Source organism: Ochrobactrum sp. C6C9, assembly GCF_022627935.1.
Classification (GTDB): Bacteria; Pseudomonadota; Alphaproteobacteria; order Rhizobiales; family Rhizobiaceae; genus Brucella; species Brucella teleogrylli.
This window is the reverse complement of sequence record NZ_JABXGB010000011.1, coordinates 1-55394: the sequence shown is the minus strand read 5'-3', so window position 1 is coordinate 55394 and position 55394 is coordinate 1. Positions and strand designations below refer to the sequence as shown.

Genomic DNA, 55394 nt, shown 5'->3' with positions numbered 1-55394 from the left:
GGCGCAAGTATCGTTGCGACCTGCGGGCAATTTTCGACTTCGTCAAGCTTGCTGCGATTGGCAAGATTGGTCACGACCAGTTTTGCATCGCTTGTCTTGAGACGGTGTTCGATGGCCTTTGGACCGAAAGCGGTGAAGAGCGGCTGATATATAGCGCCGATACGCCAGGCACCGAGAATGGTTGCAACAAGTTCGGGTGTGCGTGGCAGGAGACCGGCAACGACATCGCCCGCACTGACGCCTGCATTCTTCAGCACGTTGCCGACTTTTGCGGAAAGATCGCGCAATTTTTCAAAGGTGAGTTCTGTCACCTGGCCGTCGGCGGAAATCGCGCGCAGCGCTATCCGGTTCTCGCCGACATAACGGTCGCAGCATTCCACGCAGGCATTGAGGCCGGTGTCGGGATGGCCCGCAAGCTGTGTGATGGCATGATCGAGTTCAAACTTTGCCACGGCGTCATCATAACGCACACGCTGCGTGAAAGCAGACGCTTCAGTCATTCCGGTATTCCTCCCAGACTAGTCACGGCAGCGCCAAGCTCCTCTAGTAACGCTGCGAGGAAGAGGTTAATCCCTCAATCATTGCAAACAATGACATTAGAGGTCTTAATTGGTGACCGTTTTTGCAATAAAGTTCAGTCCATGGAACGCCATAATATCACACCCGGCTTCGTTGAAGATGCTTTGGAAAGCGTGCGCCAGCGTGGCATCGATACCGCGCCATTGATGGCGGCAGTCGGTTTGCCGGATAGACTGACCGAGCCGGTCACGAATATCCAATACGGTCGCCTGTGGTGGCTGATTGCCGAAACCATCGATGATGAGTTCTTCGGTTTGGCCGCACGCCCGATGCGGCCCGGCAGCTTCAACCTGCTTTGTCATGCCGTTTTACATGCGGGCACTCTGGAGCGTGCCTTGCGCCGTGCCTTGCAGTTTCTCAATGTCGTGCTGGACGATCCGCGTGGCGAATTGCGCATTCGCGACGGCATGGCGCATATCGTGCTGACGGATGCAGGTTCGCCGCGCCCAGCCTTCGCCTATCGCGCCTACTGGCTAATCCTGATGGGCGTGGCGTGCTGGCTGGTGGGGCGGCGCATTCCGTTGCGAACACTCGATTTCGCCTGTCCGGCACCCGTGGACCGGCAGGATTATCGAAAATTCTTCGGCGCGCCGGTGCTGTTCGATCAGTCCGCAACGCGACTGGTTTTCGATTCATCCTATCTGGCCTTGCCGATCATTCGCAGCGACGTAGCGCTCGAAAATTTTCTGCGTGAGGCTCCGGCCAATATCCTGATCCGCTATCGCCACGATCACGACATTTCCTCACGGGTTCGCGGGCATCTGAGTCAGATGCCTGCGCAGGAATGGCCTTCATTCGAAGATATAGCCGTACAGTTGAAAATGTCCGCCCCGACGCTGCGGCGCAGGCTGAAAGCCGAAGGGCAGAGTTTTGGAACGATCAAGGACGAGTTGCGCTTCGTAACAGCACAGCAACTGTTGCAGGAGGACAGGCTGACCGTTGCGGAAGTTGCGGCGGAACTCGGCTATAGCGAGCCCAGCGCATTCTATCGCGCCTTTCAAAAATGGATCGGGCAAAGCCCCGGGACATTCAGAAAAATCGAGCCTTCCCAATAAAGGCCAGCGGGTGCAAGCGCATCTGCTCCAACTTTTTTGCGAATGAAAGCGTTAATATCTGTACCCGGCGGTTCTCCGGTGTTAAAGCACCCGCGCAACAAGAACTGGCGGCCTCCCACCGCGCAAGCAGCTGACATATCCGAAAATATCGTATTGACGACAGATTTGGCTTCATTCATGTCGTAATCCGACCGTTTGCTGTTCCAGCCTGGAAACCCTGACAATGACCGAACGTCTTTCTTTCGCCCGTGATCGCATCAATGTTCTTCTTCTCGAAGGCATCAATCCGACTGCCGTTGAATACTTCAAATCCTCCGGCTACACGAATGTCACGCATCTTCCCAAGGCGCTGGACAAAGCCGATCTGATTGAAGCGATTTCGCATGCGCATATCATCGGTATCCGCTCGCGCACGCAGCTGACCGAAGAAATCTTCGCCGCAGCGAACCGTCTGGTTGCAGTCGGCTGCTTTTCCGTCGGCACCAATCAGGTCGATCTGAAAGCGGCCCGCAAGCGCGGCATTCCGGTTTTCAACGCGCCGTTTTCCAATACGCGCTCGGTTGCAGAATTGGTGATCGGCGAGATCATCATGCTGATGCGTCGCATTTTCCCGCGGTCGGTATCGGCTCATGCCGGCGGCTGGGATAAGACTGCGACCGGCAGCCGCGAAGTGCGCGGCAAGACGCTCGGCATTATCGGATACGGCAATATTGGCTCGCAGGTCGGCAATCTGGCCGAAAGCCTCGGCATGACCGTTCGCTACTACGACACATCCGACAAGCTGCAATACGGCAATGTGAAGCCAACGGCGACACTCGACGAATTGCTGAAGATTTCCGATGTCGTCAGCCTGCATGTACCGTCGAACAAGTCCACGTCGAAGCTCATCACCGAAGCACGACTGCGCAAGATGAAGAAGGGCGCCTTCCTCATCAACAATGCGCGGGGCACGGTTGTCGATCTGGATGCGCTGGCAAAAGTTCTTCAGGAAGGCCATCTTGCCGGTGCGGCAATCGACGTTTTCCCGGTCGAGCCTGCTTCCAACAACGACAAGTTCGTTTCACCGATTCAGGGCATCGAGAATGTCATTCTGACGCCGCATATTGGCGGTTCGACGGAAGAAGCGCAGGAGCGCATCGGCATCGAAGTGACGCGCAAGCTGATCGAATATTCCGATGTTGGCTCGACGCTGGGCGCCGTGAACTTCCCGCAGGTTCAGCTTCCGCCGCGCCCGACCGGCACGCGCTTCATGCATGTGCATGAAAACCGTCCCGGCATCCTCAACAGCCTGATGAACATTTTCTCCACGCATGGCATCAACATCGCCAGCCAGTTTCTGCAGACGGATGGCGAAGTGGGCTATCTCGTGATGGAAGCTGACGGCGTCGGCGAGGCCAGCGACGACATTCTGAACGCCATGCGCGAAATTCCCGGCACCATTCGCGCGCGCCTTCTGTACTAACAGTCAAAACAGCTGTTTTAATTCTATGACGGCGTACCCCGGTGCGCCGTCATATTCGTTTCAAGAAACTGTATTATATGCCCGGCAAATAAGGACTTTTTGCCATGCAGTTTTTAAAGACATTTGATCTCTTTCCTTTTCTGGATACGGTCGTCAGCCTGACCGCAGCATTCATTTTCGGCACGCTGATCGGCGCGGAACGCCAGTATCGGCAGCGGACCGCAGGACTGCGCACCAATGCTCTGGTGGCGCTCGGCGCTGCCGCTTTCGTCGACCTTGCGGTACGTATTGCCGGGGCGCCGGAATCCACGCGTGTAATTGCCTATGTCATTTCGGGTATCGGCTTTCTGGGCGCAGGCGTCATCATGAAAGAGGGCATGAATGTGCGCGGCCTCAACACTGCCGCGACGCTCTGGTGCTCGGCAGCAGTGGGCGCATTTGCGGGAACCGACATGGTTGCCGAAGCTGCGTTGCTCACGGTTTTTATCCTGTTCGGCAACACGCTTCTGCGTCACCTCGTCAATCTCATCAGCCGCATCCCGATCCATGAACGCGCTTTGGAGCAAACTTACGAAGTGCGCGTCATCGCTTCTCATGACGGGATGGAGGAACTGCGCGAATTGCTGGTCGAACGGCTGGAAGACGCGAAGTATCCGGTCAGCGACGTGGAGATCACTGATCGCAACCCGAAAACCGTGGAGATACTGGCAACCCTGGTCAGCACATCCATCGAGCCGGATGAAATCGAGGCAGTCACTGCTTTCATGGAAAAGCAGAACGGCGTTTTCTATGCGGGCTGGGAAGGCAGTTCGAAGGACTGACGCTCGAAGGCTATGCGCTTATCGGTCGATGCGCGTGGAAAGCACAATGGACGACATGGTGCGTTCCACGCCTTCAAGCGCGCCGATCCTGTCGAGAACTGCGTCCAGTTCCTGAATAGAGGGCGCTTCAACCACGACAATCATATCGAAATGACCGCTGACGGAATGGAGCGTTCTGACCGTCATCATGCCGCGCAGCGCGGTTTCAACCTTTGGCGCTAGTTTGGGCAGTGCTGTCACTAGCACATGGGCGCGCACCAGATCGCGCTCGAATTCCGGTGCGATTCGAACGGTATAGCCCTCGATGACGCCCTGCTTTTCCAGCTTTTCGATGCGGCTTTGCACAGTTGTTCGCGAGACGCCCAGGCGTCGGGCGAGCTCGGCTGTGGAAGCGCGCGCGTTTTCACGAAGGAGGGCGATGAGGTTCAGGTCTGCATTTGTCGGCATAATGCATAATTATTACGGCATAATGTGCAAAGAAACAACGTCAGATCGTCGGTTCATACGCTTCTTTTTGCATAAGACTATGCGATTCTTGCATATCGAATTGCATTCCAGTGGGACCAGAAAGGCCAAGGGGAAAACAAAATGAAACAGATCGTTGTCGTCGGCGCAGGTAAAATCGGTGCAACCATTGCCGATCTTCTGGCTTCCACAGGTGAGTATGACGTCACCGTCGTCGATCGTTCGCAGGCACAGCTCGACGCGCTGGAATCCGGTGCCGCAGTCAAGACGCAGGCGCTCGACATTGAAGACGCCAAGGCGCTTGAAGCTGCCCTTACCGGCAAGTTTGCCGTGCTGAGCGCCGCTCCGTTCCACCTGACCACCCGCATCGCCGAAGCCGCTGCCAAGGCAGGCGTTCACTATCTCGATCTGACCGAAGACGTTGCCAGCACGCGCCGCGTGAAGGAACTGGCCCAGGACGCCAAGACGGCTTTCATCCCGCAGTGTGGCCTTGCCCCGGGCTTCATCTCCATCGTCGCTTATGATCTGGCCAAGCGTTTCGACAAGCTCGATAGCGTTCGCATGCGCGTCGGCGCTCTGCCGCAATATCCGTCCAATGCGCTCAACTACAACCTGACCTGGAGCACCGACGGCGTCATCAACGAATATATCGAGCCTTGCGAAGCCATCGTGGACGGCGAACTGTCGGAAGTTCCAGCGCTGGAAGAACGTGAAGAATTCTCGCTCGACGGCGTGACCTATGAAGCGTTCAACACCTCGGGCGGACTCGGCACGCTGTGCGAAACACTGGAAGGCAAGGTGCGCACCCTCAACTACCGCACCATTCGCTATCCGGGCCACGTTGCGCTTATGAAGGCGCTTCTGAACGATCTCGGCCTGCGTCATCGCCGCGAAGTTCTGAAGGACATCTTCGAAAACGCGCTACCGACTACGCTTCAGGACGTTGTCGTGATCTTCGTGACCGTTTCCGGCACCAAGAATGGCCGTCTGGTTCAAGAAACCTACGCAAACAAGGTTTATGCTGCGCAGGTTGGCAAGATCGTCCGTTCCGGCATCCAGATCACCACGGCTTCGGCCATTTGCGCGGTGCTCGACATGCTGGCCAAGGGCGACCTGCCGCAGAAAGGCTTCATTCGTCAGGAAGACATCACGCTGGAAGCATTCCTCGCGAACCGCTTCGGCAAGGCCTATGCACAGGACGACCATTCCACGCGTCTGGTTGCCTGATTTTTCTGGGCTGATGAACTTGGGCTCACTGCGTGTCAGCGCAGTGAGCCCTTTCGTGCTTTTGGCCAAGGGGGCTTGCCACCGGGGCTTTGAGAAACGGGCGAACTCTCGCCTCATGCAACGGCACTCCGGTCAACAGCCGGAATTGCACAGGACTATGAAACAGGGAAATCATGTTGAAATCAGTTTTGCTGGCCGGTCTGGCCACTGTCGTCCTCGCCTTGCCCGTTCAGGCCAAGGAATGGAAGGAAATCCGTATCGCCAGCGAGGGCGCATATCCTCCGTTCAATTACATGTCGCCAGAAGGCAAGCTCGTTGGCTTCGATCTCGATATCGCCAATGCTCTGTGCGAAGCCATGGAAGTCAAGTGCACGGTCGTCGCCAATGATTGGGATGGCATGATCCCCGGCCTGCAGGCCAACAAGTTCGACGCAGTGATCGCATCGATGGCCATCACGCCGGAACGCGAACAGCAGGTTGCCTTTACCGAGCGCTATTACACGACGCCGCTTGCGGTCGTCGTGCCCAAGGATACGGACCTCACTTCGCTTGAACCGTCGGCATTTGATGGCAAGACCATCGGCGCACAGGCTGGCACCACGCAGGGCAATTATGCCGATGACGTTTATGGCAAGGCTGGCGCTGACGTGAAGCTCTATCCGACCGCCGACGAAGCCAATGCCGATCTGGAAAGCGGTCGCGTCGATGCGATTGCAGCCGACAAGTTCCTCGCTGCCGACTGGCTGAAGAAGCAGGGCGCGGATTGCTGCAAGTTCCTCGGCGACATTCCGGGTTCCGAAACCAAAATCGCCGTGGCGCTGCGCAAGGGCGATGACGATCTGCGCGAGCAGTTCAATGCCGCGATCAAGAAGATCCGCGAAAACGGCACCTACGACACGATCCGCAAGAAGTACTTCGATTTCGACATCTATTGATCTTAAAATATCATCGGATGCCGCCAAAAGGCTACTTGATGTTGGCGGCATCCGGTGCTTCAGTCAAACTGAAGCCGATGAGGTTCGCGCGCTGCACTAAACAGCGAATTTCTGTCGGACGAACTAAAAAGCAGTCAACAAAATAAGCATTTAAGGGGAAACCATCATGCTGAAATCTATCCTTGCCGCGGGCCTTTTTGCTGGCCTTTCCACTGTGGCCGCCGTTATTCCGGCGCAGGCAAAGGAATGGAAGGAAATTCGCATCGCGACGGAAGGCGCTTATCCGCCCTTCAACTTCGTTGCTGCTGACGGCTCCCTTCAGGGGATGGACGTTGAAATTGGAAAAGCGCTCTGCGCTGCCATGCAAGCCAAGTGCACGATTGTCGCCAATGACTGGGACGGCATGATCCCCGGCCTGAAGTCGAATAAGTTCGACGCTGTTCTCGCTTCCATGAGCATCACCGAAGAGCGCAAGAAGCAGGTCGCATTCACGGACAAATATTATTCCACGCCGCTCGCAGTCGCCGTTCCGAAGGACAGCGCGATCACTTCGGTTGACGTTGAAGCGTTGAAGGGCAAGACCATCGGCGCGCAGGCTTCCACGACGCAGGCAACCTATGCCGAAGACGTTTATGCAAAGGGTGGTGCCGAAGCCAAACTTTACCCGACCGCCGACGAAGCCAATGCCGATCTCAAGAGCGGTCGTCTGGATGCCGTCGTGTCGGACAAGTTCCCGCTCGTGGATTGGCTTAAGGCTGATGGCGCTGATTGCTGCAAGCTGCTCGGAGACGTGCCGGGAACGCAGACCGCAGCCGGTATTGCCGTCCGGCAGGAAGACAACGATCTGCGCGAACAGCTGAATGCCGCGATCAAGAAAATCCGCGATGACGGCACCTATGCCACCATCGTGAAGAAATATTTCGACTTCGACATTTATTGATCCCGACCAGCAGCAGACTTTGCTGCAAGCAGAAACGCGCCAGCTAAACGCTGGCGCGTATTGTAATGAGAATGCCGGAAATACCGATGCAAAATCAGGATATTATCGTTCTAGGCGCTGGCATTGTCGGCGTTTCGGCTGCGCTTCATTTGCAGGCGCGCGGACGTTCCGTCTGTCTGATCGACAAGGCAGAGCCGGGGCAGGGAACGAGTTTCGGCAATGCCGGCCTGATCGAACGCTCCAGCGTCATTCCCTATTCCTTTCCGCAGGGTTTTGGGAAGCTTCTGCGCTACGCCACCAATCGCCGTACCGATGTGCGCTATTCTCCGCTTTATGTTCCGCGGATGGCGCGCTGGCTTTACCGTTACTGGCGGGAATCGTCGCCGGAACGTCTGGAGATTGCCGCGCAGGCCATGCTGCCGCTGATCGAAGCAAGCGTGCATGAGCATGATGCTCTGATTGCAGAGGCGGGCTGCGAAAAGCTCATTCGCAAACAGGGCTGGATGCAGGTTTACCGCAACCAATCCGCTTTTGATGCCGCGGTGCGTCGTCTACCCAATTTACAGCGTTTTAATCTGGCCTATGACATTCTGGATGCCGGAGCCTTGCGCGCACGCGAAACCGCTCTGGGCGAGGTTGCGGGTGCCATTCACTGGCTCGATCCCAAATCGGTGGTCAATCCGGCTGGACTTGTGCGGGCCTACGCCGATCTATTCATCAATCGCGGCGGCAGATTTGTACATGGCGACGCGTCAACGCTGGCGCAGAATGGCGACAACTGGCAGGTGACGACGCGGGAAGGGCCGGTTAAGGCGCGTGAGGTTGTCGTGGCGCTTGGGCCTCAGTCGGGGCTCATTTTCCGCCGCTTCGGCTATCCCATTCCGCTGGGCATCAAACGCGGCCATCACCTGCATTTCGCAATGCGCAACAATACGCGACTGGGCCATACAGTGGTGGATGAGGAAGCCGGTTACGTTTTGGCGCCGATGGTGCAGGGTGTACGGCTGACCACCGGCATCGAATTCGCTTCGCCCTCGGCTGCGGCCAATCGTATCCAGCTTGGAAAGACGGAGAAGATTGCGCGGCGTCTGGTGCCGCAGCTTGGAGAGCCGGTGGACAGCACGCCATGGCTTGGTCTGCGCCCATGCCTACCAGACATGCGACCGGTGATTGGTCCGGCACCGCGCCACAAGGGATTGTGGTTCGATTTCGGCCACGCCCATCATGGCCTGACGCTGGGCCCTGCAAGCGGACGCCTCATCGCTGAAATGATGACAGGCGAGAAAACCTATATCGATCCGACGCCTTATTCGGCAGAACGCTTCCTGTAATCGTTGAATATTTTGTGACAGGCTTGTCAGAGGCGACGAAGCGGGGCTATCAATTCACCCCTCACATTATTCCGCAGTTCTGCGGACCAATTGATCCGGAAAATCCTCGTGAAAAAGAATTCCCTGGGCCGCACCGGCCTCTCTGTCACTGAAATTTGCCTCGGAACCATGACCTGGGGTGTGCAGAACACCGAAGCCGACGCCCACGAACAGCTGGATATTGCTGTCGATGCAGGCATCAACTTCATCGACACGGCGGAAGGCTATGCCATTCCGATGAGCGCTGAAAGCTACGGCAAGACCGAGACCTATATCGGCAACTGGTTCAAGAAATCGGGCAAGCGCGACAAGGTCATTCTCGCCAGCAAAATTGCGGGCGGCGGTCGTCAGGAGTGGATTCGCGGCGGCGCCCGCCCAAGCCGCGCCAGTGTGCGCGAGGCGGTTGAGAACAGCCTGAAGCGCCTTCAGACCGATCACATCGATCTTTACCAGATCCATTGGCCGATGCGCTCGCATTATCATTTCGGACAGGGGTGGAATTTTGATTTCACCAAGAACGATGCGAAGTCGGAATTGCAGCATATGCATGACACTTTGCTCGGCCTCGACGATATGGTTCGCGAAGGCAAGATCCGTCATGTCGGTCTTTCCAACGAAACCGCATGGGGAACGATGCGCTGGCTGCGTCTGGCTGAGGAACACGGTCTGCCGCGCATGGCGTCGATCCAGAACGAATATGGTCTGTTGCAGCGCCACTATGATTACGACATGGCTGAAGTGTCTTTGGCGGAAGATATCGGACTGCTGGCCTATTCGACACTCGCCGCAGGCGTGCTGACGGGCAAATATCTTGGCGGCAATGTGCCAGCCGGTTCACGCGCGGCGGTCACCGATGGCGGCCTGTGGCGTGACAATTCCCATTCGGAACCGGTGGTGCGTGCTTATATCGATGTTGCCAGGAAGCATGGCCTCGATATCGCCCAGATGGGCATTGCCTTCTCGTTGACCCGCCCGTTCATGACCTCGGTCATCATCGGGGCCACGACTGTTGAGCAGCTAAAGACGGATATCGCGGCCCATGAGCTGAAACTGTCGGACGAAGTGCTGGCTGATATTGCGGAAGTTTACCGCAACAATCCGCGCCCGCTCTGATCGCGCTCAATAGAGCGCGGTTCGATGTGATTGGATCAGATCGGCGCTCTAATTCTTTGTTTTAACGCGCATCTTTTCCGAAAACCGTTTCACACTTTTCGGGATGCGCTCTAATGCTGACTATGAAAAGCCCGGTTTTGACCGGGCTTTCTGTTATCCGGCCAGATAAATCTCATTCTTGACGATCCACTGGTCGATTGGGGTCATGCTGGACGAACTGACAATGACCATGCGATCAAAACGAAGACTACGACCGGACAGTGCATCTGAAAGACGTTTCATTTCGACGCGTTTCTCCGGCGTTTCATGAACGCCATAGGCAAGAGACACATGCGGGACGAAACTTGCGAGATCGTCCATGCCCGAAATGCCGATTGTATCTCGCTTCAAATTCATCAGCGGCGGCGTTTTCTCCAATTCGGCATAGAACGAACGGAAATACGCTTCCGTTGTAGTTATACCGTCGATCTTGATATCGAGCGGCTTGCGCCCTATCGCAAGGCTGAGAACCAGCGGTTGAAGCTCTTCAGCCGAACGTTCCATATCGGGGATCAAGGTCGCATGCGGTTCGAAAACTGGTGTATCAAAGCGAAGCGCCAGATCGCGAACTATCGTTTCGAGAAACTGGAGGTCGCCACGCGACGGGCGCAGCCAGACGGAATGAAATGTCATGGGTCAGGCACCCTTTGCGCCCTTGGTCGCATGGTCGGTTTTCAGTGGCCGCACACTACCGCGCAGAATGAGCGGCATGTCCAGGATAATCGTCTGCGGCGGCTCATTGGGTGCGCTTTGTCGTTCATCGAGCAGGCGAACGATTTCCGCCGAAAGGCGCTCCGCATTCTGATCGAATGTCGTCAGACGATATGCGCCCCAGCGCGCCTCGGCCACATTATCGAAACCGATGATCGAAAGGTCCTCCGGAATGCTGAGATTATAGACATCGCGCGCGCAGTCCATCAGGCCAAACGCCATCAGATCATTGACGCAAAGCACGGCTTCAACCCGATCCTTATCGCCAAGAAGCAGCGAACCGGCGGCGAACCCGCTGTCATAGTCCGTCAGTTCACCGCGCTGCACGACCACCGGCAGGCCCATACTGGCCGCCTTGGCTACAAATGCTTGCTCTCGTTCCACAAGGCTCGGACTGCCGACGCTTGATGTAATCAGGCCAAGCTTTTTTAAACCCCGCGCAGTAAAAACATCGACCGCCGTTTCTGCTGCGAGTTTGTTGTTGGCGTGGACGCGGTCTGCCCCGGCCTCGGTCCGGCCCACGAGAATGAGCGGTTGGCCATTTCGCTGCGCCAGTTCGACGAAGGACGAGGAAGGCATGCCCGACAAAACCACCGTCGCTTCCGCACGATAGCGCAACAGCGCCTCGTGGGCGGCAGAAAGGTTCTCGCCATGCTGACCGGTGGGGATCAAAACCGGCACATTGCCGCGCGCCGCAAGACGTCGGGAAAGGGTGGCGATCTGGCGGGCACGAAAAGGGCTGTCGGGATCGGCGGCGATCATGCCGACGATACGGCTGCGGTGGGCGAGAAGACCGCGAGCAAGATCATTGACCTGATAGCCAAGCTTGTCGGCGGCTTTCAGCACTTTCTCGCGGGTTGCAGCCGAGACGCTCGCGCCGGGCGTGAAGGTGCGCGAGACGGCGGAGCGCGAAACGCCTGCTTCCTGCGCCACTTCATGCGCGCTGATGAAGCGCGGGCCACCACTGGCGTCCTGATCCTGCTGAGCCATTTCTAGCGCCCCACTTTCGAAAGAACATCGGCGCGAAGAAAGCGCTCCACAACGAACATGAATGCAATCGACGGCACAAGCAGTATCAAAGCGCTGATTGATGCAATCTGATAGTTGCCGCCAGAGCTTGCCGTATAGAGCAAGAGCGGCAGGGTGGAAATGTCCGGTGCGCCCACGAAATAGGTCCCGGTAAATTCATCCAGCGATTCGAGGAAAACGAAGATTGCGCTTGCCAGCAGCCCCGGTGCGGCGATTGGCAATGTGATGTCGAAGAAGGTTTTCATCGCGGAAGCGCCCATGGAACGCGCGGCTTCTTCAAGCTCGCTGTCGATGGCCGAGAAGGCAGCGGTTGCAATCCAGACCGCATAGACCAGACCATGCGTGACATGCACCAACACCACGCCGATGATCGTGCCGTTGAGGCCGAACGAATAGAACATTTGCGCGATGTTCACATAGACCGGGAGGTTGGGAAAGGCTTGCGGGATCAGGAGCGTCAGCAGGATCAGGCCACGAAACGGCAGTTTCAGCCTTGCCAGCGCATAGCCCGCTGGAATGGCCAGACCAAGCGAGACGATCACGGTCAGGATCGCGATGAGAACACTGGTTCCAAGCGACGACAAGGCATTGCCGCGCGGCGAAAACACATTCGCCCAGAAGGAGAAACCGTATTGCAGCGGCAGTGTGTGTGGAAAATACCAACGTTCCGCCACAGCCCACAGGAGGAGGTTGGCCAGCGGGCCGAAAATCGCGAAGGCCAGAAGGCCGAGTATGATGCCGCGCGGTATCCAGCGCCAGTCGAAGGTGGTGCTCATTTGCCGTGCTCCTTCATGGTCTGGCGCAGATAGATCCACGCCACCAGACTGGTCATCAGCAGCGAAATCGTGCCAAGCGCATTGGCGACACCGTAATCGCCATAGGCATTGATGCGGAAGGCCATATTGGCGGTAATCATGGTGGGTGATTGCGCGTTGATCATCAGCGGTACGGACAGGACCGACATCATGGTCACGAAGCTTAAGATAAGCCCCACAAGAAGCGTCTGGCGCACCTGTGGCAGAACAATCTCGATCAGGATACGCAGGCGTCCTGCGCCCAGATTGCGGGCGGATTCAATGGTGCTTCTGTCGAGCGAAGCCATAGCGCCTGCCAGCAGCAGGGTGACGAACGGGGTCTGTTTCCAGACGAAAGCGATGGTAATGCCGCGCCAGTCAAGAAAGCTCATCGCCTGCAACGGCGTCAATATGCCGGTTTCGATCAGCAGGCTGTTCATCAGACCGTTCTTGGCGAGAAAGGTCCGCAAAATCTGTCCGACGACGATAAAGGGAATGAACAAGGGCCAGCGATAGAGCCACCGCAGGACCGCGACAGCGCGCGGATTGGAGCCGAGCGTCAGGTAACCGCTGATCACGATGGAAAGCAGCGCTATCAGCGCCGACGACAGCACGACGATCAGCAATGTGAACAGAATGTCGCTTGAATAAAGCTCGAATGTCTTGGTAAAATTGCCGAAACCCCATTGCCCGGACACATAAAATGCTCCGGTGAGGGCGCCGAACAGCGGCACGATGAACAATACCACGACGATTGCCAATGCAGGCGCGACCAGCAGTAAACCCGTCAGTCTTGGCGACATTCGAGACCTCATGAAAACGATGGAATGCCGGATGCGCCTGCGGCGGCGCATCCGGCAACGCGGTTATCAGTTGCCAACTTGACGTTCGTAGGCTTCGAGAATGGCGGTGTTGTACGGCGCAATCGGGAAGGACTTGCCGAACTTGCCCAGATCATCTGACGAGATATCGGTGAAAAGCTTGTTCCAGGTGTCGGCATCGAGTTCCGATTTGACGTTATCGGCGTCAATGCCCGGATACCAGTTGAAGCGCTTCACAATGCCTTCGGCCTGAACCTTCGGGCTGGTTGCCAGCGCGACGAACTTTTCGGCCAGTTCTTTATTCGCACTCTTTTCCGGGATCACATAATGCATCGGCTGGCCCGGCATGCCCGGCTCAGGCAGAACAAGCTTCATTTCCGGCGGCAACTGGCCATTGGCCTTCCATGAATAGAACATATCCACCCAGACCGGACCCATGGCGATTTCGCCACGGCTTAGCATGTCGAGCGTTCCGGCATTGCCCGGCGTCAGGGTCGCGTTCTTGGTGAACTCCTTCAGCGATGCAAAAGCCTTGTCCCAATTCTTGGCTTCGCCTTCTTCAAACGGTCCCTGCTGAAGCTTGTTCGCATCGCCGCCATAGGCATAAATCCAGCCCATGACGAAGCTGACGCCCGAAGCACCGCCCTTGATGCCGTTATAGCCGAACTGCTTCGGATTTTCCTTGGCCCAGGCGACAAGCTCATCATAGCTCTTGGGCGGTGTGGCGACGAGTGCGGGATTATAGGCAAGCGCGGTCTGGCTGTTGAACATCGGCATGACATAGCCGTCGACATTGGTGCCGAGCGCCATCTTGGCATTGCCGCGGGTTACCAGCTTGCCGGTTTCGATCTTGCCGCGATAATTCTCAAGGAATTTGCCGGTGACCATCGGCCCGGCGAATTTTTCATGGATGACGGCAACGTCCGTATCCCATTTTTCGACATCCGCCTTGGACTGGGCTTCGAAACGCTCGAGAATCTTCTGCGAACCGGCATCGCCCGGGCCGGTGCCGACAACGCGCACGGTCGTGCCCGGATTTTCCTTCTCGAACAATGGTCCGAGATACTGGTTGACGTAATCGACCATGTTCTGGTCACCGGCGGTAAGCACCGTCAGTTCGTCGGCGGATGCAGGGGCCACGGTAAGACCGAGTACCATTGCTGCTTTCAGGACCGTTCTCATGAAAAACTCCTGTTAAATCCGGATCATCCGGTTTGTGGATTGCGATTGGGATGCAAGGCATCCTGTTGCTTCATCGGGAATTTTTAAGCTGCTGCGGACTGGTTGATGCCCGCAGTTACTGACATTGGCCGAGCCGAAACGCCGCCCGGCAAAACTGGTGCGGGACTACTTGTCGAACAGAAACAGCGCCTGTTCGGGTATCTGGATTTCGACATCCGTACCGGGTTGGTGGCTTTCCTGCGCATCGACCATGATATGGCGGTCGCCGATGCTGACCATGTGTCGCCAAAGGCCGCCGGGATAGCTGGTCTGCTCCACCCTGCCTGTGAGGACGAGGGCAGGTGCATTGTCGCGCTGTGTGCCCGGCTTTACGAGATGCGCAGCTTCGCTGCGGAAGCGCGCGGAAGCGATTCCGTCGGAAAGAGTGCGCCTTCCGGCTGGAATAGTGCTTGCCTTGTTATGCGCGCCTGCCGCGATTTCGATCCTGTCAGCTTTGATCGCAACAGGCAGTTCAATCAGATTTTCCGCGCCCATGAAGGCGGCCACAAAATCGGACGCCGGATGGTTGTAGACTTCCTCGGGTGCGCCAGCCTGGGCGATCTCGCCATTGTTGAGAATCACGATCCGATCCGCCATGACCATCGCCTCTTCGCGATCATGGGTCACGTGAACCGCCGTAATACCCAGACGGCGCTGCAAGGCGTTGATTTCATGACGCACCGACAGACGAATACGCGCGTCAAGATTGGAGAGGGGCTCGTCAAGAAGCAGAATGTCGGGCTGGATGGCCAGTGCACGACCCAGCGCGACGCGCTGGCGCTGACCTCCGGACAAAGCTGCGGGCTTCCTTTCCAGCAGTGCGTCGAGGCCAAGCAGGCGGGCAACTTCCTGCACCTTCTGCTTGATCGTGTCTTTGGCAATACCGCGAATGCGCAGACCATAGCCGATGTTCTGCGCAACCGTCATGTGCGGCCACAACGCATAGGACTGGAATACCAGCGCCATGCCGCGCTTGTCCGGGGGCAGGCGAGTCACATCAGCACCATTGACCCTGATCGCGCCGCTGCTGGGCGTGTTGAAACCAGCGATTGCACGCAGCAGGGTTGTTTTTCCACAACCTGACGATCCGAGCAGGGCAACGAATTCGCCTTTGCGGACCGACAGATCTACCCCTTTGAGAACCTCATTATTGCCATAACGAACGCGCGCGCTCGCCACCTCCAGAAAAGCTGGCATAGGCGTCTCCTCCCCAGGATCGCCGGCTGCTTCTGTTTTTTCTGCACAGCCGTGCAATTCAGATTGAAACATCTTTATGAGACCTCGACAAGCGGCAAAAACAGTTCCAATGCAGAAACAGCGCGAATGCACCCCCACATCGTGGCCCCCTGTTTAGCGGGCCTTTATTACAGCGGTGTGACGCAGCGCGACCGAGGTGGACAGCTTTGCATTCAATTCGGACAGGCCCTGTGCATTATTCAAGGTCGATGAAGAAGCCGTCAAGGAAGCCCAAACCGCGCTGCATTTCGGTTTTCAATGGATGCAAAAATGCAATGGCGTGCAACAGCCCCAATATCCGCCTGATTTACATGAGAAGCTGCTAATGAGAGCAAAGGAAGGATACAACAACGGAGCCTTATTCCGTGCCGCAACACGTTTTGTCCGGCTTCAATAATTCGGTTGCATAATCTTTCAATTGCAACTAAAGATTGATTTGCGGCATTCACACGGTTTTTGAGGGAAGGCCGTTTTGATTTTCTAAAATCCAGGGGGAATACAGGTTTCGAGTCCGTTCCATTAAACCCGTGGCGCTCCCAATATTTATTCTTTTTTTCGGTTTGATGATTGAGGATAATATGAGCATCTTCATGAAGAATAACTCAATGAATTTTTCTACTTATGATCCATCGCCAGTAATCAACGCAATGCAGCTGGCATCGCTGGATGGCGGTGGCAAACCCGATATTGATTACGGTTTTTCAGACATTGGCGAGAGGACGTATCACTCGCTCGAAACCATAGCCATCATCGTGCTCGAAATGGTGCGCGGGTTGAGATGGAAGCCCTTTGAGGGGCCTGAGGAGACCATCAATTGCCCGGCAGGTATGACGTTCATCATTCCCGCTCACATGAGCTGCGCAATTGTGTGGCCCAAAAATACCGCGCATCTGACGGTGACGCTCGACACGTCGTTCTTCTCGGCGGAAGAATGCGAAGAAGCTACCCATAGCTGGACGCCAATTCATTTTTCCAACAGACAGTGCCTGCAACTGGCGCAGATCCTTTGGGGCGAGCTACAAGTATCACCTCATGTAAGCAGCACCTATATGGATGCGTTCCGCACGGTGCTGACAGGCGTGCTGGTGCGCAATGCGTCTATCGCCCGCGGTAGCAACAAACAACAGTTTGGGCTCAGCAATTATGCCTGCCGGCAGATTGAGAATTATCTCAGGGAAAATTATCGCCAGCAGGTATCTGTGCCGGACATGGCATCCCTGATCGGGATTTCAGCGGGCCATTTTGCAACCTGTTTTCGCGCAAGCTTCGGTCTCACACCACATCAATATCTGATGCGACTGCGGCTGGACGAAGCCGAGCGATGCCTGCGCGAGACCGATATATCCTTGAGTGAGCTTGCCGCCACGTTGGGTTTCTCCAGCCAGAGCCACATGACGACTGCGCTTCGGAAATATCGCCATCTGACGCCGGGAGAAGTCCGGCGGCGCAGTTACGCGCAGCGGCGGAAGAATCTGTCCTGAACCATCAACTGATACGCGGACTCGGATTGGCCCGGCTTCATGCCGGGCCATGTCGTTTCTATCGCGTTGGTTCTGTTGAGCGCTCAGGCCTGCAACGGCGCGAGATATCAGTTTCCCGTGCCACCATTGGCATTTGAGGACGCGTTGCGGCGCACCCATTTGCGCCAGATGTAGATTTCGCTGCGCCGGCGGATACGACGAACCCGGTGAGAATCGTGAGAAAGCACGATCAGGCCAAGCGGAAGCATCCAAAAACCCAGCACAGGAAGAAAACCCAGTGCACCACCGGCCACCAGAGTGCCGCCCAACATGCGGCGCATCATCACCGATTGGGGAATCGGGATTCGCCGACCAAGAATCAAAATGACCTTGCGGGGCGCTTTGGGGTTCGTTTCTTCGTTCACTGGACCAGGTCTCTCCACAGCTGCTGCATATTTTTTACGTCTGAATGTCCCAGAGAATATAGGGTTTCGTGAGGCAGATGCAAAAAGTTGGAAAAAATACGATTTTGCCCTTTGCAAACCCGAAATCCTTTTGCTATACGCCACATCGCTGACGCAACGAGCACCTGTTCCCCGGTAGCTCAGTGGTAGAGCAACCGGCTGTTAACCGGTTGGTCGCTGGTTCGAATCCGGCCCGGGGAGCCACTTCAATTGCTGAAGTTGCTTAATATCTCAATCACTTGCACAAAACTAGTCAAGCATTGCATTAGCAATGGACTGTGACTGAACGGCGTTTTACCCGTTTCAGTTCAGGCAAATTTCTCCATCTTTAAATCGTCACGTGCAGAGCGCGAATCACTTCGCCGCAGTGGCACATTGGGCCGCAGAACCGTCATTGAATGCTGATGGCTTCAGGCAGGCGCAGGAGAGCGTTCAGTCGATTTTTCCGCAATCCCCAGTCCAGAGATGAATCACGAGCCAGCGGGCTGCGCTGGAGCCGCAGGGTGCCGTTGTGCGGAGAAGAGCAGGTCCGGTTTGAGATCCCCCATCCCGACATAGGGATTTGCGTGGTTTGCCAATATCCAAAGACTGATCGTGGCTGTGAGCACGTAGAGGATCAGGGCACGCCGCCCGGCAAGCGGTCGGTCGGCATGGACCGAAGCAATCGTGATGGCTGTCAGCAGGGTCAGGAAAAGGACGAGATACCACTTGGATTCGTCGATCGACGCGCTCGCCACCGCCAATCGCTCATTACGGGCATCCTGAAGTTCGTCAAAATCATTGACGAGTTGCGAGACAATCGGACCGGGCAGGCCCGAAAGCGCAATCTTTTGGACCATGGCGCGAATCTCCAGAATCGCGTGATCCACTTCCAATGTCGAAGCCGTGTTGTTCCGTCGTCCCCATTCATCGTCGACCACGATGGTGCGATAGTTGAGCACCGCAGTCTTTAGTTCCTCATCGTTGAGAACCAAGGGGTTAGCTGTATCCAGCAATCGGTGGATGGCAGAGCGCTCCTTGCTCACCGAAAAATCGGCGCGAGAATTGAGCGACCATGCGTCGGCAGCGACAAAGCCAATGGAAAGCGCCCATGCGGTTGCAATCGTTCCGAGAAAGGCTGGTGCAGGTATGGAAAAAATATCGTGTTTGGCGTGCACATTGAGATATCGTAGCGCGCAATAGCCTATAGCGAATAGTATAAGAGCAAAAGCTATGAAAAACAAAAAGACGGCATAGGTGGGAAATTCTAGAAACGTCGCGAGCATTGTTTATGTCTCCACCTAACCCCTGAATAGTGGGGGGCAATAATAACTGCTCGTCCGGCTCTGGCAATCGAGAGCGCAAACAATAAACAGAAAGGTCGGCCCGTAAACAACGCCGACGCGGAACCTCCGGGGAGGGAGTTTTGATGATTTATCCTGTGCATGACAGTCATGGTAATCGCATCGGCACCATCATGCCTGAAGACAGCGAAAACCCCGAGGAACGCTGGATCGCCTACGCGCTGCACAATCAGCGAATGGCCTTCGGCAGCTGGCAGGCAGCACGGGACTGGATTGAAAGAAAAGCCGCAGATGAGGGCGCGCGATAAGCCACTTCCGAAAGATGTTCCGCGTGCTTCTTTTCGGTTAACCTAATTTAGCGGTTTCATGTGCATTTAAAACTGACATAGCTATACTTTTTTTGAAAAGGAACTGTCACGCTTGGGAGAATATTGATGCTACGGATTGCAGCTGTTGGTCTTGCTTCGCTTTTTCTTTGTCTGCCTGCGACGGCGGCCTCTAAAAAATGCGCCAATGCGCAAGATCAGGCCACGATGACCCAATGCGCTGGCGATGATTTTTCTGCTGCCGACAAGAAGCTCAACGGCAACTTCAGGGAAATCCAGAAGCGTCTTGCCGATGACGCAGATGGAAAGGCGCGGTTTGTCAAAGCCCAGCGCGCATGGATTGCATTCAGAGATGCCGAATGCGGTTTCAATGCGGGCAATTCTTCCGGTGGCAGCATCTATCCGATGCTTGTTGCCAGCTGCAAAACCGACCTGACCGAGCAGCGCAATAAGCAACTGCGGACTTATCTAAGCTGCGAAGAGGGTGATCTCAGTTGTCCGGTTCCGGCTAATTGATTCTTTGCTTCCGAATCGCAGCGCCATATTTCGGGCTGCAACGGGGCGCAAACTCCCGATCGGAAGAACAGGCGGAACTATAAACGATCATATGCCTGTCTTCCGAACCAAGGAGGATATGCCGTGAAAACGATGCTTCTAGCGATCGGATTGGTCGCGCTATCGACGGCTGGCGCGTTTGCAGCCGAACCTGCCAAGATGATGGATAGCCAGTCCGGCAAAATACTGACCACGCCGAAGGGCATGACGCTCTATACGTTTGACAAGGACGAAGGCGGTAAATCGTCCTGCGATGCCAAATGCCTGAAGATGTGGCCTGCATTTCATGCCGACAAAGGCGCAAAATCGGACGGCGACTTTTCTGTCGTCAAAGCCACGGACGGCAAGGATATGTGGGCTTACAAGGGAATGCCGCTTTATCGTTACCACGACGACATGAAGATGGGTGACGTTAAAGGCGACGGCAAGGGCGGCGTCTGGCACGTCGTCAAATGAAAGAGGGCGCTACGGCGCCCTTTTCGCTTCTAATCGTCATGAAATCATCCGCGTATGGTGACGGCGTAAAGCAAAGCCAGAAAATTGACGAGCATGAAGCCTGTTCCCATATAGGGCAAGGCCTTTGCAAAAAAGAACTGCAGCTTGGCCATAAATCATCTCCGCAATTGAACGATTGCGGCACTCTACGAGCCATTTCAATCCAGGATTCGGCAGCGAGGTTTCCAGCTGTTGCAATTTGTAACGTCAGATTGCCGACGAGGGATCAATTTCCGGTCGGCGCTGTCGCGCCGGAAACACCCTTGTCGGGAACCGGCGGTTTGTTACCGTCCGGATTGGTCACCATGGTCAAAGCCGCTAATGCCAGCAGAATGGGGGCGGCCAGCATGGCCACGCGCAAAACGAAGCAAGCCGCGTGCTTCACTCGTCTCCATGTCGGCGCTTGTCTCATGGCCTTATTGTTGCACAGCCTGTCCTTTCCAATGCGTTAACAGATCGTAATGTTCTAAAATTCCCCAATCACACTGGCCGCAGGCGTTCATTCGTAGGCCAAGAGAAAACACCAAGGATTTTTTACACAAAGGGCTCGAATCGCTTGACGAAGTGGGCAGGGATCAATATTGGAACTGCGCAGAGCCGAACCAATTGATTTGGAAACGCTCTCAGGAAGGCCTCGTGGCGGAGTGGTTACGCAGAGGACTGCAAATCCTTGCACCCCGGTTCGATTCCGGGCGAGGCCTCCATCTCTTTCTCAAAATCACTGTAAGCGGTTGATATCCAAGGTTTTATTTTCTTGGGTGTGGCAATCTATTCACACGGTGTTCTGCCGCACTTTGATCGGGTGTGGCAAACCATGCCGTCTTTTGGCTCTCAGCCTCCGCAATATGTTCGCCCCGGCTTAGTAACTGACTGAAATTTCAATACTGTGGAGGGCGTCTAGATGCCGAAATACGGCATGTGCCGTATATCATCGAGGCCAAATCTGGCGTTTTCTAAACGCCGGATTGTGCGTCAACGCCCGCATGATCTCATCGTATATCGGCGTCAGCTGGCGGGGCCAGCAAAGGAGGAACGATGAAGACCATAGCTTTGTTAGCCGTTGGTGCATTCATGATGGCAGGAACTGCATTTGCGACCGCGCCAACGAACGGAAACCTGGATACCCAGACGGTAAAGTCCGATAAATCTACCGGGGTCATTGTCGCGGGCGGCAAGAACAGGAGCGGATTTACGACCAGTTCGGGATCGGGTTTCAGCGGTGGACGGACCATTTTCGGCGGTTGAATGATTTGCCCCGTTTAGGCGGGGCAGACGCTCACATGTGCTCTCCCGCAAGAGAGTTCTGCCTTAATGCTTATGCCTGCAGATAGTGTATCAAAACGAAATCCGGCGTTCGCAGTACAAACGGCTCTTTGAACGGCCACGGCACCAATGTGTCAGGTGACGTCATCCTGGGCTATGATGCCGCCTTCGCCTTCGAGGATCGCTATGCGTTTGGCTTCGGAGGCGGTGAATTTCAAGCGAACGCCAACTCCGCGTTCATCTTCCGGGATAAAAACTGCGCCGAGATCTTCCAACGCGCTTTGTAGCTGATTGATCGTTTCAGCGGACGGCTTGTCGATCTTCCGCTCAAAATCTTCGATAACCGATGCATCCACCTTGGATAGTTTGGCGAGGTTATCGCGTGAAATCTCAACGAGCGCGCGGCCTGCTCGACACAATGGGCCTGTCAGCATTTTTAACCTCCATGTTTTAGCTGCGGGAATTGAACCGTGAGTCTAAAGCGGAAACAAGTCGGATAACGCGGTGAATTCCCGTCAGGCCGCCAATCACTCAGTCGTGGTCGTCATGATCGCGGTCGGATGGTGTCTGCGTGCGGGCGAGATTACCTTTTGAGAAAGTATAGCCGGTCTCAACTGCATTCAGCCCGAACTTGTTGCGCAGGCGATCAATCGCGGTTTCGGCGACAGCACGCTTTGTGGCCTGCGTATCGACCAGATCTGGCGGGTCAGCCCGGTCGCTTGAGGATAGCTCGCCGACACCGATTCCAAGCAGCCGGAATTTGGTGCCATCCAGCTCCTTTTCCAGAAGCTGCAATCCATGCCGGAAAATGCGGTCAGCCAGCTGGGTCGGGTCCGAAAGCTGGCGATTGCGGGTGCGTAGCTTGAAGTCCTGCGTCTTGAGCTTGAGGACGACAGTGCGCCCGGCAATTTCGCCTGCTTTGAGCCGTCGCGATACTTTTTCTGCAAGCGCACGCAAAACAGGAACCAGATCGGCCGCAGTGGAAAGATCGGTGCTGAAGGTCGTTTCCGCCGAAACGCTTTTCATATCATGTTCCGGCTCTACCCGTCGGCTGTCCTGCCCCCGCGACAGGCGATAGAGACGCTGGCCCATGGTGCCATAGGCCTTCATCAGCCCGCCTTCATCCATCGTCTGGAGCTGGCCTATGCTGCGGATGCCGTCGCTTTGCAGCTTGGCCGCAAATGCTTTGCCGACGCCCCAGATCATGCTCACCGGCTTATCGCGCAGAAAATCGAGCGCCTCGGCTTCTCCAATAACGGAAAACCCGCGCGGCTTTTCCAGATCGGAGGCCACCTTGGCGAGATATTTGCAATAGGACAGGCCGATGGATGCGCTGATTCCAATCTCGCTTTCCACGCGCTTGGAAAAGCGTGCGAGAACCAAGGCGGGCGGCGCCTTGTGCAGCCGTTCTGTACCGCTGAGATCGAGAAACGCTTCGTCAATGGAAAGCGGCTCAACCAATGGGGTGAGATCACGCATCAGCTGGCGCACTTCGCGCCCCACGCGGGCATATTTCTCCATATTAGGCTTGATAACGACCGCCTCGGGACAGGCTTCCAGCGCCTTGAACATCGGCATCGCCGAACGCACACCATGAATACGGGCGAGGTAACACGCTGTCGAAACGACGCCGCGCTTGCCGCCGCCGATGATGAGCGGCTTGTCGCGCAATTCAGGATTATCGCGCTTTTCAACAGAAGCGTAGAAGGCGTCGCAATCGATATGCGCCAGCGTCAGCTTGTACAATTCCGGATGTCGCACCAGGCGCGGGCTGCCGCAGGAATAACACCGGCGCACCGAAGCACTCTTCTGTAGCGACAGGCAGTCGCGACATAAGCCTTGCTCCGAACTGTTTCCGGCGAAATTCTCAACCATCGTCCACATGCGCAGCTTCGTCGTCTGGCCCAGCTTCGACTCGATGAAGCCTGCTCAAACGAACATAAAAGGAACATGCTTTGTATATCACCAATCCCGCGCCACGCCACTGGCAGAGGCGCGCGCAACCGTCATGCTCTTGACATTGGCAGCGATATCACCAAGTTTAGTGTTATGAACAACCGTTTCGCCGCCATACTCCATCGGGTTCAACCGATCGCGGGATAAAGGCCCTCGAGTCCTGCCTAGCGCAGAAGGACTCCGGGGGATGGTTCGTCGCTTGCCTCAAGCGAATTCGACAAGCGCTTTCATGAAAACATCCCAATAATCCGCTTCGAGCCATCATGCTCGGAGATATTTATCTTTTATAACAGTGAGCTATCGCCATGAGCGTCAAGAATCGCAAGAAGCCCAATATTGTCGTCAGCGACGTCGATTACGAGCGCCTGATGGGGCTGGCCAACAGCGTCGCCGAGCAGCACGAGGAAATCGCCGACGAGCTGATGGCCGAACTTGACCGCGCCAAGGTCGTGCCTGCCAAGCGGCTGCCGCAAAATGTGGTGCATATGGGTTCGGTGGTCGAATTCCGTTCCAATGACGGACATGAGCGCCGCGTGACGCTGGTTTATCCGGGCGAGGCGGACATTGCACAGGGCAAGGTTTCGATTCTGACCCCGATTGGCACGGCATTGATCGGGCTTGCACCCGGCCAGTCGATTTCATGGACTGCACGCGACGGGCGGGCGCATGAGCTGAACGTTCTCAATGTGTCCGCGGCGGAAGAGGTCGTCACCGGGCCGAGCGCAGCCTGATTTCAGCGCAAAAACAGGGCGGTGTCGGTCGAATCAGTCGGCGCCGCTTTGCAAATGCTGGCCCGCACCGCCGGGCAAGAAAGACGCCGCTTTCTGGATGATAGCCGGGTCACGCCCGGTTTCTTCGCAAAAGCGCATCAGCGTTGGCTCGTGGCTTAAGAAAAACTGCAGCACACCGGCCAGAAAGCCCGGCTCACGCGCTGCCTGACGGATGGACGAGGCTTCGATGCCCGTCAGCGCCAGAAAGCGCGGGAGTAAATCCTTGTCCTGCGCAAGCCAGGCCAAAGCTTCAATGGCGAGACCCTGCGCTTCTGTTTCGTTCATAAGCGTTTTCATCGTCACCTCCATTTCAGCCGATCCATGCAGCCGCCACGCGGGCCTGCAATTGTTTTCATATAAGATGCAGGTCCTTGTAGCGACAACGGAATTATTTGCCTTTCGTCAATGAAATGAGGTTAAATCATAGAGTGGACCGAGGGGAATGTCGGTGCACACACTGTTTGGTGTCAGCCAATGCCAGTAGATGAATGAATAATCGGGCCGGGCAGTTGCCCCAGGGAAGTTTCGATGACGAAAAGCGTAATGATCGTCGAAGACAACGAATTGAATATGAAGTTGTTTCGCGATCTTATCGAAGCCAGCGGATACGAAACGATCCGGACACGAAACGGTCTAGAGGCGCTTGATCTCGCACGCGAACACCGGCCAGATCTCATTCTCATGGATATTCAGCTTCCGGAAGTCTCAGGTCTGGAAGTGACCAAGTGGCTGAAAGACGATGAAGAACTGCGCCATATTCCGGTGATCGCGGTCACGGCTTTCGCCATGAAAGGCGACGAGGAACGCATCCGGCAGGGCGGATGCGAGGCCTATATATCCAAGCCAATTTCTGTTCCAAGATTTATAGAAACGATAAAGTCTTATCTGGGCGACGCTTAGGCTCGACCAGGCGAGGGGGATCATGACTGCCAGAATTCTCGTCGTCGATGATGTGGCTTCCAATGTGAAGCTTCTGGAGGCAAGGCTGCTTGCTGAGTATTACGAAGTTGTCAGCGCTTATAACGGATCAGATGCTTTCGAAATCTGCTTAGGCGGGCAGATTGACGTTGTCCTGCTGGATGTTCTCATGCCGGGCATGGATGGCTTCGAAGTTTGCCGCAAGCTGAAGGACGACCCGCGCACCTCCAATATTCCTGTGGTCATGGTGACGTCGCTTGACCGCCCGGAAGACAAGATTCGTGGGTTGGAGGCGGGTGCAGATGATTTTCTCTCCAAGCCGGTCAATGATCTCCATCTGATGTCGCGCGTGAAAAGCCTCGCCCGCCTGAAGCTGGTCTCGGACGAACTGTTCCAGCGCAGCAACAGCGTGGCCGATGCCGAGGTGGAGGCGCTGCTTTCAGCCAAGGTTTCTGGTTCCGGTCCGAACTTGCAGGATGCCGCCCGCATCCTCGTTGTGGACGAGGATGAAACGGCGGCAGCACGGCTGCGCGTTATTTTGGGCGAAACCTATCGGGTCGATATCGCCACAGACGCCAATGCTGCTCTCATCAAGGCCATCGAGGCGGATTATGACAGCATCGTCGTTTCGGCGGCTTTCACCTATTACGACCCGCTGCGCCTCTGCTCCCAATTGCGCACCATCGAGCGTACCCGACTGGTGCCGATCATCCTGATTGTGCGGGAAGACGAAGGCGCGCTTGTTGTTCGCGCGCTGGAGCTTGGCGTTAACGATTATCTGATGCGCCCGCTGGAAAAGCTGGAACTTTTTGCGCGGCTGCGCACGCAGATCAAGCGCAAGTGCTACAATGATCTGCTGCGGCAGAGCCTGAACCGCTCGATCACCATGGCGGTAACGGACGATCTCACGGGGCTGCACAACCGCCGCTATCTCGATACGCATATGCCGGTGCTCTATAGCCGCGCCACGGGCCGGGAGCGCCCGCTGACGGTCATCATGATCGACTTCGACTATTTCAAGCGCGTCAACGACCAGTACGGGCATGATGCTGGCGACGATGTCCTGCGCGAATTCGCATCGCGCCTGCGCAAGAATATCCGCGGTATGGACCTGATGTGTCGCTATGGTGGCGAGGAGTTCATCGTCGTGCTGCCGGATACGGATTTGCAGGCTGGTGCAGCCGTTGCAGAGCGTATCCGCACCTCTGTGGAGGCAGTGCCTTTCTCGGTCGCTAGCGGGCGCCACAAGGTCAATATGACGATCAGTGTCGGTCTGGCTGGCTTGCGCCTGATCGGCGACAGCGTGGAAGCGCTGTTCGACAGAACTGATGCTGCGCTTTATCTTGCCAAGAAGAATGGTCGGAATCGCGTTGTCGCTTCGGCTGCCTGAATGTTTTGATAAACAGCAGATCAAAAACAAAAAGCCGTCTCGTGAGAGACGGCTTTTTTGATTCCGGTCACCGCATGGGCAACGCGGGAAACGAATTACTTGATCTTCGTTTCCTTGAACTCGACGTGCTTGCGCGCAATCGGGTCGTACTTGGTCTTTGTCATCTTTTCCGTCATCGTGCGGCTGTTCTTCTTCGTAACGTAGAAGAAGCCGGTGTCAGCGGTCGACAAAAGCTTGATCTTGATCGTCGTAGCCTTGGCCATATCGAAATACCTGCTCTTTAACTTTGCCGGAGCATCACCTTTTCGGAAACCGGACCCGCTTATCGGGCTCCCATTCTCCGGGGTCATACTCTATGGATGGTAACCGCCAGCGATTCCGGCAATTCACCCGGCAGCGGAAATTCGCCGCATAACTACGGATTGGGGCCGAAAAGTCAAGTCCGCTTCTTTCTGAAAAGCAGTCTTCCTGCTGCAAAGATCGCATATGCGGCAAAAAATACCCCAAGCGTCCACGAAAAACCTGCCGGGCCGAAAGCATCCATGCCGACACCCACGGCCTGCGGGCCTGCCAGCATGCCAATTGCATAGCAGAACACGAAGGCGGCATTGGCCGACGCCAGTTCGCGGCCTGTGAGTTCGGAACCAAGATGCGCAAGACCGACCGTGTAGAGACCAGCCACCACGCCACCCCACAGGAACAGCACGCCCGCCATCAGATACCAGTGTTGCATCAGATAGGGCAGCGCGATCATGCCGATGAGGCCTGTGACTGCGCAGAACAGCAGAAGCTTGCGGCGGTCGGGAATCTTGTCGCTGATGATGCCAAGCGGAATTTGCAGCAGCACATTGCCGAGACCGATCATCGTCAGCAACAACGCAGCATCCGCTTCCGGATAGCCAATGCGCGCGCCAAAGACCGGGAAAAGCGCGAAGCCGCCTGTTTCCACGGCACCAAAGACGAAGACCGCCATGGTCGCGGTTGGCACGGCGAAGATAAACGGCAGGAAGGGAACATGTTCACCTTCCTCGAAATCCGGGCTGTCGCGCCAGGCAATTGTCACCGGGATGAGCGCAATCATGATGATTGCGAATCCAACGAAGAATGGTAGGCCACCGGCGCTGCCGATCTTTGAGAAAAGCCATGGTCCGAGCGCGAAACCGAGCGAGAGCGACGTGGAATAGATCCCAAGCACCAGTCCGCGTTTTTCAGGTGGTGCTGATGCATTGATCCAATATTCTGACAGGACGAACAGCACCGTCAGCGCGAAATGCAGCACGATGCGCAACGCGAACCATGCCCAGAGCGGCTGGAAAAAATGAAAGCCGAGGAAGGCAATACCGCCGATGACGAGCATCAGAAAGATGGCTCTGACCACGCCGAGCTTCGCCGCAATCGGAGCGGCGAGGGGGGCGGCGGCAATCGAGGCAAGCCCGGCAACAGCGGTATTGGCGCCGATAAGGCTTGCCGAATGACCGCGGGCTTCCAGCAGCACGCTCAAAAGCGGAATGCCCAGCCCGATAGCTGCACCCACTGCGCTGATGGTCGCAATGGCCGCAGCAAGCGAACGCCAGTGCATCTGGCCTTCCTGCGGAAGAGCGCCGTTCACGCCTTCCGTGCTTGTTTTGGCAGAAGCACGGTCGGTTGCTGGAATTTCTGTATTCATCAGGTCAGATCACTTCACGGACAAAGCGGCCGTGCCGCACACGGTATTGCACCACCGGAAGGGCGGCAGGCAAATCAAGGCGTGTTTCAGACAGTAGATTTTGTGCTTCCTCCAGGATGATCTGGGTAATGCGAGCGAGATCGAGTTTGCCCACATCATCGATCGATACCCAGTCGAGATTTTCCAGCTCGCCGCTCGGTGCGAGCTTTTGTTTGCCGAATTCCGGCAGGCTGTCGCAAAATGCGATGAAGAAGCGTGTATCGAATCGACGGACATGTTCCGGCGGGGTCACGGCACGCGCAAAATAGCGCAGGCTGGACAAAGCGGGCAGAGCACCCTGACCGAGAAAGGCCCGCCAGTCCTGATGATTAGCCGGGAGGCCAAACGGCGGTTCGGCGGAAGACTCGGCGTTGACCGGATGCGCTACACGCAGCCCGGTTTCCTCGAATGTTTCGCGGATGGCGCAGAGGCCAAGCGCGCGGGCGCGACGCATCGACGGGCGGGAACCCATGCCATTCAGAAGTTTCAAGGTGTCGTCGTGGCTGAGTTCGCTCGAAGCTGAAATCGCGCCGTCAATTGAATCGGCACGTCCGCCTGGAAACACGAATTTTCCCGGCATGAAGGCAAGGCTGTGATGGCGCTTGCCCATCAGCACGCGGGGCTTGCCGGATGAACGGTCGATCAAAAGCAGTGAGGCTGCGTCGCGCGGGCGCAGCACCTTCTTCTTCTGTTCAGCCAAGGGCGTGGAAACTGTCACGGTCATGATAGCCGGATCAGGTCACGTCGCCGTAGTCGCCTTCGCCCTTGCCCCCGAAACCATGCATGTAAAGCGCCCATTGCAGGCCGATGGTTGCCCCTTTGAGCGGCTGGAGCAGCATGAGCGACAAAATGACCGTCAGCGGTCCCCAGATCGCCATATGCGCCCACAGCGAAAGGTTGGTCGTGGCTTCCACGCCCATGAAAGCGCCGACCACGATGTGACCGACAACCAGAATCGTCAGATAGGCCGGAAGGTCATCAGCACGCTGTTCGGTATAATCCTCGTTACAGACGGAACATTTGGCGACCGGCTTGACGAAAGCGCGGAAAAGCTTGCCTTCGCCGCAATGCGGACAGCGGCAGCGGAAACCGCGCCACATGGCCTCGCCAAGCGGGCGCTTGGGATGGGCTTTTCTGCTGGTTTCGCCACCGAAAACCTGAATGTTCTGCGCGGAATTGGCCTCAAGCGTGCTCATTACCGACCTCTCTTCTTGTGACGCGGGATGCCCGAAGGCTTGCCCTTTCGTCCGCGCATCGTCCGGGTTGCCTTGTGATGCGAGCGCGTCGACATCGGCAGGGGATGCGGTTCCGATACCATCTCAAAACGAAGCGCGCCCGCAACGGGGAGCGCCTCAACCAGCCTGACCGTGACAGTATCACCGAGGCGGAAGCCTTTTCCGCTTCTTTCTCCGGCAATCGCATGGTTGGCTTCGTCATATAAATAGTATTCATGACCCAAAGTTGAAATGGGCACCAGTCCATCCGCGCCATATGTCGCAAGGTTCACGAAAAGACCGGCCCGGGTAACACCCGTCACGCGACCTTCATACTCGTCACCGAGATGTGAAGCGAGGAAATGCGCGATCAAACGATCCACGGTTTCACGCTCTGCCAGCATGGCGCGGCGCTCGGTTGAGGAAATCAGCGCGGAGATTTCCTCAAGGCGCGCTTCCTCATCGGTCGTTATTCCGTCCTTGCCAAGCCTCAGCGCCTTGATCAGCGCGCGATGCACGATCAGATCGGCATAACGGCGGATTGGTGAGGTGAAATGCGCATAGCGGCGCAGATGCAGCCCGAAATGCCCGATATTGTCAGGGCTGTATATGGCCTGGCTCTGCGTGCGCAGCACGACCTGATTGACCAGTTCCTGATGATCGGTGTCCTCGACAGCCACCAGAATACGGTTGAACTGCGATGGTTGCAGCGGCCCGCCCTTGGCGAGATTGAGGTCGAGCGTGCGCAGAAATTCGCGCAGGCTTTCCTGCTTGGCAAGCGCCGGCTCGTCGTGGATGCGGAAGATCAATGGCTGACGATGATCTTCCAGTGTTTCAGCTGCCGCGACATTGGCCTGAATCATGAACTCTTCGATGAGTTTGTGCGCATCGAGACGTTCCGGCACGATCACCTTGTCCACCTTGCCATCCGGCGTCAGCAGGATTTTCTTTTCAGGGAGATCGAGTTCCAGCGGCTCGCGGGCGTCCCGCCCGCGCTTCAACACCGCATAAGCTGCCCAAAGCGGCTTCAGCACACTATCGAGGATCGGTGCCGTCTTGTCATCTGTCGCGCCGTCAATGGCGGCTTGAGCCTGACCATAGGCAAGCTTGGCGGCAGAGCGCATCATGATGCGGTGAAACTTGTGCGATTTCTTTCTGCCGTCAGCGGCAAAGACCATCCGCACAGCCAAGGCCGGGCGGTCTTCCAGCTCGCGCAGCGAACAGAGATTGTTCGATATGCGCTCCGGCAGCATCGGCACAACCCGGTCCGGGAAATAGACGGAATTGCCGCGCTTCAAAGCTTCCCGGTCCAGCGCCGAACCGGGGCGTATATAGGCCGCCACATCGGCAATCGCCACGATAACGATCTGGCCACCGGGGTTTTCCGGGTCGGTATCCGGCTCCGCATAGACGGCGTCGTCATGGTCCTTGGCGTCGGCCGGGTCGATGGTGAGAAGCGGAACCGCGCGCCAGTCTTCGCGGCCATCGAGCGTCGCGGGCTTGGCATCTTCGGATTCGCGGATCACTTCATCCGGGAACACATGCGGAATTTCATGTTCGTGGATGGCGATCATCGACAGCGCCTTTTCGCTATCGATAGAACCAACCACCTGTCGGACCTTGCCACGCGGCAGCCCCTGACGGCGCGACGAGATCAGTTCGACTTCCACCAAATCGCCGCTTTCGGCATTTTCCAGTTGGGCAGGGTCAAGCTGCACTTCCGCCTGCTTGCGATCCACAGGCTCCAGCCGCCACTCGCCATTGCCAAGCTTGCGTACAACGCCCAGCACCGCATCGGTGCGGTGTTCGAGCCGCTTCATCACGCGCGCGGTATAGTCCGGTCCGTCGCGGTCCTCATTGCGGAAAATCTTCGCGAGAACGCGGTCACCGACACCGACCGCCGGACCGCCTTCGGACGCCTTGTTAAGCCGCGTGCGGCGCACCAGCACCACGGGCGGCTTGCCATAGGCGGCCTCGTCCCATTCGGCTGGACGGGCCAGCAACCCGCCATCCTCGTCGCGTCCCGTGACATCCAGTACGGTGACGCTTGGCAATGAGCCGGGACGTGAAAGCTTGCGTGCACGCTTTTCGACAAGACCGTCATCGGCCAGTTCGCGCAACAGGTCTTTCAGATAGACCCGTGCATCGCCCTTGATATTGAACGCCTTGGCAAGTTCACGCTTTCCAGCGCGATCAGGATTTTCCTCAATATATTTGAGGACTTCCTCACGCGTCGGCAGAAAGGCATGCGGATCACCCGCATGCGCCTCTGATTTCGCCTGTGCTGCACGCCGTTCGGTCCGTGCGGATCGACCGGAATCGGGTTTGGGAAAACGACGTGCCAATTGTTACTCCTCTGCCGCTGCGGCCTTCTTAGCCTTCGGAGCGGCTTTTGCCTTTGCGGGCGCTTTCCTTGCTGTCGGCTTTTTGGCTGCGGCTTTCTTTTCCGTACTGGCGGCAGATTTGCGGGCAGGGGCTTTCTTGCCCTTGGTCGAGCCAGCCTTTTCGGTGATCAGCGCCAGCGCTTCTTCCAGCGTGACACTTGCCGGGTCCTTGCCCTTCGGCAAAGTCGCATTGACCTTGCCCCAGTTCACATAAGGACCATAGCGTCCGTCGCGCACCGTGATCGACCCGCCATCCGGATGGTCGCCAAGCGTTGCCAGCGCCGCAGGTGTCGAACGCCCGCGACCGCCCTTCGACTGCTTGTCTGCCAGCACCGAAACGGCGCGGTTGAGACCAACCGAGAACACCTCCTCGGCATTTTCCAGATTGGCGAATGTGCCGTCATGGCTGACATAAGGCCCATAACGCCCGATGCCCGCTGAAATCATCTTGCCGGTTTCCGGATGCTGGCCCACATCGCGTGGTAGCGACAGCAGGGCCACAGCCTTTTCATGGTCGACCGTATCCAGCGTCCAGCCTTTCGGCAGGCTGGCGCGCTTGGCTTCCTTGCCTTCGCCGCGCTGGATATAGGGACCAAACCGGCCTGTCCGTGCAGTGATTTCCTCACCCGTAAACGGATCCTTGCCGAGCGACTTCGGTTCGTCGGCTGCTGCTGCCTCGCCATTGGCTTCGCCACCGAGCTGGCGGGTGAATTTGCACTCGGGATAGTTGGAGCAGCCGACAAACGCGCCATACTTGCCAAGTTTCAGCGACAGCACGCCGGTGCCGCAGGTCGGGCACGAACGCGGATCGCTGCCGTCTTCGCGAGCGGGGAAAGCCAGCGGCGCCAGTTCCTCATTCAGCGCATCAAGAACATTGGTAACGCGCAGTTCCTTGATGTCATCGACCGAGCCGGAGAAATCGCGCCAGAAGTCACGCAGCACATCTTTCCAGGAAAGCTTGCCATCGGAAATGAGATCGAGCTTCTCTTCAAGGCTCGCCGTGAAATCATATTCGACATAGCGATCAAAGAAGCTTTCAAGGAAAGCCGTGACCAGACGGCCCTTCGGTTCCGGGATCAGCTTGCGCTTGTCCATGCTGATATATTCGCGGTCGCGCAGCGTGGCGAGCGTGGCGGCATAGGTCGAAGGACGACCGATGCCCAGCTCTTCCATCTTCTTGATCAGCGAGGCTTCCGAATAACGCGGCGGTGGTTCGGTCGAATGCTGGGTGGCATCGATCTTTTCGCGTGCCAGCGCTTCGCCGCTGCGAATCTCCGGCAGCTTTGCGCTGTCCTCGTCGTCGTCCTCTTCCTCGCGATGATCCATATAGGCTGCAAGGAAGCCGTCAAACTTCGTCACCGAGCCATTGGCGCGCAGCATTGCCGAGCGCGAACCATTGACGGCTTCAATGTCAGCCGTGGTGCGCTCGATATCGGCGGCCTGCATCTGGCTGGCGATAGCGCGCTTCCAGATCAGCTCATAAAGCCGCGCCTGATCTTCATCGAGATAACGGCGCACTTCCTTCGGATGACGCGAAAAATCGGTCGGACGAATGGCTTCGTGCGCTTCCTGCGCGTTCTTGGCCTTGCTGGAATAATAGCGCGGCTTTTCCGGCACATATTTTGCGCCGAATGTGTCGCCGATGGCCTGACGTGCGGCAGTGATCGCTTCCGGCGCCATCTGCACGCCGTCGGTACGCATATAGGTGATGAGACCGGCAGTCTCGCCGCCGATATCCACGCCTTCATAAAGGCGCTGCGCCACCTGCATGGTGCGCGACGCCGAGAAACCGAGCTGGCCGGAAGCGGCCTGCTGCAAGGTCGAAGTGGTGAAAGGTGGTCCGGGATTGCGCTTGGTCGGCTTGGCTTCGACCGAAATAGCCTTGAAGCTTGCGCCTTCCAGCATAGTGCGGATGCCAGTTGCCTGTTCGCCATTCTTGATGTCAAGCTTGCCGAGCTTTTTGCCGTCCACGGCGGTCAGCCGCGCTGTGAAGCTGTCACTGCGCGGCGTCTTCAAAAGAGCGGCAATGTTCCAGTATTCTTCGCGAATGAACCGCTCGATTTCCGACTCGCGGTCGGCAACGAGGCGCAGGGCGACGGACTGCACGCGGCCAGCCGAACGCGCGCCCGGCAGCTTGCGCCACAGAACCGGCGAAAGCGTGAAACCGAAGAGATAGTCGAGCGCACGACGCGCAAGATAGGCATCGACCAGCGGCTCGTCGATATCGCGCGGATTGGCGATGGCGTCGAGAACGGCCTTCTTGGTAATGGCGTTGAACGCGACGCGCTTGACCGTCTTGCCCTTCAGCGCCTTTTTCTGATTGAGCACTTCCAGCACGTGCCAGGAAATGGCTTCACCTTCGCGATCCGGATCGGTTGCGAGAATGAGGCCATCGCTGTCTTTCAGCGCCTTGACGATATCTGACAGTCGCTTGGAGGAATTGCCGTCCACTTCCCACGACATGGCAAAATCTTCGTCCGGACGCACCGAACCATCCTTGGCTGGCAAGTCTCGCACGTGACCAAACGATGCCAGAACCTTATAGTTCGAGCCCAGATACTTATTGATAGTTTTCGCCTTGGCAGGCGATTCGACAACAACGACGTTCATTTAAAACAGCCCAGATTCGCGCCCCGCAGAGGCGTTTTGCCTCCCAACCGCGTCATATTTGTTGCCTTCCACATGAACAGAGGGCGGCGTTTGGTCAAGAGTGCGAGACAAAAAATCGCGAAATACAACTATAAATAGTGATTGCTAGATATGTAACTTTTGGTAGATTTGGAGCCAAATATGGTCGGAGCGTTCATAATTTGCATAGTGATTTTCTAATAAAGCTACTTGCTTATTTGTTGGGGGCAGCATGAAGCAACGTCGTGAAGATAATCCTGAGACCCTCGTATATATAGAACAGATGCTGGGCGAACTTGGGAAACTGGCAAAGAAGACAGACAATCCCTTATTGGCTTACATGATTCAAATGGCTTCGGAAGAGGCGAAGGATCTGATTGAGGGGAAGCGAAATCATTAAAGGAACGGGCGGGGCACAGATTACCCCTCGGGGAGGAGGGCGATCTGATTACCGGGATAGCGCACAAGGCGACCGGCCAGATCGAATTCCAGCAGAATAAGCTGGACCTGACTGGCACCAATGCCGGTATGGCGGACAAGACTATCGATATCGACCGGGCTCGGACCAAGGACATCCATAATGCGGTAACGTTCCTCATCCGTCATGAGCGCGGGCAGTTCATCCAGCGGTTCTTCCAGTTGATGGTTACCGTCAGCCTGTGGAACTTCAGCGCTAAAAAGGTCTTGCGGTCGCAAGATCGGATTGAGTGCCTCGATCACATCTTCCACGCCGGTGACCAGTGTTGCGCCTTGTTTCAGGAGCGCGTTGGTGCCACGGGCGCGTGGGTCCAGCGGTGAGCCGGGCACGGCAAAAACCGTGCGGCCCATTTCGCCCGCCATCCGCGCGCTGATCAGCGAACCGGAGCGTTCCGCCGCTTCCACAACGATCAGGCCGAGCGAAAGCCCGGCAATGATGCGGTTACGGCGCGGAAAATCGCGGGATCGCGGTTCTGCGCCCATCGGCATTTCGGTGATCAAAGCGCCGTCATGTTCGGGGATTGCGCGGTATAGCGGCAGGTTTTCAGGCGGGTAGGGGCGATCCAGCCCTCCGGCCAGCACGGCGACCGTGCCGCTTGCCAAGCTGGCCTTGTGTGCGGCGGCATCAATGCCACGCGCGAGCCCGGAAATCACGGCAAAGCCCGCATCGCCGAGATCACGCGCCAGTTTCTCCGTGAAGCGCGCACCCACAACAGAAGCATTGCGCGAGCCGACGATGGCAACGGGTGGCTTGCGGAACACGTTCTCACCGCCCTTGATGATCACCAAAGGCGGCGGCGCTTCGCAGTTCTTCAGTTGCGCGGGATAATCCGGTTCGCCCATGCCGACGAGGCGAGCGCCATGGCGCTCAATTGCCTCCAGCTCACGCTCGGCATCTTCCATCGGCGTAATGCGAAGTGGTCTGGTGCTGCCGCCCCGGATATTGAGATCGGGTAGCCGCTCCAACGCATTGGCGGCGGAACCGCAAAAAAGGATAAGGTCGCGAAAGGTAACCGCACCGATATTGTCGGTGCGAATAAGGCGCAGCCAGTTCAATCTCTGGCGATCTGAGAGGCGAATTCCGGCTTTTGAATTCGCGCCCTCCATCACCCCTTGGCTCCGATCCGGCTTTCTGTGCCGTTCAGAAGCCGCTTAATATTGGCGTGGTGCTTGAAGAAGATGATCACTGTCAGCACTGCAAACAGGCCCGCAATCGCGTGGTCGCCTTTGAAATAAAGGCCAATCGGCACGATGACACTGGCCAGAAGCGCGGATAGCGACGAATAACGCGTGACAATTGCGGTTACGATCCAGACAGCGGCGAAGATCAAGGCGCCGGGCCATGCCAGGCCGATCAGAATGCCGAGATAGGTGGCAACGCCTTTGCCGCCCTTGAAGCCGATCCATACCGGAAAGAGATGGCCGATAAAGGCACCAAAGCCCGCAGCAATCGCGGCACCTTCGCCATAGCGCCATGCGACCAGCACCGCAAAGGTGCCCTTCAGCGCATCGAGAATGAGCGTCGCAGCGGCGAGCTTCTTGTTGCCGGTGCGCAGCACATTGGTTGCGCCGATATTGCCCGAGCCGATGGACCGCACATCGCCCAAGCCCGCCAGTCGGGTCAGGATCAGCCCGAAGGGGATGGAACCGAGGAGATAGCCGAAAATAAGTGTCGCGATGTGCACGAGATTAAAGAAACCGGTTTCGGCCATATAGATTCCCTCTGGCTTTTATTGTTATCCAAGGTCCCGAAAAGAGTTCTCCTGTCGGGACTATGGATTCTTATGCCGAATAAACGGTCTTGCCGGCGACTATAGTGCGGACAACGCGACCCTGAAAGCGGGCGCTTTCAAAACAGCTGTTCTTCGAAAGCGAATGCAGCTCTTCCTCCCGCACAATCCACGGCTCGTCGAGATCGACAATGGCAAGGTCTGCCGACGCGCCGGGCTTCAGCGTACCGGCATCGAGGCCGAAAATCTTCGCCGGGGCGGTAGACAGCACTTCAACCAGACGCAACAGCGGGATGCTGTCATTGTGATAAAGACGAAGGGCTGCGCCCAGAAGCGTTTCCAGGCCGATGGCTCCGGCTTCTGCATCCGCAAAGGGCAGGCGCTTGGTGTCGACGTCCTGCGGATCATGCGCGGAGACCACAATATCGATCGTGCCGTTCTTGACCGCCTCGACCATGGCAAGCCGGTCCTGTTCACTGCGCAGCGGCGGCGACAGGCGGAAGAAGGTGCGGAACTCGCCAATGTCGTTCTCATTGAGCGACAAGTGGTTGATCGACACACCTGCCGTCACCTTGGCGCCAAGGTCCTTGGCACGGCACATGGCTTCTGCCGACATGGCGCAGGAAAGCTGTGCCGCGTGATAATTGCTGTTGGTCAGCGCGGCGAGGCGCAGATCGCGCTCCAGCGGGATGACCTCGGCTTCACGCGGGCTCCCGGACAAGCCGAGCCAGCTTGCGAACAGGCCTTCATTCATCACGCCGTTGGCACCGAGATAGGGGTCACGGGTTTCGCAGGCGATGACCGCGTTGAAATCGCGGGCATAGGTCAGTGCGCGGCGCATCAGCTGCGTATTGGCTATTGTCTGACGGCCTTCGGTGAAGGCGACCGCACCGGCATCGCGCAACAGACCAATCTCAGTCATTTCTTCGCCATGCAGCCCTTTGGTGATAGCAGCCGCCGGGTGCACATTGACGATGGCCGTATCCCGCGCGGTGCGCTTGACGAATTCGACCAGCGCCACATCATCAATGACCGGATCGGTATCCGGCATCATGATGATAGAAGTCACACCACCCGCGGCAGCAGCGCGGCTGGCTGAAGCGATGGTTTCGCGGTGTTCTGCGCCTGGCTCGCCGATAAACACCCGCGAATCGACCAGACCGGGCAGAACTGCCTTACCGTCCAGATCGATGATTTCCGCACCTTCCGGTGCGCCCTGATTACGGGCATCCGCTCCGGCGGCAACGATCTTGCCGTCGCGGATCAGCACACTGCCGGTTTCATCGAGACCGCGTGACGGATCGACGATGCGCGCATTTTCAAACAGAACGGCGCTCATGCTGCTTCTCCGTTGCTTGGATTTCGGCGCGGATCGAGTAGGGCTTCCATCACGGCCATGCGCACCGCAACGCCCATTTCCACCTGCTGCTGGATGACGCTCTGCGGGCCATCGGCGACATCCGAGGCGATTTCGACGCCACGGTTCATCGGACCGGGATGCATGACGAGCGCGTCAGGCTTGGCGTGTTTCAGTTTTTCCTTATCGAGGCCGTAGAAGCGGAAATATTCACGCACCGACGGCACGAAGGCACCTGCCATGCGCTCGCGTTGCAAGCGCAACATCATGACCACATCGGCGTCTTTCAGACCTTCCTCCATCGAGTTGAAGACTTCGACACTCATATCCGCCATGCCGGAAGGCAGAAGCGTGGATGGCGCGACGACACGCACGCGCGCACCGAGGGCGTTGAGAAGCAGAATGTTGGAGCGCGCCACACGTGAGTGGAGCACATCGCCGCAAATGGCGACAATCAGGTTTTCGATCTGGCCTTTGGCGCGACGGATCGTCAGCGCATCGAGCAGGGCCTGTGTGGGATGTTCATGCGCGCCGTCGCCCGCATTGACGACCGAGCAGCCGACCTTTTGCGCGAGCAGGGCGGCAGCTCCGGCGGACGCATGGCGTATGACCAGAATATCCGGTTGCATCGCGTTCAGCGTCATCGCCGTATCGATGAGCGTTTCGCCCTTCTTGACCGACGAATTGCCGACCGACATGTTCATCACGTCGGCACCGAGCCGTTTACCGGCCAGTTCGAACGACGATTGCGTTCGCGTCGATGCTTCGAAGAAAAGATTGATTTGCGTGCGACCGCGCAGCACGGACTTTTTCTTCTCTGGCTGCCGGGATACGGCGATTTCCTGATCGGCAAGATCAAGGAGGCAGAGAATGTCCAGGGGCGATAGCCCCTTGATACCAAGCAGGTGGCGGTGAGGGAAAAGCGGAGAGACCGGTTCTTTTATCATGGCAAGTCACCCGTATAGGACCATAGCACTAAGCCCGCAACCGTCCTTATAACGGCATCTGCCGATTCCCCAAGAAAAACCTGTGTCGTTTGAGCGACAAATTCGGGAATGGATGGCAAATTTTTAGCAAATGCGGTGCAAGACGGTTAAGTTGAACAAAACGAACAGCACGGAATGAGCCTTTGAAAACGCACGAAGTCACCAACCAGACGCCGCCCATGACAGGCACCAATGCATATCTGGGCGATCCGCTTCTGATGCAGATTGCGGCTCGTTTTCCAAAAGAGCTCCACAATGAGCTGGAACAGACAGGGCGTTTCGTGCTGTCGGCGGAAGCGCAGGATCTGGCGCGACTGGCTAATACGGAACTGCCAAAGCTGCGCACCCATGACCGGCAGGGCAACCGTATCGATCTGGTCGAATATCACCCGGCCTATCACGCACTCATGCGCCGCTCCATCGCCCAGGGCCTGCATTGCTCGATCTGGGAAGACAATCCGGCTGAAACCGGTCGCCGTCATCAGGCGCGCGCCGCACGCTTTTATCTGACCGCACAGCTTGAGGCCGGGCACCTTTGCCCACTCACCATGACAAGCGCCTCGCTTGCGGCATTGATGGGCGCGCCGGACATCTACAAAGAGTGGTCTCCGGCGGTCCTGTCGCGCAAATACGACTTTTCTCAAAAGCCCGCGCTCGGCAAAAACGGCGTCACGCTCGGCATGGGCATGACGGAAAAGCAGGGCGGCACGGATGTGCGCACCAACACGACCCGCGCGACAGTCAATGAGGACGGCACCTATACGATCACCGGGCATAAATGGTTCATGTCTGCGCCGATGTCGGATGCGTTTTTGGTTCTGGCGCAGGTCGATGAGCAGCTTTCCTGCTTTCTGGTTCCGCGCCTCACTTCGGAAGGTAAAGGCAACGGCTTTGCCTTCCAGCGTCTCAAGGACAAGCTCGGCAACAAGTCCAACGCCTCTTCGGAAGTCGAGTTCGACGGCGCGATCGGCCAGCTGATCGGCAATCCGGGCGAGGGCGTGAAAACCATCATGGACATGGTAACGCTGACACGGCTTGATTGTGCCGTCGCATCGGCAGGCCTGATGCGCTCCGGTCTGGCCGAGGCCGTGCACCACTGCCGTCACCGCGAGGTCTTCGGTAAGTCTCTGATCGAGCAGCCTTTGATGAGCCGTGTTCTGGCCGATATGGCGCTGGATGTTGCTGGTGCGACAGCGCTTTCCATGCGCCTTGCCCGCGCCTTTGACATGGCGGCTGGTGATCGCGCCGAAGCTGCCTTCGCCCGCTGCATGACGCCGGTGGTGAAATATTGGGTGTGCAAGATTGCGCCTGCCTTGCTTTACGAAGCCATGGAGTGTCTTGGCGGCAACGGCTATATCGAAGACGGCAATCTAGCCCGCGCCTATCGCGAAGCGCCGGTCAACGCCATATGGGAAGGTTCTGGCAATGTCATGGCGCTGGACGTGGCGCGGGTGCTGTCGCGTGCGCCCGGTCTGTTTGACGAAGTGCTGGAATGGATCGGCGGACAACTTGGCCAGCGCGGGCAGGGCACCATCGACGTTCTGCGCGCTGCTTTGCAACTGACGGAAAGCGATCAGGGGGTTGCCCGTCTTCTGACGGAACAGCTTGCCTATGCGGCTGCGGCGGCGGAATTGCGCCAGCTCGGCGCTGACGACATTGCCGATGCCTTCATCGAAACCCGGCTCGGCGGCCAGTGGCGCAGCACCTATGGCATGCTCGATGCGCGCCATGATGCGATGCGCATTCTCGACCAGCTTTATCCGGCGTCGTAATCGTCATCGGCTTCCGACCGCCTGATCAGATGCAGGCGGTCGAGCGCGCCTTGCAGGATGAAGGCAGCAGCAGCCGAATCGATGCGTTCGGCGCGCTTGCCGCGTGATACATCCATGCCGATCAGCGCGCGTTCAGCGGCAACGGTGGACAGCCGTTCATCCCAGAACACGAAGGGCAGATCGGTCAGCGGCTGCATGGTGCGCACGAAAGCGCGGGTTGCCTGAACACGGGGACCGGAAGTGCCGTCCATATTCATAGGCAAGCCGATCACGATCACGCCGACCCTATCCGCCTCCAGCGCCTTCAAAAGCGTTTGCGCATCGAGCGTGAATTTCACGCGTTTGATGACTGGACGCGGATTGGCAAAGGAGAAACCGAGGTCCGAAACGGCGACGCCTATGGTTTTGGTGCCAAGGTCCAATCCGGCAATCGTCTGACCGGGCTTCAGCAGCGCCGGGATTTCCTCGATTTCAACGATAGCCATAAGTCCTCATCGGAATTTGAAGTGGTCTTCATATTGCTTTCAACTTTATGGGCGTCATATCTGTTCTCAACCCGGAAATCGAGATCGAAGGAGAATCTTCATGAAACTGACCTGGCTTGGCCATGCCGCCTTCCGCATTGAAACCGCAAAGGCGGTCATCCTCATCGATCCGTTCCTGAACGGCAATCCCGGGGCTAAAGGCATCGACTTCAAGGAAGCGACCAAAGGCGTCACCCATATTGCACTGACCCACGGCCACGGCGATCACATCGGCGACACGGTTGCCATTGCCAAGGAGCATGGCGCGACGGTTATCGCCAATGCCGATCTGGCAAGCTGGCTCGGCACACAGGGCGTTGAAAAGCTCGAGATGGGCAACACCGGCGGCACGCAGTCGCATGACGGCTTCACCGTCACCTTTGTCAATGCGCTGCATTCCTCGGCTTTTCTGACGGAAAACGGTGTTTCGCAGGCGCTTGGCAACCCGAACGGTCTGGTGTTCCATTTCGAGAACGACCCAACGCTTTATCACATGGGCGATACGGATATTTTCTCCGACATGGCGCTCATCAACGAGTTGCACCAGCCGGAAATCGGCATTGTGCCGGTTGGCGACCGCTTCACCATGGGCGGTGCGGTGGCGGCTCTGGCCTGCCAGCGTTACTTCAACTTCAAGACCGTGTTGCCCTGCCATTACGGTTCATTCCCGATCATCGATCAGACGGCAGAAAAGTTTGTGTCCGGTATGGCCGATCATCCCGGCACGAAGGTTCTGGCAGATCCTGCCGGCACCGTTCACAGCTTCTAATCCCCGTTGAAGCGCCAAGAAATGTTGCGCTTCAACAATCGCGCCGTTATAGCCGTAGCAAAGAACCTTCAGGGTGGCGGGTCGCCGCCCTGATACAGCATTTGCGGAGAACAGAATGTCCGTCGATATTTCCACCGTCAAACGCGTTGCGCATCTCGCGCGCATCGCCGTCAGCGAAGACGATGCCGAGCGCATGACCGGTGAACTCAATGCAATTCTGGGCTTTGTCGAGCAATTGAACGAAGTCAATGTTGACGGCGTCGAGCCGATGACCTCGGTGACGCCGATGAATATGCGCCTGCGCGACGACAAGGTGACCGATGGCGGCATCGCCGATGCCGTGGTTGCCAATGCGCCAGTCACGGAAGACAATTTCTTCGTCGTTCCGAAGGTCGTGGAGTAAGCCATGGCCGTTCGGGTTTCCATCGAGACCCCATTGCAGGACGACGTGCGCGAGCTGGTCGAGCACCTGAACGCGCATATGCTGCCGCTGTCGCCGCTTGAATTCCAGTTCAAGATGACAGTTGAGCAGATGGCGGAGCCGGATACCACGGTTTTCGTGGCCCGCGACGAGACGGGCAGGGCTGTCGGTTGCGGCGCTTTGAAGCTGCATGAAGACGGCATCGGCGAGTTGAAACGGATGTTCACCCGCCCGGAAGTGCGCGGCAAACGTGTGGGGTCTGCTCTCGTGGATGCGATTGTCGATGCGGCAAACGCCAAAAACGTTTCCCGCCTTGTGCTCGAAACCGGGACGGGCCCCGGCTTTGCCGGTGCCTGGCGGCTTTATGAGAATTCGGGTTTTACGCGCTGCGGTGTGGTTCTGGACTATCCGGACTCCGAATACAGCGCCTTTTTTGAAAAGCGTCTCTCTGAGGCGCACTGACAGGATTTGACGATGAGCGAACTGACCGCACTGACCATTGCCGAAGCGCGCGACAAGCTGAAGGCCAAGGCCATCACCGCGACCGAGCTGACCGATGCCTATCTGGCCGCTATCGACACCGCCAATGAAGCCATCAATGCCTATGTGACCGTTACGCACGATCAGGCGCGTTCCATGGCCAAGGCCTCGGATGAGCGCATCGCCAAGGGCGAAGCGGGCACGCTGGAAGGCATCCCGCTCGGCGTGAAAGACCTGTTCGCAACCAAGGGTGTGCATACGCAGGCTTGCTCGCACATCCTCGACGGCTTCAAGCCGGAATATGAATCGACCGTCACCGCCAATCTCTGGGCTGACGGCGCGGTCATGCTGGGCAAGCTCAACATGGACGAATTCGCCATGGGCTCGTCCAACGAAACCTCCTATTATGGCTCGGTCAAGAACCCGTGGCGCGCCAAGGGTTCCAATGCCGATCTGGTGCCGGGCGGTTCTTCCGGCGGTTCGGCTGCTGCCGTCGCCGCACAGCTTTGCGCCGGCGCCACCGCGACCGATACGGGCGGCTCGATCCGCCAGCCTGCAGCCTTCACCGGCACGGTCGGCATCAAGCCGACCTATGGACGCGTGTCGCGCTGGGGCACGGTTGCCTTCGCTTCGTCGCTCGATCAGGCTGGTCCGATTGCCCGCGACGTACGCGATGCCGCTATTCTGCTCAAGTCCATGGCATCGCTCGACCTGAAGGACACCACCTCGGTCGATCTTCCGGTGCCGGATTATGAAGCCGCCATCGGCAAGTCGCTGAAGGGCATCAAGATCGGCATTCCGCGGGAATATCGCGTCGATGGCATGCCGGGCGAGATCGAAGAACTGTGGCAGAAGGGCATCCAGTATCTGAAGGATGCCGGTGCCGAGATCGTCGATATTTCGCTGCCGCACACGAAATATGCGCTGCCTGCTTATTACATCGTCGCACCGGCGGAAGCTTCGTCCAACCTCGCGCGCTATGACGGCGTGCGCTATGGCCTGCGTGTGCCCGGCAAGGACATTGCCGACATGTATGAGCAGACCCGCGCGGCCGGTTTCGGCAAGGAAGTGAAGCGCCGTATCGTGATCGGCACCTATGTGTTGTCAGCTGGTTATTACGACGCCTATTATCTGCGCGCCCAGAAAGTTCGCACGCTGATCAAGGAAGACTTCGAGGACGTTTTCGCCAAGGGCGTGCACGCAATCCTCACGCCTGCGACGCCGTCGGCTGCATTCGGCCTTGCCGATGAAGACCTAGCTAACGATCCGGTCAAGATGTACCTCAACGACATCTTCACCGTGACTGTGAACATGGCCGGTCTTCCGGGCATTGCAGTGCCTGCTGGCATCAACGGGCAGGGCCTGCCGCTCGGTCTTCAGCTGATTGGTCGCCCGTTCGAGGAAGAAACCCTGTTCCAGACAGCCCACGCTATCGAGCAGGCCGCCGGACGCTTCACTCCGGCCAAATGGTGGTAAAAGTCGAAACTGCAATTCGCCGGGGATTGCATCGGCCCGAAAATCGAAGTCGATTTTCGGAAAGCACGATGCAACACTCAAAAGATATCGAGCGTCCTTTGTGCGTCCTTTCGGACGCACGGCGCTCGATGGCCGGCGAATTTGTTTTCATGGCCGCTCTTGCGGTCAGGGCGTGGGAAATCCCTGCCAAGACAGGTCCCTTAAGCGATCAACGTCGTGCAGAGCTGGAAGCGAATTTCCTTGGTTATCTGCATGAAAATGCCGATGGCGTTTTGGTTGCGGAGCTCGACGGAAAAATCCTCGGCTGGGGTGCGCGCGTTCCCGGCAGCAATTATATCGCCGATCTCTGGATCGATCCGCCCTATCACGGACAGGGCATAGGCGGACGCATTCTCGACGCGCTGATGGCGCAAATTCTGCTGGATGGCTTCGATTCAGCAACGATCGGCACGCATGCCGATAATCTCCCGGCCATCGGCCTTTACGAGAAAATGGGCTTTCGGATCGAGTGGCGCGGCGAAGAAGCTTCTGTCAGCATGGGCCGTGTTGTTGAAAAAGTGCGTATGCGCGCAACGCTTTGAAACCCCTTGGAGTGCACCCCTTCTGTTGCCGAACAGTCCGGCGCGCCTATCCTTCTCTTGAGAGTTCTAGTTTTTCTGAGGAGGAGGGCCATCATGTGGATCATGCTGACGGATGTGAGTGGTGAAAAGCTCGCGATCAATTTCAACCACGTTCTATCCTATAATGCCTACGGTACTGGCACACGCATTCTGACGATGAGTGCGGACCAGACCTTCTTCGTCAAGGAATCGCTGGAAGATATTGAGTCGCGCCTAGGTATCAACGTGAAAGCGTAAAAATCTTTCTTTTCAGTCAGTTGAAATATCTGGCTCAGATATAAATAAAGCGGCGGTTGGCCAAAACCAACGCGCCGCTCTCTGTTCATGATAAGCTTACTTTAAATGTCGAGTTCTTCCACGAAAGCAGCGCGATCCGTGATGAAGCGGAAACGAGCTTCCGGCTTGGTTCCCATCAGTTCATCGACGGTGTTGCGGGTTTCATCGATATAGTCTTCGTCCACCTGCACCCGCAGCAGCGTGCGCTTCTTCGGGTCCATCGTGGTTTCCTTCAACTGCTCGGCGCGCATTTCGCCAAGACCTTTGAAGCGACCGATTTCCACCTTGCCACGTCCGGTAAACATGGTGCGCAGCAATTCATCTTTATGGGCGTCATCGCGGGCATAGGCTGTCTTGCCGCCTTGGCTCAGACGGTAAAGCGGCGGTACGGCCAGATAAAGGTGGCCGTTACGGATCAATTCCGGCATTTCCTGATAGAAGAAAGTGATCAGCAGCGATGCGATATGCGCGCCGTCCACGTCGGCATCGGTCATGATGATCACGCGGTCATAACGCAGATCGTCTTCGCGATAATTCTTCCGCGTGCCACTACCGAGCGCCTGAATGAGATCGGCAATCTGCTGGTTTGCTGTCAGCTTTTCGCGGCCAGCGCTGGCGACGTTCAGAATCTTACCGCGCAGCGGCAGGATCGCCTGCGTGGCGCGATTGCGCGCCTGCTTCGCCGAACCGCCTGCCGAGTCACCTTCGACGATGAACAATTCCGCACCCGCTGCCGCATTCTGTGTGCAGTCGGCCAGTTTGCCGGGCAGGCGCAGCTTGCGCGTTGCGCTCTTGCGCACCGTTTCCTTTTCCTGACGACGGCGCAGGCGTTCTTCCGCTCGGTCCACCACCCAGTCGAGCAGGCGCGAGGCTTCCTGCGGCGAGGCAGCAAGCCAATGGTCGAACGGATCGCGGATTGCATTTTCCACAATGCGCTGCGCTTCCACCGTCGCCAGCTTATCCTTGGTCTGACCGACGAATTCCGGTTCGCGGATGAAGACCGACAACATGCCCGCAGCCGAAACCATGACGTCATCCGTCGTGATGATCGAAGCGCGCTTGTTATTGGTCAGTTCCGCATAGGCCTTGAGACCACGCGTCAGCGCAATGCGCAGGCCAGCCTCATGGGTGCCGCCATCGGCAGTCGGAATCGTATTACAATAGGAATGGACGAAGCCGTCGCCGCCATACCACGTGACCGCCCATTCGACGGCGCCGTGCCCGCCCTGCTTCTCGGTCTTGCCAGCAAAAAGCTCGCGGGTAACCTGATGTTCCTTGCCAAGGGAGGCCTGAAGATAGTCCTTCAGACCACCGGGGAAGTGGAACACGGCCTTTTCAGGTGTTTCCTTTTTCGGGTCGAGCAGCGAAGGATCGCAGTTCCAGCGGATTTCGACGCCGCCGAACAGGTAAGCCTTCGACCGCGCCATGCGATAAAGCCGGTGCGGGTCGAAATGCGCCGTCTTGCCGAAAATATCCGGATCCGGGTGAAAGCGAACACGTGTGCCGCGACGATTATGCACTTCGCCTGCATCTTCCAGCCCGCCCTGCGGAATACCGCGCGAAAAGCGCTGGCGATAAAGACGACGGTTGCGCGCGACTTCCACTTCCAGCACGTCGGACAGCGCATTGACCACCGAAACGCCGACGCCGTGCAGGCCGCCCGATGTTTCATAGGCCTTGCCGTCGAACTTGCCGCCCGCATGCAGCTTGGTCATGATGACTTCAAGCGTGGACTTGCCCGGCACCTGCGGGTGTTCGTCAACCGGAATGCCGCGTCCATTATCGGAAACGGTGATGAAACCTTCTGCATCGAGGCTGACTTCGATGAAATTTGCATGGCCTGCCACCGCTTCGTCCATCGAGTTATCGATGACTTCCGCAAATAGGTGGTGCAATGCCTTTTCGTCGGTGCCACCGATATACATGCCGGGGCGCAAACGCACCGGCTCCAGCCCTTCGAGAACGCGGATGGACGAGGCGTTGTAATCATCGCCACCTGATGAAGCCGGCGGGGCCTTGGTCGCAACCGGCTTTGCGGCCTGTTGAACAGGTGCAGACGGCAATGGCGTTGCCGCAGGCGGTGCGACGGGTTGAGGCGCGGCGCTCTGTTCCGTGCGTCGTTCCACCTGCCGCTCCCGGGCATTGTTCACCACTCTCGAAAAGAGATCGTTGCTGTCGTCCATCTTTACCCGATAAGCTCTCTGTCAGAATTTCAGGAAGGACCATGCGGCTTGCTGCCCCGGCATGGACCGAAAATATACTGTCTGCGAATCATCCGAATGATGCCATGCGCAGCCGTGAAAGGCGAATGAAGTTCGCCTTACGTTCCACTTTCGCACGGCTTTATCAAAGGATTTCGTGTGATGTCGTGTCGGTTTGCACCAGAAACAAGGCGAAAGTCAAACAAGCGGCTGTTCATTCGATGAATATGATGGAAACGGGGCCGTTGTTGGCCTACAGCGAACAAACGAGCATTTAGAAGAAATCGTGAGCGGGAAATGCAGGGCAGCGCGGCAGGCGGCGTAGAAGCGCATGTAAAAGGCATGGCCATTATGGTCGTCTCGGTGCTGATGCTGCCGCTGATGGACGCCATCGGCAAATGGCTGGCCATGATGGATAATATGCCTCCGGCAACCGTCACGTTCATGCGCTTTTTCGTGCAATGCTGGTTGATGTTCTTCATTCTGCTTGTGGCAGGTGGTGGAGTGGCGGCACTTCGCACGCAGCATCTGGCGGGCAACCTCATACGCGGGGTTCTGATGGGCTTTGGCGGCCTCTGCTTTTTCACAGCTGTCAAATATATGCCACTTGCCGACGCCATGGCCGTATTCTTCGCAGAGCCGCTTATCCTCACGCTGCTTTCGGCGATCTTCCTCAAGGAGAAGGTCGGCTGGCGGCGATTCAGCGCGGTCGGTATCGGCCTCATCGGCACGATGATCGTCATCCAGCCAAGCTTCGAGATTTTCGGCGCGGTGTCGCTGTTGCCGCTGGCGACGGCGGTGACATTCGCGATCTATCTGATCCTAAACCGCAAATTCGGCGCGAAGGAGAGCCCGCTCGTCATGCAGTTTTACGCAGGCGTTGGCGGATGGGTGTTTGCGGGGCTCGCCATGCTCGTCGGGCCAACCATGGGCCTCGAAGATTTGAGCTTCGGCCTGCCCAACGGCATCCAGCCCTGGCTGCTGTTGCTGCTTCTGGGCACTATCGGCACGGTCAGCCATTTGATGGTCGTGCACGCCTTCAAACTGGCGCCAGCTTCCATGCTGGCACCGTTTCAATATCTGGAAATCGTGAATGCGGTTCTGGTCGGGCTGATCGTCTTCGGCGATTTTCCAACGCCATCCAAATGGTTTGGCATCGTGATCATCATCGGCTCGGGCTTCTATGTCTTCATGCGCGAGCGCAAACTGAAGGTCGAAGTCTGACGCTTACTTCACCGCGCGACGACCGAATACGTTTTCGAACGCCTTGCCGAGCGCCACATCCATATCGCCCAAGGTCACGGGCAGGCCGAGATCAACAAGGCTCGTGACGCCGTGTTCTGAAATGCCGCACGGCACGATGCCGCCGTAATGGCCGAGATTCGGCTCCACATTGATGGCGATGCCATGAAAGCTGACCCAGCGGCGCAGACGAATGCCGATAGCGGCAATCTTGTCCTCGCACATGTCGCCATTGGCAAGGCGGGGCTTTTCAGGGCGCATCACCCAGACACCGACGCGATCTTCGCGGCGCTCGCCCTTCACATTGAATTCGGCGAGGCTTTCAATGATCCATTGTTCCAGTGCGGCCACGAAAGCGCGCACATCTTCGCGCCGGCGCTTCAGATCGAGCATCACATAGGCCACACGCTGACCCGGACCGTGATAGGTATATTCGCCGCCGCGCCCGGTGTTGAACACCGGCAAACTGTCCGGCGTCAGCAGGTCTTCTGCCCGCGCGCTCGTGCCCGCCGTATAAAGGGGAGGGTGCTCCACCAGCCAGACGAGTTCACTCGCCGTGCCTTCGCGGATGGCCTGAACCCGCGCTTCCATGAAGGCGAGCGCTTCCTCGTAATCGGTAAGCCCATCCGCCACGAGCCATTCCACCGGCGGCGCATCGGCGTCCACAGGCAAGAACTGCACGTTGAGCGCGTCGCGTTGCGGCTTGGAGGAACTATCCATAAGTGAGGCAGAATTGGTCATGATGGCAGCATATGGCGGTTTTCAGCGCCCGTTTCCAGATGTCAAAATGCCTCTGCTCTTCACTGAACCGCGAGCGGCACTTCCGTTTCGCAGCGATTGCGGCCAGCCTGCTTGGCCCGATAGAGCGCCTGATCGGCGGCGTCGACCAGATGCGTATAGTCCGGATGGCCGTTGAACGTGGCGATGCCGATGGAAAGCGTCACGGTGTCCACCGTGCCATTGGTCAGATTGAATGTCTGTTGCTCGACCAGCTTACGCAGCTCTTCGCCAATACCAAAGGCCCTGTGTTCGTCGGTTTCGACGAGCGCGACCAGAAACTCTTCCCCGCCATAGCGGAAGACAAAATCTCCCGGACGGCAATGCGCCAGTATCGTTTCCGCGACCTGCTGCAATACGGCGTCGCCACCGCCATGCCCATGGGTGTCGTTGATCTTCTTGAAATGATCGATATCGACCATCAAAATGCTGAGATCGAGTCCTTTCTGTGAGGCCATGCGGATTTCGCGGGTCAGAATAGGCGGCAGAAAACGGCGGTTCAGGGCGCGTGTCAGTGGATCACGGCCTGTCTCCATCGTTGCTGCGGCCTGAAACAATTCCGCCAGCAGAAACTTCGCTTCGCCAATCCTCGTCTGAAACTCGGCCATCGCAGCTGGAAGCTCTGCCGGGTCACTTTTGCGGGCCGCATTCAAAGCTGGCAATAATTCATAATCAATGAGACTGACGGTCTGACGCAGACGTTCAAGCGTTGCCGAACCGGAAAACAGCATATCTGCCTTGTGTTGCAGCCACAGACCGAAATCCGAGCTGCCGAGCGAGAGCAGGGGGCTTTCACTGTTGCCATAAAGGTTGAACAACAGAGATTGGCTCCATTCCATCAGGGCGGCGCGCTGCGATTCCCGTTCGAGTGGAATGTCGTGGCTTAGCGTGAAGGCGCGATATGCTTCGTCCGTCTGGGCGCTTTTGCGCGCGTCTTTGACGAAGGCCTGACTCATGATTTCAATGGCAATATCGACCGCATTGCTGACATGCACGATCAGCCGAGCCAGCGCATCGCGCTCCGGCACAGTCTTCTTCAACTGGCGGATGATTTCGTTTTTCAGCAGCCGTGCGCCCTGCATGACGATATGGATAGGCACCTGAATGCGCGCATGAACCTCGCCAATCTTGCGCTGTTCCTGCACGAAAGCGGCTACATCCGTGGGATGGCTCACCAGGAGATGCACCAGCCAGTCGCTGAGCGAATGTTGCAGACGATCATGCACGACGGTTTGCGACAGGAAGACCGCCGCCTCGCGATTTTGCATCAGGCGACTATAAAAGATGTCCACGAAGCTCTGTTTGTGCTGCTCGACCAGATCCGACAAAAGCCGCGACTGGTCTTCAGACAGATGCGAGACCAGCTCTACCCATTCCTCTTCGGTCGCCCCGAGGCCTGTTTGAGATCCCCACCGCGTTGCATCGTTCAACAAGGCCGCACCACCCATATCCAAAATCCCGCCAAGCGCCGCCAGTTCCAGCAACCATCGTTACCGGCCAAGACCGATTGAAATGGGGAACAGGATTCTGCAGCTTTCTTCAGGTTCTATAAGGTGTGCCGGGCGGAACTCAATGCCTTATGTCGTTGATGCGCGAATTTGCCTGCGAACGGCGTTGCTCGGGGAAATTCGGGGTCGAAAAAGCCCTCGAAGTCGCTGTGGCGCCGTTTTTGCCTTCAGCCGGTTAATTTCGCCGTTTCATACTTCATAGTAAATTACTGAAATATAGGAGGTAAATTGCGTTCGGCTTGAAATTTGATATGATTGCTAATCATATTCAGGGTGCATTCATGTGGGAGACTTCATGATGCATGCACCTGAAAAGGAGAAGCATAATGAAGAGCAACCTTACAAGTTTTTGGTCTGGCAAGGCATTACTGGCCGGAACGATTGGCGCGACATTTCTGATCGGCGCCATCGCACCCGCAGCTGCGGTGCCGGTCATGCCTTCGGCTCCAGCTGTAGCCAACGAAAACATCCAGCAGGTTCGCGACCACTGGAGAGGCCGCGGCGGACATTGGAACGGTTACCGCCATGGACCACGTCCGGGCTGGCATGGCGGCGGTTATCGTCCGGGGCCGGGCTATTGGAACGGCCATCGCGGCTATAACTACTACCGCCATGGCTATCGCCGCCACAGCGACGGTTGGTGGTATCCGCTTGCGGCCTTCGGTGCGGGCGCAATCATTGGCGGGGCTATCGCGGCTCCACCGCCGCCACCTCCACCGGTCTATCGCGCACCGGCCTACAACACGTCTCATGTGGAATGGTGCTATGACCGTTACCGGTCCTACCGCAGCTCGGACAATACGTTCCAGCCTTACAATGGTCCGCGCCAGCAGTGCTATTCACCGTATCGCTGATAGATTCGGCCTCAATGAATAGGAAGCCGCCCTTCGGGGCGGCTTTTCTTTTGCAAAAAGCAGCTAAAAACCATCAGCTTGCGCTGATTGAAGCCAGTCTCGTTTCGCTATGGCGCGGGATTACGTGCAGTTGACAGGATTTTTTGAATTTATGTTGGAGAAACGTGATTTTATGGTGTTGACCATTCGAAAACTCGCCCTTATGTTCCGCCGCACTTCCAGGGACGATTTGTTCCTCAGGGAGCGCGTAGCTCAGCCGGTAGAGCAACTGACTTTTAATCAGTAGGTCCAGGGTTCGAATCCCTGCGCGCTCACCACTTTTCCGAGACCTTATTTGATCGATTCTCCAGTCTTTGGATCGATTTTGATTTCGACTTTCGCGCCGTTCTTCATGAAATACTCGATCTCATAATAGCCACGATCATTCCAATCGACTTCATCGACATATGACACGTCCGAGGTTTGCTCGATCTTCGAAATGATTTCAGAAAGTTTTTGACCTTCAGGGGCGGCGGCTGACGCCAGACCACAGGTCGTTGCAAATGCCAGAACGGTAAGCATCAAACGCATTGGTTCTCTCCATTTTCCATTGTTACATGGGGAGATATAGGCCCGCATTCATCAATGTTAAGAAACTAAATCCTCGGCACCTCGAATCTGGTCGCCTACGACCCTTCTTCCTCGACGGCAGTTTGTGCGATCTGTTGGGAACCGCTGTTGATCTGTTGCGCGGCAAGGAAGCCAAGCCAGACCGCAATGAGGCAAAGGATAACCGAAATGCCGATATTGAGCAGAGCTTTGCCGGCCTGGCCTGCTCGCAGGAGATCCAGTGTCTGCAGGCTGAATGAAGAAAATGTGGTGAAGCCGCCGCACACGCCGACCATGAAGGCGATACGCCAGATTTCCGGCACCGCAAAGCGCCCCTGTTCGAGTGTCAGCGCACCGAAAAAGGAAATAGCAAACGATCCGGCTATGTTGATGACGATTGTGCCCCAGGGAAGGTCGCGACTGACCGGCAACATCAAAAGCGCGAGCCAGTAACGCGCTACACTTCCGATTGCGCCGCCGAGAGCCACCATGATGGTTGCTTGCATAATTCACCTGTCAAAATTGCGGAACGAAATGCCTGCTGGAGAAAGTCGGGCAGGGGATAACCCACAGCCCCGACAGCTTCCCGCTATCGACGCATTGCGTTCCTGTTGTCAATTCGAGCAGGAGTCATCAGCCAGAAGCGGCGGTTTCGGGAGACCCCCATTCCCATCATGCGCATTATTTATATAGAATAGCCGCACGCCCCGTCAACGCGGCTGGAGCTTCACAATCGCGCAACCCGATTCCGCAACGCATCGCTGATGCGATAAATAGTGGAGGTCGGTGCGGGAAGGGTACGTCGCATGAATGCAACTTTCTTCAGGTAGCGGTCGATCTTCCAGGTGGCCCATGTTCCACCGCGGAAATAGCCCACATCACCGGCTTTCAGCGTTCGATGTTTTCCGTCGGCATCGGTGACATGCACCTCGCCTTCGAGAATATAAACCGTTTCATCCCAGCCGAAATACCAGCGAAATTCGCCCGCGGTGCAATCCCAGATCGCAGTGAAAGCCGCGCGGTCGCCGCTGGCGGATTGCTCGCATGAACGTGCCTTTGGCGATCCAGCCAGTATCCATTCAGGATTAATCGGCGCGGATTTCAGCTCCATGTCGAATGCATTATCGGCAATGAGCGCAGGCTTCGCCGGTGTGTTAAAAATATTAGGCTTAAAGACATTTGGCATAGTACGCGCAACCGCCATAACGGCTGTCGCCAGCATAAATTTCCAGGCCATGGTATCCCCCCGATCCACAATGGCCTGTTCTTAGTTGTAAATCGTCGGAAAAGTATTAATTCGCGAATAAAATTTGGCGCGGCGAAACCAGAAATACTGTTCCCAACGGCGCATTCCATGCTTCAATTTTATTGAACTTATGGGGCGTTTTAGCCAATGAAAATGAAAATAAGCTTGTGATAAGTGTGATGACGAACCCTCTGTCAGAGGGCATTGTCAGATCGATTTCAATAAGAGGCGCGCGAGCTAATGAGCCAGACGAAGCTATTTTCTCCTTTGGACGTGGGCGGTTTGCATCTGAAAAACCGCATTGTCATTGCCCCGATGTGCCAATATTCGGCTGAAGACGGCAAAACTACCGATTGGCATCTGATGCATCTGGGTAGTCTCGCTCAATCCGGAGCAGGGCTGTTGACGATTGAGGCAACGGCAGTCAGCCCTGAAGGCCGGATCAGTTATGCGGATGTCGGGCTTTATTCCGATGAAACCGAAGCCGCGCTGGAACGGACGCTCGACGGTATTCGTCGCTGGTCATCCATGCCCATCGCCATACAGCTTGCGCATGCAGGCCGCAAAGCATCTACTGATTTGCCGTGGCAAGGTGGACGCCAGATTGCGCCGCAGCACGAGAACGGCTGGCAGACCATTGCGCCATCTGCAGTGGCGTTTAACCCCGCCGACAATGCTCCGACAGCGATGGATAAAGACGAGTTGAAGCGCATCCGCGATGCATTTGTAAGCGCTGCCAAACGCTCGGCGCGGCTCGGTCTCGATGCAATCCAGGTGCACGGAGCCCATGGTTACCTTTTGCACGAATTCCTGTCGCCGCTCTCGAACAAGCGCGACGATGAATATGGCGGCTCGCTGGAAAACCGTCTGCGTTTTCCGCTCGAAGTGTTCGACGCTGTTCGCGCCGCTTTCCCAGCGGATCGTCCGGTCACGATGCGCGTTTCCGGAACGGATTGGGTCGAAGGCGGTTGGGATATCGAACAGACCGTAGCGTTCTCGCAAGCTTTGGCCGCAAGAGGTTGCGCAGCAATTCACGTTTCGAGCGGCGGCCTTGATGCGGCACAGAAAATTCCAGTCGGCCCGAGCTATCAGGTACCGCTGGCGCGCGCTGTAAAAGCGGCTGTCAATATTCCCGTCGTTGCTGTCGGTCTGATTACCGATTTCGAGCAGGCTGAAGCCATTCTGGCCACTGGTGATGCTGATATGATCGGACTCGCACGCACGGTTCTCTATGATCCGCGCTGGCCGTGGCATGCGGCGGCGCATTTCGGCGAAACGATTGAGGCGGCTCCCCAGTTTCTGCGTTCACAGCCGCGCCAGTTCCGCAATCTCTTCACACAGGCAAAGTAACGAACACCCGCCAAGCAGGATTCAACGGGGCAGCCTAAAGCATGTCGCTGTTAACCGGATTCGGGATTCCCGTTTGGCTTGATCTGTGATTCACTTGTCTCATGGAAGGAG

Annotated in this window: 60 protein-coding genes, 3 tRNA genes and 1 riboswitch (1 of these 64 running past the window's edge); of the genes, 32 read left to right on the top strand and 31 right to left on the bottom strand. The window is 57.0% G+C overall.

All coding sequences use genetic code 11. The features are described 5' to 3' along the window. A protein-coding gene (locus HWD97_RS10855) for an acyl-CoA synthetase (protein ID WP_109367314.1) crosses the window boundary here: on the bottom strand, nt 1-500 show its 5' portion. It extends 1174 nt beyond the left edge of the window; the window shows 500 of its 1674 coding nt (coding positions 1-500); the start codon lies at nt 498-500; its stop codon lies beyond the left edge, outside the window. Between the two features lie 141 nt (nt 501-641). Between HWD97_RS10855 and HWD97_RS10850 the strand changes: the two genes are divergently transcribed. The 3 genes from HWD97_RS10850 (at nt 642) to HWD97_RS10840 (ending at nt 3917) form a co-directional block, all read left to right on the top strand. Further along, entirely contained in the window at nt 642-1634 is a 993-nt protein-coding gene (locus tag HWD97_RS10850; protein ID WP_109367315.1) for an AraC family transcriptional regulator, read from the top strand. A gap of 223 nt (nt 1635-1857) precedes the next feature. Further along, nucleotides 1858-3096, top strand: coding sequence for a phosphoglycerate dehydrogenase (gene serA / locus HWD97_RS10845; protein WP_109367316.1), 1239 nt, complete (start codon nt 1858-1860; stop codon nt 3094-3096). Between the two features lie 104 nt (nt 3097-3200). Then, entirely contained in the window at nt 3201-3917 is a 717-nt protein-coding gene (locus HWD97_RS10840; protein WP_109367317.1) for an MgtC/SapB family protein, read from the top strand. Between the two features lie 18 nt (nt 3918-3935). Here HWD97_RS10840 and HWD97_RS10835 read toward each other — a convergent pair whose 3' ends face one another. Then, the gene (locus tag HWD97_RS10835) at nt 3936-4364 is read right to left on the bottom strand and encodes an Lrp/AsnC family transcriptional regulator (RefSeq protein ID WP_078336932.1); all 429 of its coding nucleotides are present in this window, start codon (nt 4362-4364) and stop codon (nt 3936-3938) included. Between the two features lie 141 nt (nt 4365-4505). Here HWD97_RS10835 and HWD97_RS10830 point away from each other — a divergent pair, with 141 nt between their 5' ends. The 5 genes from HWD97_RS10830 (at nt 4506) to HWD97_RS10810 (ending at nt 9967) form a co-directional block, all read left to right on the top strand. After that, on the top strand, nt 4506-5609 hold the full coding sequence (locus HWD97_RS10830) for a saccharopine dehydrogenase family protein (RefSeq protein WP_109367318.1): 1104 nt from the start codon (nt 4506-4508) through the stop codon (nt 5607-5609). A gap of 173 nt (nt 5610-5782) precedes the next feature. Continuing rightward, on the top strand, nt 5783-6544 hold the full coding sequence (locus HWD97_RS10825) for an ABC transporter substrate-binding protein (RefSeq protein ID WP_371835009.1): 762 nt from the start codon (nt 5783-5785) through the stop codon (nt 6542-6544). 178 nt (nt 6545-6722) lie between these two features. Continuing rightward, nucleotides 6723-7484: an ABC transporter substrate-binding protein gene (locus HWD97_RS10820; RefSeq protein ID WP_371830817.1), complete on the top strand. Its 762-nt coding sequence runs from the start codon at nt 6723-6725 to the stop codon at nt 7482-7484. Between the two features lie 80 nt (nt 7485-7564). Further along, nucleotides 7565-8815, top strand: a complete 1251-nt coding sequence (locus HWD97_RS10815; protein WP_109367982.1) for an FAD-binding oxidoreductase — start codon at nt 7565-7567, stop codon at nt 8813-8815. Nucleotides 8816-8923: 108 nt separating this feature from the next. Then, nucleotides 8924-9967 carry an aldo/keto reductase gene (locus HWD97_RS10810; RefSeq protein WP_121538296.1) on the top strand — a complete coding sequence of 348 codons (1044 nt, stop codon included), beginning with the start codon at nt 8924-8926 and terminating at the stop codon, nt 9965-9967. 153 nt (nt 9968-10120) lie between these two features. On the opposite strand, the gene HWD97_RS10805 is transcribed toward HWD97_RS10810, so the two are convergent. The 6 genes from HWD97_RS10805 to HWD97_RS10780 all read right to left on the bottom strand — a co-directional run bounded on the left by HWD97_RS10805 (nt 10121) and on the right by HWD97_RS10780 (nt 15779). After that, nucleotides 10121-10639 (bottom strand): 2'-5' RNA ligase family protein, encoded by a 519-nt coding sequence (locus tag HWD97_RS10805; protein ID WP_109367322.1) that lies wholly within the window; start codon nt 10637-10639, stop codon nt 10121-10123. 3 nt (nt 10640-10642) lie between these two features. Beyond that, a complete protein-coding gene (locus HWD97_RS10800) occupies nt 10643-11707 on the bottom strand; it encodes a LacI family DNA-binding transcriptional regulator (RefSeq protein ID WP_109367323.1) in 1065 nt (354 codons plus the stop codon). A 2-nt stretch (nt 11708-11709) separates the two neighbouring features. After that, nucleotides 11710-12522 carry an ABC transporter permease gene (locus tag HWD97_RS10795; protein ID WP_109367324.1) on the bottom strand — a complete coding sequence of 271 codons (813 nt, stop codon included), beginning with the start codon at nt 12520-12522 and terminating at the stop codon, nt 11710-11712. Continuing rightward, complete coding sequence (locus tag HWD97_RS10790) at nt 12519-13343, bottom strand: ABC transporter permease (RefSeq protein WP_121538298.1); 825 nt, start codon at nt 13341-13343, stop codon at nt 12519-12521. The genes HWD97_RS10795 and HWD97_RS10790 overlap by 4 nt, the downstream gene beginning before the upstream one ends. Before the next feature lie 66 nt (nt 13344-13409). Further along, nucleotides 13410-14543, bottom strand: coding sequence for an extracellular solute-binding protein (locus HWD97_RS10785; protein WP_167836082.1), 1134 nt, complete (start codon nt 14541-14543; stop codon nt 13410-13412). Between the two features lie 165 nt (nt 14544-14708). Next, nucleotides 14709-15779: an ABC transporter ATP-binding protein gene (locus HWD97_RS10780; protein ID WP_109367327.1), complete on the bottom strand. Its 1071-nt coding sequence runs from the start codon at nt 15777-15779 to the stop codon at nt 14709-14711. A 196-nt stretch (nt 15780-15975) separates the two neighbouring features. Here HWD97_RS10780 and HWD97_RS10775 point away from each other — a divergent pair, with 196 nt between their 5' ends. Together HWD97_RS10775 and HWD97_RS10770 are read left to right on the top strand one after the other, a co-directional pair. Beyond that, on the top strand, nt 15976-16215 hold the full coding sequence (locus HWD97_RS10775; RefSeq protein ID WP_124915852.1) for a hypothetical protein: 240 nt from the start codon (nt 15976-15978) through the stop codon (nt 16213-16215). Between the two features lie 181 nt (nt 16216-16396). Then, on the top strand, nt 16397-17299 hold the full coding sequence (locus HWD97_RS10770; RefSeq protein ID WP_235858955.1) for an AraC family transcriptional regulator: 903 nt from the start codon (nt 16397-16399) through the stop codon (nt 17297-17299). A 107-nt stretch (nt 17300-17406) separates the two neighbouring features. Here the strand turns inward: HWD97_RS10770 and HWD97_RS10765 are convergent, their stop codons facing one another. Further along, nucleotides 17407-17622, bottom strand: coding sequence for a hypothetical protein (locus tag HWD97_RS10765; protein ID WP_235858964.1), 216 nt, complete (start codon nt 17620-17622; stop codon nt 17407-17409). Between the two features lie 249 nt (nt 17623-17871). Here HWD97_RS10765 and HWD97_RS10760 point away from each other — a divergent pair. After that, nucleotides 17872-17946: transfer RNA gene (locus HWD97_RS10760), tRNA-Asn, on the top strand. 266 nt (nt 17947-18212) lie between these two features. Here HWD97_RS10760 and HWD97_RS10755 read toward each other — a convergent pair. Further along, nucleotides 18213-18899 (bottom strand): DUF4239 domain-containing protein, encoded by a 687-nt coding sequence (locus tag HWD97_RS10755; RefSeq protein WP_235858958.1) that lies wholly within the window; start codon nt 18897-18899, stop codon nt 18213-18215. Between the two features lie 251 nt (nt 18900-19150). Between HWD97_RS10755 and HWD97_RS10750 the strand changes: the two genes are divergently transcribed. The 3 genes from HWD97_RS10750 (at nt 19151) to HWD97_RS10740 (ending at nt 20362) form a co-directional block, all read left to right on the top strand. Continuing rightward, entirely contained in the window at nt 19151-19333 is a 183-nt protein-coding gene (locus tag HWD97_RS10750) for a hypothetical protein (protein WP_109367330.1), read from the top strand. A 126-nt stretch (nt 19334-19459) separates the two neighbouring features. Next, nucleotides 19460-19867 (top strand): lysozyme inhibitor LprI family protein, encoded by a 408-nt coding sequence (locus HWD97_RS10745; RefSeq protein WP_121538326.1) that lies wholly within the window; start codon nt 19460-19462, stop codon nt 19865-19867. Nucleotides 19868-19990: 123 nt separating this feature from the next. Further along, nucleotides 19991-20362: a hypothetical protein gene (locus HWD97_RS10740; RefSeq protein WP_109367332.1), complete on the top strand. Its 372-nt coding sequence runs from the start codon at nt 19991-19993 to the stop codon at nt 20360-20362. Between the two features lie 265 nt (nt 20363-20627). On the opposite strand, the gene HWD97_RS10735 is transcribed toward HWD97_RS10740, so the two are convergent. Further along, nucleotides 20628-20786 carry a hypothetical protein gene (locus tag HWD97_RS10735; protein WP_167836083.1) on the bottom strand — a complete coding sequence of 53 codons (159 nt, stop codon included), beginning with the start codon at nt 20784-20786 and terminating at the stop codon, nt 20628-20630. Nucleotides 20787-21031: 245 nt separating this feature from the next. Between HWD97_RS10735 and HWD97_RS10730 the strand changes: the two genes are divergently transcribed. Together HWD97_RS10730 and HWD97_RS10725 are read left to right on the top strand one after the other, a co-directional pair. After that, nucleotides 21032-21105: transfer RNA gene (locus HWD97_RS10730), tRNA-Cys, on the top strand. Nucleotides 21106-21436: 331 nt separating this feature from the next. Beyond that, on the top strand, nt 21437-21646 hold the full coding sequence (locus HWD97_RS10725) for a hypothetical protein (RefSeq protein WP_109367333.1): 210 nt from the start codon (nt 21437-21439) through the stop codon (nt 21644-21646). A 152-nt stretch (nt 21647-21798) separates the two neighbouring features. Here the strand turns inward: HWD97_RS10725 and HWD97_RS10720 are convergent, their stop codons facing one another. After that, nucleotides 21799-22098: a hypothetical protein gene (locus HWD97_RS10720; protein ID WP_109367334.1), complete on the bottom strand. Its 300-nt coding sequence runs from the start codon at nt 22096-22098 to the stop codon at nt 21799-21801. 97 nt (nt 22099-22195) lie between these two features. After that, nucleotides 22196-23539 carry a DNA polymerase IV gene (locus HWD97_RS10715; RefSeq protein WP_371835020.1) on the bottom strand — a complete coding sequence of 448 codons (1344 nt, stop codon included), beginning with the start codon at nt 23537-23539 and terminating at the stop codon, nt 22196-22198. A gap of 386 nt (nt 23540-23925) precedes the next feature. Between HWD97_RS10715 and rnk the strand changes: the two genes are divergently transcribed. Further along, on the top strand, nt 23926-24351 hold the full coding sequence (rnk, locus tag HWD97_RS10710) for a nucleoside diphosphate kinase regulator (RefSeq protein WP_109367335.1): 426 nt from the start codon (nt 23926-23928) through the stop codon (nt 24349-24351). Nucleotides 24352-24384: 33 nt separating this feature from the next. On the opposite strand, the gene HWD97_RS10705 is transcribed toward rnk, so the two are convergent. Beyond that, nucleotides 24385-24687, bottom strand: coding sequence for a DUF3572 domain-containing protein (locus tag HWD97_RS10705; protein ID WP_109367336.1), 303 nt, complete (start codon nt 24685-24687; stop codon nt 24385-24387). 231 nt (nt 24688-24918) lie between these two features. On the opposite strand from HWD97_RS10705, the gene HWD97_RS10700 reads away from it, so the two are divergent. Then, nucleotides 24919-25290: a response regulator gene (locus HWD97_RS10700; protein ID WP_007878616.1), complete on the top strand. Its 372-nt coding sequence runs from the start codon at nt 24919-24921 to the stop codon at nt 25288-25290. A gap of 22 nt (nt 25291-25312) precedes the next feature. Next, nucleotides 25313-26698, top strand: coding sequence for a PleD family two-component system response regulator (locus tag HWD97_RS10695; RefSeq protein ID WP_109367337.1), 1386 nt, complete (start codon nt 25313-25315; stop codon nt 26696-26698). Between the two features lie 95 nt (nt 26699-26793). On the opposite strand, the gene rpmG is transcribed toward HWD97_RS10695, so the two are convergent. The 6 genes from rpmG to topA form a co-directional block, all read right to left on the bottom strand. Next, a complete protein-coding gene (gene rpmG / locus HWD97_RS10690) occupies nt 26794-26961 on the bottom strand; it encodes a 50S ribosomal protein L33 (RefSeq protein WP_002966024.1) in 168 nt (55 codons plus the stop codon). A gap of 173 nt (nt 26962-27134) precedes the next feature. Further along, nucleotides 27135-28277, bottom strand: coding sequence for an MFS transporter (locus tag HWD97_RS10685; RefSeq protein WP_109367985.1), 1143 nt, complete (start codon nt 28275-28277; stop codon nt 27135-27137). Nucleotides 28278-28368: 91 nt separating this feature from the next. Next, complete coding sequence (locus tag HWD97_RS10680; RefSeq protein ID WP_371835008.1) at nt 28369-29127, bottom strand: NUDIX hydrolase; 759 nt, start codon at nt 29125-29127, stop codon at nt 28369-28371. 10 nt (nt 29128-29137) lie between these two features. Continuing rightward, nucleotides 29138-29599, bottom strand: coding sequence for a DUF983 domain-containing protein (locus HWD97_RS10675; protein ID WP_109367339.1), 462 nt, complete (start codon nt 29597-29599; stop codon nt 29138-29140). Beyond that, nucleotides 29599-31962: a ribonuclease R gene (rnr, locus tag HWD97_RS10670; RefSeq protein WP_109367340.1), complete on the bottom strand. Its 2364-nt coding sequence runs from the start codon at nt 31960-31962 to the stop codon at nt 29599-29601. Before rnr ends, HWD97_RS10675 begins: the two co-directional genes overlap by 1 nt. A 3-nt stretch (nt 31963-31965) precedes the next feature. Beyond that, the gene (gene topA / locus HWD97_RS10665; RefSeq protein ID WP_121538330.1) at nt 31966-34611 is read right to left on the bottom strand and encodes a type I DNA topoisomerase; all 2646 of its coding nucleotides are present in this window, start codon (nt 34609-34611) and stop codon (nt 31966-31968) included. 250 nt (nt 34612-34861) lie between these two features. Here topA and HWD97_RS10660 point away from each other — a divergent pair, with 250 nt between their 5' ends. Beyond that, on the top strand, nt 34862-35029 hold the full coding sequence (locus tag HWD97_RS10660) for a hypothetical protein (RefSeq protein ID WP_167836084.1): 168 nt from the start codon (nt 34862-34864) through the stop codon (nt 35027-35029). A gap of 20 nt (nt 35030-35049) precedes the next feature. Here the strand turns inward: HWD97_RS10660 and dprA are convergent, their stop codons facing one another. From dprA to HWD97_RS10640, 4 genes are all read right to left on the bottom strand, one after another. Continuing rightward, nucleotides 35050-36216 carry a DNA-processing protein DprA gene (gene dprA / locus HWD97_RS10655; protein ID WP_109367342.1) on the bottom strand — a complete coding sequence of 389 codons (1167 nt, stop codon included), beginning with the start codon at nt 36214-36216 and terminating at the stop codon, nt 35050-35052. Then, on the bottom strand, nt 36213-36818 hold the full coding sequence (gene plsY, locus HWD97_RS10650) for a glycerol-3-phosphate 1-O-acyltransferase PlsY (RefSeq protein ID WP_109367343.1): 606 nt from the start codon (nt 36816-36818) through the stop codon (nt 36213-36215). Before plsY ends, dprA begins: the two co-directional genes overlap by 4 nt. Nucleotides 36819-36888: 70 nt before the next feature. Further along, the gene (locus HWD97_RS10645) at nt 36889-38175 is read right to left on the bottom strand and encodes a dihydroorotase (RefSeq protein ID WP_109367344.1); all 1287 of its coding nucleotides are present in this window, start codon (nt 38173-38175) and stop codon (nt 36889-36891) included. Continuing rightward, the gene (locus HWD97_RS10640; protein WP_109367345.1) at nt 38172-39140 is read right to left on the bottom strand and encodes an aspartate carbamoyltransferase catalytic subunit; all 969 of its coding nucleotides are present in this window, start codon (nt 39138-39140) and stop codon (nt 38172-38174) included. The genes HWD97_RS10645 and HWD97_RS10640 overlap by 4 nt, the downstream gene beginning before the upstream one ends. A gap of 182 nt (nt 39141-39322) precedes the next feature. On the opposite strand from HWD97_RS10640, the gene HWD97_RS10635 reads away from it, so the two are divergent. Continuing rightward, nucleotides 39323-40951, top strand: coding sequence for an acyl-CoA dehydrogenase family protein (locus tag HWD97_RS10635; RefSeq protein ID WP_121538332.1), 1629 nt, complete (start codon nt 39323-39325; stop codon nt 40949-40951). Here HWD97_RS10635 and ruvX read toward each other — a convergent pair. Then, a complete protein-coding gene (gene ruvX, locus HWD97_RS10630; RefSeq protein ID WP_109367347.1) occupies nt 40936-41436 on the bottom strand; it encodes a Holliday junction resolvase RuvX in 501 nt (166 codons plus the stop codon). The two genes, HWD97_RS10635 and ruvX, sit on opposite strands and share 16 nt — an antisense overlap. 100 nt (nt 41437-41536) lie before the next feature. Here ruvX and HWD97_RS10625 point away from each other — a divergent pair, with 100 nt between their 5' ends. The 6 genes from HWD97_RS10625 (at nt 41537) to HWD97_RS10600 (ending at nt 45478) form a co-directional block, all read left to right on the top strand. Then, a complete protein-coding gene (locus tag HWD97_RS10625; RefSeq protein ID WP_371835007.1) occupies nt 41537-42244 on the top strand; it encodes a metal-dependent hydrolase in 708 nt (235 codons plus the stop codon). A 115-nt stretch (nt 42245-42359) separates the two neighbouring features. Then, nucleotides 42360-42647, top strand: coding sequence for an Asp-tRNA(Asn)/Glu-tRNA(Gln) amidotransferase subunit GatC (gene gatC, locus HWD97_RS10620; RefSeq protein WP_078336964.1), 288 nt, complete (start codon nt 42360-42362; stop codon nt 42645-42647). A 3-nt stretch (nt 42648-42650) separates the two neighbouring features. Then, a complete protein-coding gene (locus HWD97_RS10615; protein ID WP_121538338.1) occupies nt 42651-43127 on the top strand; it encodes a GNAT family N-acetyltransferase in 477 nt (158 codons plus the stop codon). A 12-nt stretch (nt 43128-43139) separates the two neighbouring features. Next, a complete protein-coding gene (gene gatA / locus HWD97_RS10610) occupies nt 43140-44621 on the top strand; it encodes an Asp-tRNA(Asn)/Glu-tRNA(Gln) amidotransferase subunit GatA (RefSeq protein ID WP_371835006.1) in 1482 nt (493 codons plus the stop codon). Between the two features lie 68 nt (nt 44622-44689). After that, nucleotides 44690-45202 carry a GNAT family N-acetyltransferase gene (locus HWD97_RS10605; RefSeq protein WP_235858959.1) on the top strand — a complete coding sequence of 171 codons (513 nt, stop codon included), beginning with the start codon at nt 44690-44692 and terminating at the stop codon, nt 45200-45202. Between the two features lie 93 nt (nt 45203-45295). Further along, entirely contained in the window at nt 45296-45478 is a 183-nt protein-coding gene (locus tag HWD97_RS10600) for a hypothetical protein (RefSeq protein ID WP_109367351.1), read from the top strand. Between the two features lie 101 nt (nt 45479-45579). Here the strand turns inward: HWD97_RS10600 and parE are convergent, their stop codons facing one another. Continuing rightward, nucleotides 45580-47700, bottom strand: a complete 2121-nt coding sequence (gene parE, locus HWD97_RS10595) for a DNA topoisomerase IV subunit B (protein ID WP_121538340.1) — start codon at nt 47698-47700, stop codon at nt 45580-45582. Between the two features lie 41 nt (nt 47701-47741). Here parE and HWD97_RS10590 point away from each other — a divergent pair, with 41 nt between their 5' ends. Both HWD97_RS10590 and HWD97_RS10585 read left to right on the top strand, forming a co-directional pair. Next, nucleotides 47742-47996 (top strand): hypothetical protein, encoded by a 255-nt coding sequence (locus HWD97_RS10590; protein WP_339439816.1) that lies wholly within the window; start codon nt 47742-47744, stop codon nt 47994-47996. Nucleotides 47997-48015: 19 nt separating this feature from the next. Next, nucleotides 48016-48942, top strand: a complete 927-nt coding sequence (locus HWD97_RS10585; protein WP_121538344.1) for a DMT family transporter — start codon at nt 48016-48018, stop codon at nt 48940-48942. Between the two features lie 3 nt (nt 48943-48945). Here the strand turns inward: HWD97_RS10585 and lipB are convergent, their stop codons facing one another. Together lipB and HWD97_RS10575 are read right to left on the bottom strand one after the other, a co-directional pair. Continuing rightward, nucleotides 48946-49680 (bottom strand): lipoyl(octanoyl) transferase LipB, encoded by a 735-nt coding sequence (lipB, locus tag HWD97_RS10580; RefSeq protein ID WP_371830819.1) that lies wholly within the window; start codon nt 49678-49680, stop codon nt 48946-48948. Between the two features lie 80 nt (nt 49681-49760). After that, a complete protein-coding gene (locus tag HWD97_RS10575) occupies nt 49761-51221 on the bottom strand; it encodes a GGDEF domain-containing protein (RefSeq protein WP_235858960.1) in 1461 nt (486 codons plus the stop codon). Between the two features lie 350 nt (nt 51222-51571). Here HWD97_RS10575 and HWD97_RS10570 point away from each other — a divergent pair, with 350 nt between their 5' ends. Both HWD97_RS10570 and HWD97_RS10565 read left to right on the top strand, forming a co-directional pair. Then, a complete protein-coding gene (locus HWD97_RS10570; RefSeq protein ID WP_121538346.1) occupies nt 51572-52099 on the top strand; it encodes a BA14K family protein in 528 nt (175 codons plus the stop codon). Nucleotides 52100-52340: 241 nt separating this feature from the next. Next, nucleotides 52341-52416, top strand: a tRNA-Lys gene (locus HWD97_RS10565). A gap of 13 nt (nt 52417-52429) precedes the next feature. Here HWD97_RS10565 and HWD97_RS10560 read toward each other — a convergent pair. The 3 genes from HWD97_RS10560 to HWD97_RS10550 form a co-directional block, all read right to left on the bottom strand. After that, on the bottom strand, nt 52430-52669 hold the full coding sequence (locus HWD97_RS10560; protein WP_121538348.1) for a PepSY domain-containing protein: 240 nt from the start codon (nt 52667-52669) through the stop codon (nt 52430-52432). A gap of 95 nt (nt 52670-52764) precedes the next feature. After that, entirely contained in the window at nt 52765-53193 is a 429-nt protein-coding gene (crcB, locus tag HWD97_RS10555; RefSeq protein WP_124915874.1) for a fluoride efflux transporter CrcB, read from the bottom strand. 111 nt (nt 53194-53304) lie between these two features. Then, nucleotides 53305-53367: riboswitch (Fluoride riboswitch) on the bottom strand. Nucleotides 53368-53414: 47 nt separating this feature from the next. Continuing rightward, on the bottom strand, nt 53415-53924 hold the full coding sequence (locus tag HWD97_RS10550; protein ID WP_109367382.1) for a cupin domain-containing protein: 510 nt from the start codon (nt 53922-53924) through the stop codon (nt 53415-53417). Nucleotides 53925-54173: 249 nt separating this feature from the next. On the opposite strand from HWD97_RS10550, the gene HWD97_RS10545 reads away from it, so the two are divergent. Next, on the top strand, nt 54174-55283 hold the full coding sequence (locus HWD97_RS10545) for an NADH:flavin oxidoreductase/NADH oxidase (protein WP_109367383.1): 1110 nt from the start codon (nt 54174-54176) through the stop codon (nt 55281-55283). The last annotated feature ends 111 nt before the right edge of the window (nt 55284-55394 follow it).

Excerpts from the sequence above, each read along its gene's own strand:
- HWD97_RS10640 (WP_109367345.1), bottom strand. The coding sequence starts at position 39,140 with ATGATAAAAGAACCGGTCTCTCCGCTTTTCCCTCACCGCCACCTGCTT.
- HWD97_RS10685 (WP_109367985.1), bottom strand. The coding sequence starts at position 28,277 with ATGCACTGGCGTTCGCTTGCTGCGGCCATTGCGACCATCAGCGCAGTG.
- gatA (WP_371835006.1), top strand. The coding sequence starts at position 43,140 with ATGAGCGAACTGACCGCACTGACCATTGCCGAAGCGCGCGACAAGCTG.
- HWD97_RS10695 (WP_109367337.1), top strand. The coding sequence starts at position 25,313 with ATGACTGCCAGAATTCTCGTCGTCGATGATGTGGCTTCCAATGTGAAG.
- rnk (WP_109367335.1), top strand. The coding sequence starts at position 23,926 with ATGAGCGTCAAGAATCGCAAGAAGCCCAATATTGTCGTCAGCGACGTC.
- HWD97_RS10720 (WP_109367334.1), bottom strand. The coding sequence starts at position 22,098 with ATGCTGACAGGCCCATTGTGTCGAGCAGGCCGCGCGCTCGTTGAGATT.
- HWD97_RS10660 (WP_167836084.1), top strand. The coding sequence starts at position 34,862 with ATGAAGCAACGTCGTGAAGATAATCCTGAGACCCTCGTATATATAGAA.
- plsY (WP_109367343.1), bottom strand. The coding sequence starts at position 36,818 with ATGGCCGAAACCGGTTTCTTTAATCTCGTGCACATCGCGACACTTATT.
- HWD97_RS10615 (WP_121538338.1), top strand. The coding sequence starts at position 42,651 with ATGGCCGTTCGGGTTTCCATCGAGACCCCATTGCAGGACGACGTGCGC.
- HWD97_RS10675 (WP_109367339.1), bottom strand. The coding sequence starts at position 29,599 with ATGAGCACGCTTGAGGCCAATTCCGCGCAGAACATTCAGGTTTTCGGT.
- HWD97_RS10800 (WP_109367323.1), bottom strand. The coding sequence starts at position 11,707 with ATGGCTCAGCAGGATCAGGACGCCAGTGGTGGCCCGCGCTTCATCAGC.
- HWD97_RS10550 (WP_109367382.1), bottom strand. The coding sequence starts at position 53,924 with ATGGCCTGGAAATTTATGCTGGCGACAGCCGTTATGGCGGTTGCGCGT.
- HWD97_RS10545 (WP_109367383.1), top strand. The coding sequence starts at position 54,174 with ATGAGCCAGACGAAGCTATTTTCTCCTTTGGACGTGGGCGGTTTGCAT.
- HWD97_RS10680 (WP_371835008.1), bottom strand. The coding sequence starts at position 29,127 with ATGACCGTGACAGTTTCCACGCCCTTGGCTGAACAGAAGAAGAAGGTG.
- lipB (WP_371830819.1), bottom strand. The coding sequence starts at position 49,680 with ATGGATAGTTCCTCCAAGCCGCAACGCGACGCGCTCAACGTGCAGTTC.
- HWD97_RS10590 (WP_339439816.1), top strand. The coding sequence starts at position 47,742 with ATGCGGCTTGCTGCCCCGGCATGGACCGAAAATATACTGTCTGCGAAT.
- gatC (WP_078336964.1), top strand. The coding sequence starts at position 42,360 with ATGTCCGTCGATATTTCCACCGTCAAACGCGTTGCGCATCTCGCGCGC.
- HWD97_RS10645 (WP_109367344.1), bottom strand. The coding sequence starts at position 38,175 with ATGAGCGCCGTTCTGTTTGAAAATGCGCGCATCGTCGATCCGTCACGC.
- HWD97_RS10705 (WP_109367336.1), bottom strand. The coding sequence starts at position 24,687 with ATGAAAACGCTTATGAACGAAACAGAAGCGCAGGGTCTCGCCATTGAA.
- HWD97_RS10840 (WP_109367317.1), top strand. The coding sequence starts at position 3,201 with ATGCAGTTTTTAAAGACATTTGATCTCTTTCCTTTTCTGGATACGGTC.
- HWD97_RS10570 (WP_121538346.1), top strand. The coding sequence starts at position 51,572 with ATGAAGAGCAACCTTACAAGTTTTTGGTCTGGCAAGGCATTACTGGCC.
- HWD97_RS10715 (WP_371835020.1), bottom strand. The coding sequence starts at position 23,539 with ATGGTTGAGAATTTCGCCGGAAACAGTTCGGAGCAAGGCTTATGTCGC.
- ruvX (WP_109367347.1), bottom strand. The coding sequence starts at position 41,436 with ATGGCTATCGTTGAAATCGAGGAAATCCCGGCGCTGCTGAAGCCCGGT.
- HWD97_RS10725 (WP_109367333.1), top strand. The coding sequence starts at position 21,437 with ATGAAGACCATAGCTTTGTTAGCCGTTGGTGCATTCATGATGGCAGGA.
- topA (WP_121538330.1), bottom strand. The coding sequence starts at position 34,611 with ATGAACGTCGTTGTTGTCGAATCGCCTGCCAAGGCGAAAACTATCAAT.
- rpmG (WP_002966024.1), bottom strand. The coding sequence starts at position 26,961 with ATGGCCAAGGCTACGACGATCAAGATCAAGCTTTTGTCGACCGCTGAC.
- HWD97_RS10750 (WP_109367330.1), top strand. The coding sequence starts at position 19,151 with ATGATTTATCCTGTGCATGACAGTCATGGTAATCGCATCGGCACCATC.
- crcB (WP_124915874.1), bottom strand. The coding sequence starts at position 53,193 with ATGCAAGCAACCATCATGGTGGCTCTCGGCGGCGCAATCGGAAGTGTA.
- HWD97_RS10780 (WP_109367327.1), bottom strand. The coding sequence starts at position 15,779 with ATGCCAGCTTTTCTGGAGGTGGCGAGCGCGCGCGTTCGTTATGGCAAT.
- HWD97_RS10585 (WP_121538344.1), top strand. The coding sequence starts at position 48,016 with ATGCAGGGCAGCGCGGCAGGCGGCGTAGAAGCGCATGTAAAAGGCATG.
- HWD97_RS10805 (WP_109367322.1), bottom strand. The coding sequence starts at position 10,639 with ATGACATTTCATTCCGTCTGGCTGCGCCCGTCGCGTGGCGACCTCCAG.
- HWD97_RS10785 (WP_167836082.1), bottom strand. The coding sequence starts at position 14,543 with ATGAGAACGGTCCTGAAAGCAGCAATGGTACTCGGTCTTACCGTGGCC.
- HWD97_RS10790 (WP_121538298.1), bottom strand. The coding sequence starts at position 13,343 with ATGTCGCCAAGACTGACGGGTTTACTGCTGGTCGCGCCTGCATTGGCA.
- HWD97_RS10825 (WP_371835009.1), top strand. The coding sequence starts at position 5,783 with ATGTTGAAATCAGTTTTGCTGGCCGGTCTGGCCACTGTCGTCCTCGCC.
- HWD97_RS10850 (WP_109367315.1), top strand. The coding sequence starts at position 642 with ATGGAACGCCATAATATCACACCCGGCTTCGTTGAAGATGCTTTGGAA.
- HWD97_RS10745 (WP_121538326.1), top strand. The coding sequence starts at position 19,460 with ATGCTACGGATTGCAGCTGTTGGTCTTGCTTCGCTTTTTCTTTGTCTG.
- HWD97_RS10605 (WP_235858959.1), top strand. The coding sequence starts at position 44,690 with ATGCAACACTCAAAAGATATCGAGCGTCCTTTGTGCGTCCTTTCGGAC.
- HWD97_RS10625 (WP_371835007.1), top strand. The coding sequence starts at position 41,537 with ATGAAACTGACCTGGCTTGGCCATGCCGCCTTCCGCATTGAAACCGCA.
- HWD97_RS10795 (WP_109367324.1), bottom strand. The coding sequence starts at position 12,522 with ATGAGCACCACCTTCGACTGGCGCTGGATACCGCGCGGCATCATACTC.
- HWD97_RS10835 (WP_078336932.1), bottom strand. The coding sequence starts at position 4,364 with ATGCCGACAAATGCAGACCTGAACCTCATCGCCCTCCTTCGTGAAAAC.
- parE (WP_121538340.1), bottom strand. The coding sequence starts at position 47,700 with ATGGACGACAGCAACGATCTCTTTTCGAGAGTGGTGAACAATGCCCGG.
- HWD97_RS10830 (WP_109367318.1), top strand. The coding sequence starts at position 4,506 with ATGAAACAGATCGTTGTCGTCGGCGCAGGTAAAATCGGTGCAACCATT.
- HWD97_RS10770 (WP_235858955.1), top strand. The coding sequence starts at position 16,397 with ATGAGCATCTTCATGAAGAATAACTCAATGAATTTTTCTACTTATGAT.
- serA (WP_109367316.1), top strand. The coding sequence starts at position 1,858 with ATGACCGAACGTCTTTCTTTCGCCCGTGATCGCATCAATGTTCTTCTT.
- HWD97_RS10700 (WP_007878616.1), top strand. The coding sequence starts at position 24,919 with ATGACGAAAAGCGTAATGATCGTCGAAGACAACGAATTGAATATGAAG.
- HWD97_RS10600 (WP_109367351.1), top strand. The coding sequence starts at position 45,296 with ATGTGGATCATGCTGACGGATGTGAGTGGTGAAAAGCTCGCGATCAAT.
- HWD97_RS10765 (WP_235858964.1), bottom strand. The coding sequence starts at position 17,622 with ATGATGCGCCGCATGTTGGGCGGCACTCTGGTGGCCGGTGGTGCACTG.
- HWD97_RS10560 (WP_121538348.1), bottom strand. The coding sequence starts at position 52,669 with ATGCGTTTGATGCTTACCGTTCTGGCATTTGCAACGACCTGTGGTCTG.